The organism is Psychroserpens algicola (assembly GCF_014526325.1).
GTDB classification, from domain to species: Bacteria; Bacteroidota; Bacteroidia; order Flavobacteriales; family Flavobacteriaceae; genus Psychroserpens; species Psychroserpens algicola.
Window position 1 is genome coordinate 1037770 of sequence record NZ_JACNMJ010000001.1, and the last position, 57671, is coordinate 1095440.

Here is a 57671-nt window from a genome sequence, read left to right on the forward strand (position 1 = left end):
ATCGTCTCCGTTAGTAATTAGCTGACTATTTAAAACGTCTAACATTTCTAAAAAAGACATATCAGGAGAGACATCACTAATTTGATAGTCTACCATGTTACCTTTATCGTTAGCATTTTTTTGTCGCCAGATTTTCAATGTTAAATTCATAACAAATGTTTTTTTAAGATTCTATTCTATGATCTTGACCAATTTGAGAAATTTCTAGACCGGTTTTCTCAAAATCGATATCAATACCACCAGTTTTCTTTAAAATAAAGTTTAAGATAGAACAAGCAATTAGCGTAATTATAAAAACAAATACACCAACAATTATCAGCATAAAAATAATTCCGATAATTCCTCCACCTAACATTGCAGCACCTGCAGCGATGTCATTTGTTCCACCAACTAAAGACGCTAGAAGAATTAGAGGTACATAAACTATAAGTAATATGAGAAGGTAAACTAATGTTGCTACTGTAGCATATTTTACAGGATCTATTCTTTTTAATTTTAATTTTAAAATATTATTATTCATAATTCAGTTGATTAGGTTAGTTAATATTATTTATAACTTCGTTCTTTGACTTCAATATTTTCATAAATAAGGTCTTCTTTATGTAATACTGCGTCTTTTGGTTCGCCTTTGTATTCCCAAGCCGATACGTATTGAAATTCTTTGCGACGCATAGCTTCACCTTCAGCAGTTTGGTATTCGTCTCTAAAGTGACCTCCAGCAGATTCTTCTCTTTGTAAAGCATCTTTAGCAAATAGTTCTCCGAGTTCAAGGAAATCGGCAACACGAGCAGCTTTCGCTAATTCTTCATTAAATTCATTTGCAGTGCCGGGAACACGAACATCTTTCCAGAATTCGGCTCTCAATTCAGCGATTTCAGTAATAGCCGATTTTAAATCTTCAGCATTACGAGCCATACCACATTTGTTCCACATGATTTTTCCAAGTTTTTTATGGAAATAATCAACAGGATGTGTTCCGTTATTGTTGATCAAATGATTGATATTATCAACAACGCTCTTTTCAGCTTCGTCAAATTCTTTACTATCAGTTGAAATAGGACCAGTACGAATATCATTTGCAAGATAGTCTCCAATAGTGTATGGCAATACAAAATAACCATCGGCTAAACCTTGCATTAAGGCAGATGCTCCAAGTCGGTTAGCTCCATGATCAGAGAAGTTAGCTTCACCAATGCAATATAAGCCAGGAACAGTTGTTTGTAAATTATAATCTACCCAAATGCCTCCCATAGTGTAATGTACAGCAGGATAAATCATCATTGGCGTTTCATATGGATTTTGATCTACAATTTTTTCGTACATCTGGAAAAGGTTTCCATATTTTTCTCTCACAATCTCTTGTCCGAGTTTTTTCACTAGAGCCTCATCGTTTTCATCCAGACCTCTAACATGAGCTTGTTCTTTTCCGTAGCGCATAAATGCAGAAGCAAAATCTAAGTAAACCGCTTCACCAGTTGCATTAACACCATAACCAGCATCACAACGTTCTTTTGCAGCTCGAGAGGCTACATCACGAGGAACCAGGTTACCAAATGCAGGATAACGACGTTCTAAGTAGTAATCTCTATCTTCTTCGGCTAATTGTGTTGGTTTTAAATTTCCTGCACGTATAGCTTCAACATCCTTTTTATGTTTAGGAACCCAAATTCGTCCATCGTTTCGAAGTGATTCAGACATCAAAGTCAATTTAGATTGATGGTCACCAGATACAGGAATACATGTTGGGTGAATTTGAGTATAGCAAGGGTTTGCAAAAAAAGCACCACGTTTATGAGCTTTCCATGCTGCAGTAACATTAGATCCCATAGCATTTGTAGACAAGAAGAATACATTTCCGTAACCTCCTGTTCCTAATACAACAGCATGTGCTGAATGTCTTTCAATTTCACCTGTAACTAAGTTACGCGCTATAATTCCTCTGGCTTTTCCGTCAACGATAACAACATCCAACATTTCATGACGGTTATACATTTTTATCTTACCACGACCAATTTGGCGATTCATAGCAGAGTATGCACCTAATAAGAGTTGCTGACCTGTTTGCCCAGCAGCATAAAAGGTTCTTGATACCAAAACCCCTCCAAACGAACGGTTGTCTAACAAACCACCATATTCACGTGCAAACGGAACACCTTGTGCAACACATTGGTCAATAATATTTGCTGAAACTTCGGCTAAACGGTAGACATTGGCTTCGCGTGAGCGATAATCACCTCCTTTTACTGTGTCATAAAATAAGCGATAGGTAGAATCACCATCACCTTGATAATTTTTTGCAGCATTGATTCCTCCTTGTGCAGCGATAGAATGTGCTCGTCTAGGAGAATCCTGAAAACAAAAAGCCTTGACATTATAACCTAACTCTGCTAATGTAGCAGCAGCAGAGCCACCAGCTAAACCTGTTCCAACAACTATAACGTCTATATTACGTTTGTTTGCTGGGTTAACAAGGTTAATTGAATTTTTATGATTCGTCCACTTATCAGCAAGTGGTCCTTTAGGTATTTTAGAATCTAAAGCCATATTTAGATGTGTTTTTAGTGATTAAAATGATGAAATAATGCAATAAAAATAAAACCTAGCGGAATACCAATTGCATAAACTTTTGAAAACCCTTTTAATCCTTTCGTGTATTTGTTGTTTGCTCCAATCGACTGAAATGCTGAGTTAAACCCATGTAATAAGTGGAGCGCTAAGAAAATAAATCCGATACAATACAGAGCAACTCTCCATATCGGTTCAAATTTATGAACTAATTCTTCATAGTATCTGTAACCACTATCAGCAACATTAGGATCTACCAATCCAGACATATCGCCTGCAATGTATTTTGTATTGATTTCTGGAATCCAAAAATCAATAAAATGAATCACTAAGAACACTAAAATAAAACCGCCACTCCAAATCATATTTCTACTCATCCAAGTGGAATTTGCCGCACCATTATTTTTAGCATAACTGATTGCTCGGGCTCTGTTATTTCTAATTTCTAAAATAAAGCCCATCACAAAATGAAAAATAACACCAAATATAAGTACAGGCTGTAAGAGGTATTGTACAGCCCAAAATGTGCCCATAAAATGTGATGCTTCGTTAAACGCGTTTTCACTAAAAACTGAAAGAACGTTTATTGCAAAATGTTGTAAAATGAAAAACATGAGGAAGAGTGCCGAAAGTGCCATGGCAAACTTTCTTCCGATCGACGAACTAAAAATTCCGCTCATTATAATTGTAGTTAATTATTTGTTGTACAACAAAGATAAGACTCAGAGAGATGCGTAACAAATTTTAGCTTTTATTTTAGCTATTTAGAATGGGTTTAATTAGACACGCTTGGAATTAAGCCTCGAAGTCCCATATCTACAACCTGTTCACCAATTTCTGGCTCATACTTGCCATCGGTAGTAACTTCTGTCCATTCAAAACTATTATTTATTGAAAACGAAAGTGTTACGACGATGTTTTCAGTTTCATCACCAGTAACCGTTAATCCATTTTCAAATTGTCCGGTCACAACACAGGATCCTTGAGGAATAGGTGATGAATTAAATAATGGATTAGGAACTGTAGTAGCCCCTTCAGGAGCTTGACCTTGTGTAGTAAAGCCTAAAGCTTCAAACGCCCAAAATCCTTGCGCCTGGTTACCGTTTACTTCTATAGTACTTCCATTAAGGTCAAATGAGGTAATGTAAGAGTTGTATCCAACAAAACTGGCTAAGGTTCCTGTAATATCTTGACCATTGGATAAGATGTCGATCGTACCTTCTTGATAAGCTAAAGATACCCTAACCCATTCATAATTTCCAGATGACACCTGACTGAGAGGAATCGTTAAAAACGTTTCATCATGTCCTGCAAAATTGGCGTTTTGAAAATTAATAGCTTGTGCACCTCCAGTTGTGGTTTCATCGCCTTCAAAAATAATTTCACCAGTTCCTAATGCGGTTGTTGCTGTTGGAGCAAATTCAATATAATTGGCACTCATTCTATTTATCGAAGGTGATTGTGCGGCATTTCCGGTAGCAACAGATACAGGTTCCCCAAGGTTTCCTAAGCGTTCTTGGGTAGCATCAAATTTAAATTTGATAATTAAGTTAGGGCTGTCAGGCTGAGGTGAATCGTCTTGATCTTCACTACAACTCAGTACAAATACAAAGCTCAAAAGAGCAATTAGTTTGATTACTTTCATAGGTTTAGAGTTTATATTATAACTCATAAAACAGTAAGTTATTTTACTTCAAAAGAGGTTGTTTCATCACCTATTTGGACAGTATAAGTTCCTTTTGGGATGTAATATTTTCCATTTTCAGATGCATTAATCTCTATGCTAGTATTTTCTTTTAATAAAGCTTTTCGTCCTTTTTCTGTAAGTGTCAGATCATACGATGCATAATTAAATCCCTTATCACTTTCAACGTTCATTTCATTTAATACAGCACCTTTTTCAGATACAACTTTAATTGTTTTTTTTCCTGAAGTGTTAGAATAAAAAGGAATGTCTACACTAGGTTCAAAAGCATTACTCCATTTGCTCCAAGAACGTCCCCAGCGAGGCGAAAACCTTGTGTTTTTAATATCAAAAAGTGTTATAGCTTTTGAAGTCATAGTCGCATCCATTTGTTGTAGTGGCGCAATATTAGTTTTATAGATACTTCGTCCGTGTGTGCCCAACAATAGGTCTTTAGCATCAGGTTGAATCACAATATCATGATAGGCTACATTAGGCAATCCATGACTAAATACGTCCCAGTTTTGACCCTTATTAAATGAGACATAAGCTCCATTGTCTGTTCCCAAATACAAAATATTTTCATTTTCAGGATCTTCCTTAATCACGTTAACAGGTGAGGCTGGAATATTAGAACTAATAGATGTCCATGTATTTCCGTAGTCATTACTCATATAGGCATAAGCTTTAAAATCATCCCATCGGTAACCATTAAGAGTTACATAGACACGTTCTTTTTTATGTTGAGAGGCAATAACACGACTAACCCATAAATCGTTTGGTAAAGTTGCTGAAATATTTGTCCAGCTCCCTCCTGAATTCTTTGTCACATGAATAAGTCCGTCGTCGCTTCCAGCATAGATTAGCCCAAATTGAAATGGGGATTCACTAATTGAAGTTAGTGTGCCATAGGCAACATTTCCTTTTTTCCCGCCTTTCGTCAAGTCATCACTAATGGCTGTCCAATCGTCCCCTTGATTCATAGATCGCATAAGTTTATTTCCGCCTAAATACAAAATATCTTGATTGTGAGGTGACAGAAGAATAGGTGTTTGCCAATTAAAGCGGTAGGGATTTTCTCCTAATTCATGTTTGATATCGAATCGTTTAAATTCGTCGGTACTCCTGTTAATTCTGTAATAATTTCCAAATTGAAACCCAGTATATACGATGTTGTGATCCCGACTATCAATCTGGATTTGCATACCATCGCCTCCCATGATACTTTCCCAAGCGTACTGACCACTTTGATGCCATGATTTGTCTTCTCGAGCGTTGTTTGGACCAACCCAAACACCATTATCTTGTAAACCACCATAGACGTTATACGGTTGAGCATTGTCTACATTAATAGCATAAAATTGACCAACTGAAGGTGAATTGTTTTTGATCCAATTCTCACCATCATCATAAGTAATATTTACACCGCCATCATTTCCATTAATAAGGTGGTTTGGATTTTTTGGATTGATCCAAAGGGCATGATGATCGGCATGAACATTTTCAGCACTAATAGAGGTGAATGTTTTCCCGCCATCTTTTGATTTAACAATTGGCACACCATAGATATAGATATTATTTTCGTTATCTGGAGCGACATAAATGTGTCCAAAATAATAACCATAACTGTAATAAATATCATCGAGATAGTCTTCATGTGTTTTTTCCCAAGTCATTCCTCCATCGGTGCTTTTGTAGACTTCAGCACCAATAACAGGTGTGTCAAATAGCATTGAATTGGCATCCTCCAAATATTTTGCAAGATCAATTGGTTTTACATTTCCGCTTCTAACCATTTGTTTAACGTTATCTGCTCTGTATTTTTCCTGAAAACCATTTGTTTTTAGATATGCGTTTAATCTCTTGTTATCAAGTTTTAGAAAATCGTCTTTCGACATGGATTTAAAATCATCTTTTGACAACATGTTTGAGCCACTATTTGATTTGCCTTCGGAAGGTCTACGAAACTGGCTGTCATGTATAGCATAAATGATATTATCGTCAAATATGGCTAGACCAATTCTTCCAACGCCATTTCCTGTTGGGAAACCACTTTTTTCGGTAGACACCTTAGTCCAGGTATTACCAGCATCAGTACTTTTGAAAATTGCCGAATTTGCTCCACTACCATTAAAATTCCAAGCTTTTCTGTCTTTACTCCAAGACGATGCAAACATGATATTGAAATTATTTGGATTGGTTTGAACATCAATTATTCCGCTACTATCATCTACAAATAGTTTTTGGGACCAAGTTGTTCCTCCGTCTGTGGTTTTGTAGATGCCTCGTTCTTGGTTTGGAGAATATAAGTGACCAGTAACACCAACAACAACTTCATCCGGATTATTAGGATTAATCAAAATGCGACCAATATGATGCGAATCTTTCAATCCCATATTTTGCCATGTGTTACCATTATCTGTCGATTTTAAAATACCAATTCCAGCGTAGCTAGATCGCGAAGCGTTATTTTCTCCAGTTCCGACCCAAATAGTGTTGTTTTTCCAATCGACAGCGATGTCTCCAACATTTTGAGTTTCCGAAGCATCTAAAATTGGAGTAAATGTTGTCCCATTATTTTTGGTGTGCCATACGCCTCCAGAAGCATAACCTACATAAAACTCAGTGGGATTTTCAGGATTGACAGCCAAATCAGTAACTCGACCACTCATTACGGTTGGTCCAATGTTTTCAAATATTACATTTTTGACTAAAGATGATTTTGCTAATTCTGTTTTTTTGATGAGTGCATTTTCAACAACCTGAGGAGTCGTTGAGGGTTGTTGTGCCTGAATTAAAAGCGTAGCTGTAAAGCATAGAAAACATATTTTTTTTAACATGATGAGTTGGTTTAATAATGTGGTCTAAAGGTAATAAATATTGGTGATGGATATACTGCCATAATTAAACAAGGCTAAAGCACAATTACATTAATCTTAGTAAATGTTAATTAAAATACATTATTTGTATTTTTTTAACTAAAAAATTTACTACTTTTCAAAATATTAACTAATAACTATATTAAAATGGAAGAGTATTTACCCTTAATTATTCAGTTAGTTAGTGGTGCCGTAGGTGGAAATATTGCGGGATCATTAATGAAGAAGTTTTCCTTAGGAACACTTGGAAATTCAATTTTAGGAATTTTAGGAGGAGGCCTAGGTGGTCAGCTTCTAGGAATGTTAGGATTGGGAGGTGCTGAAGCTGCTGAAGCATCAACGAGCATGGACTTATCAAGTATCCTATCTAGCGTTGCAGGTGGTGGTGTTGGAGGAGGCGTTGTCATGGCTATTGTAGGTATGATAAAGAATGCTATGAGTAAATAATTAAGATAGCAATCACATTAAAAAAAGGCGTTCTAATATGTAGAACGCCTTTTTTATTTTTAACTTTACATTTCAAAATTATACAGATGAAATACCATAAAATAGATTCTAAGCTTTTTATAAAAAACCGAAAAAATTTCATGTCAAAAATGAAACCAAGTAGTCTTGCGGTTTTCAATTCTAATGACATTTATCCTATAAGTGCAGACAGTACGATGCCTTTTGAACAACATCGTGATATCTTTTATTTAAGTGGTGTAGATCAAGAAGAAAGTATACTCGTTTTATTTCCTGATTGTCCAAAAGAAAAGCATAGAGAAATCTTGTTCTTAAAAGAAACAAACGAACATATTGCAGTTTGGGAAGGTGAAAAGTTAACTAAAAAAGCTGCTTTCGAAACTTCTGGAATTAAAACGGTGTATTGGCTTCAGGATATGGAAAAAATCATGTTTGAACTGATGACACAATGCGATACGGTTTATATTAATACAAATGAACATTATCGAGCATCTGTTGAAACTGAAACTCGAGAAGATCGATTTACCAAATGGCTAAAAGACAAATATCCTGCTCACTCGGTAGCTAAAAGCAACCCTATATTGCAACGTTTACGCTCAGTTAAAGATCAAATTGAGATTGATTTAATGCAGAAAGCCTGTGATATTACAGAGAAAGGGTTTAGGCGTATTTTAAACTTCGTTAAACCCGATGTTTGGGAATTTAATATTGAAGCCGAATTTATGCACGAGTTTTTAAACAATCGCTCCAAAGGGTTTGCTTATACTCCAATTATAGCATCTGGAAATAATGCTAATGTATTGCACTATATTGAAAATAACCAGCAATGTAAAGCAGGTGATTTAATTCTATTTGATGTCGCTGCAGAATACGCCAATTATTCGAGTGATATGTCTAGAACGATACCTGTTTCTGGAAAATTTACCGATAGACAAAAAGCAGTTTATAATGCTGTAAACCGTGTAAAAAATGAAGCGACTAAGCTTTTGGTTCCAGGAACAATTTGGGCAGACTATCATGTTGAGGTAGGAAAATTAATGACCTCTGAGTTATTAGGTTTGGGCTTATTAGATAAAGCAGATGTTCAAAATGAAAATAAAGACTGGCCTGCCTATAAGAAGTACTTTATGCATGGTACCTCTCATCATATTGGATTAGACACACATGACTACGGAATTTTAACCGAACCAATGCAAGCTAATATGGTATTTACAGTTGAACCAGGTATTTACATTCCTAAAGAAGGTTTTGGTATTCGTCTTGAAGATGATGTGGTTATTCAAGAAAAAGGAGAGCCATTTAACCTGATGCGTAACATCCCTATTGAAGCTGATGAAATTGAAGATTTGATGAATTAACCGCTTTCTTGTTACAAATTTAGGGGTTCGTCGTTATATAATATAAACCTTCAAAACATAAATTATGAAAAACGTAATTATATTATGCCTGACCGTAGTGTGTTCAATACTAAGTTTAAAGGCTCAAGAACAACATGTAGAAGCAGCAACTCATTCTAACTGGGAAGTTAAAGTTATTACAAGTGTAGAGTCCATTGTGCCCAATGGTCTTGGTCGTTCGAGATTGATTTCTGCAAATGAAGATAGAGATTTTAAAGAGTTTACTTCTGAACAAACTGAAGATGATAATACCAGAAACAAATCTAAACGAAAAGATATTCGAGTTAAAGATTTTGAAGAAACTAAACTATTAAACTTCTATAATCTTGGCGGTATTAGGTTTCAGAATATCGCGGCAAATGATGCGGTTATTTCATCAAAACTTACAGCTATGCTGGCCGAAGGATGGGATTTGGCTTTTGTTACCAGTGCTGTCGAAAGCGATGCTGGAGGCGATGATGGTCAAGGCATTTTTATTACGCGTTATATCTTTAAAAGAAAACTATAAAAAAACTTAAGCGTCGCAATGTTTATCATTGCGACTTTTTTTTATTCTATGCTTGATGCTTTTTTTGAAGATGGAAATGACCAACGTTAGTAGTGCAGGTATTACCCAACCTAAATTATGCTTTGCTAAGGGGATGTGACTAATAAGTTTGCTTAAGCTGTCTGAAGGACTTATAAATCCTAAAACATCTGGAATGCTAAATAAAAATGTCACAATAACTACGGCTCTAAATACAAAAGGAGTTGAATATTGCTTTGGTAGCACATTGAGTAAAATCAGTACAATAGTGATAGGATATATAAAGTATAAAACCGGTATGGCAATAATAATGATTGAATGAAAATCCAGTTGACCTACAATAACTCCAAAAACACAGGCAATAATAGCAGTACATATATATACAAGTTGCGAGTTGCCCAGTAAGCCTTTAAAGTAATCTGCTGTTCCGGCAATAATTCCAATTGCAGTAGTAAAACATGCCAGTGAAATTAAAATACTCAACACTGTATTGCCAAAGTTGCCCAAAGCGGCAATACTAATTCCGCGAAGTAAATTTGCACGTTGCATATCACTGCTTAAATTCTCGTTGATATTTATTTCAGAACCATAATATGCACCAACTGAGATAAGTCCGGCATAAATAATAAATAGTCCTAAACCAGCAATCCAGCCCGACTTAGCAATTAAAGTTTTCTTATCCTCAAAACTCCCTTTATGTCTTAGGTTAATTGAAATTATAATCACAGCTCCAACAACTACGGCACCAATAGCATCAAAGGTTTGATAGCCTTCTAAAATCCCAGCAACCATCGGTGTTTCAAATTGAGATATGCTTGTGCTCATTTCAGAAGAAAATAAACCAATACCAATAACCATTAACAGCATTATTACAATTAAAGGAGTTAAGAATTTACCAATAAAACTTAGGATTTTTGAACGATTGAGTACAAAAACTAGGACCAATGCAAAATAAATGGTACTTGTTAATAATGGGCTAGTTTCAAAAACAGGATGTATGGCAATTTCATGAGTTGCTGCAGCAGTTCGTGGCGAAGGAATTGCTACTGCAATGATGTAAATAAGTATGCAATAGATCAAACTGAATTTAGGAGATACCTTTTTACCAAAATCATATAAAGTACCTTGTAATTTAGCATGTGCTAAAATGCCAATGATAGGAATAACTACAGCAGTAATCATAAAACCAATTGCGACCCAAAACCAATTGTCTCCAGCATTATAACCTAAAAGAGGAGGTAGCAATAAGTTTCCAGCACCAAAAAAGAGTGAAAAAAGAGCGAAACTCGTTATAAATAGGTCTTTAGTTTTATTCATTATATGATTTTTATATTTGTCTAATATAGTATAATTATGATTTTACAATACAAAGACATCCCTGTTTTTTATGAAGATGAAGGAAAAGGAAAAGCTATAATATTGCTTCATGGGTTTCTTGAAAATTCTACAATGTGGACAGACATTAAATCTATGCTGGTTGTAAATCACAGGGTAATCTGTATCGATTTGCTTGGGCATGGTAAAACGGGTTGTCTGGGTTATATGCACTCAATGCGTATGATGGCAGATACGGTTTTAGCTGTTTTATCTCATTTAAAAATACAAAGTTATAGTGTTATTGGTCACTCAATGGGAGGTTATGTAGCCTTAGAGCTTGCTGAAAAACAGCCTAAACAAATATTAGGATTGTGCTTGATGAATTCTACTTATGAAGCAGATGATGATGAACGTAAAACCCTTCGGAAAAGAGCTAATAAAATAGCAAAAACGAGTTATGAAAATTTAGTGCGACTTTCGTTTACTAATTTGTTTTCTGATGACAGTAGAGTACTCTATAAAAAAGCACTAGAAGACGCTTTGGCTCAAGCGTTGAAAACACCGTTACAAGGCTATTTAGCTGCACAAGAAGGGATGATGAGCAGAAAGAATAAATTGGAGTTCTTTAAAACTTGGAATGCAAAAAAACTTATAATAATTGGAAAAAAAGATCCAGTTGTAAATGGTGAACGTATACTAAATGAGACTAAAGAGACGTCTATTGTTTGCGAGCAATTGTCTTTAGGACATATGAGTTATATTGAAAATAAGAAGGAATTATCTTACTTAATTAAACATTTCGTCGAATAAAAATACTTTTAAACCTAATTATTAACTTTTTTTTCTAAGTTTACTATCCCCAAATCTAAGAGCCATGAAAAAAGCTACTACAAAGACATCCAGTCCGTTAAGAATTTACTGCGACATTTTTGGTCATAAATACGAAATGACTAAAAAAGTAACATCTCACGTAAAAGAGTACACTTGTAAGTGTTGTAAACGCCAACTAACTACAAATGGGAACGGAAAACTTACCGAGTTAACACCTAAATATCAAGAAATAAATGCCATTTTAGAAGACATTTATACACGCAGAATGATGCGTTTAAAGAGTAAAACGCTCAGTTCGTCGATATATTAGTGTAAAATTCTCACCTTATTAGATGATTTTTTATATTTAAGCATCCTCTAATTTAATATCTAAAACCATAAAAGGTGAAAAGTCTCTATTGTTCAATTTTTGGGCATCAGTACGAAGTCTCAAAAAATATAACGTATCACGTTAAAGAATACAAATGCTCACACTGCAAATCACAAGCAACCACGAGCGGAAATGGTGGTCTAACCCTCTTGACACCTAAATACAAAGAAATTAATTCAGTTTTAGAGCGCATTCACAATAAGCGCATATCCAGAATTAAACGACAGGCATCAGAAAAATCGACAGAAAATTTGCTGGATTTTACGCCTCATTTTTCATAGCATTCCAACCTTTTGCAATGATAGGAACAACTTGTTCGCCTCTGGTGATTAGGTGCATTCCTCTTTCTTTTTCAGTTATATACCCAATTACAGTTAAGTTAGGGTTGCCCTTTATTTTTGGAAAATCTTGTTGAGAAATAGTCATCAATAACTCATAATCTTCTCCACCATTTAAAGCTATTGTAGTACTATCGATATTAAATTCTTCACAAGTAGAAATAACCTGCGGATCTAACGGAATTTTATTTTCATAAATTTCAACACCTACATCACTTTGCTTACAAAGATGAATGGCCTCAGACGACAATCCGTCACTAATATCAATCATTGCTGTTGGTTTGACCTCTAATTGTTTTAGAAGTGCGACAATATCTTTTCGGGCTTCAGGTTTCAATTGGCGCTCAATAATATAGGTATAAGGATCTAAATCCGGCTGATTTTGAGGGTTGACCTTAAACACTTCTTTTTCTCGTTCTAGTACTTGTAATCCCATATAGGCAGCGCCAATATCTCCAGTAACAACTAATAAATCATTAGGCTTGGCACCACTGCGATACACCACGTCTTTTTTATTTACTTCTCCAATGGCTGTAACAGAAATAATTAATCCAGTTGTTGATGAGGTTGTGTCACCACCAATCACATCTATGTTATAAATTTTTGCTACGGTTTCAATTCCAGCGTATAATTCTTCAAGAGCTTCAAGCGGGAAACGATTAGAAACAGCGATTGATACTGTAATTTGAGTTGCCTCAGCATTCATAGCATACACATCACTCAAATTAACAACTACAGCTTTGTAACCTAAATGTTTTAGTGGTACATAGCTCAAGTCAAAATGAACATTTTCAACCAGTAAATCGGTAGTGACAACTATCTGTTTAGATTTGTGGTCTAAAACTGCGGCGTCATCACCTATGCTTTTAACTGTAGATTTGTGTTTAATGTCAAAATTCTTGGTTAAATGCTCTATGAGACCAAATTCTCCTAATTGCTCTAATGAGGTGCGCGATTGATTTTTATCTTCTATCATTCTGCAAAAATAGTAGCTTTTTTTAAAGCAATGTATGGATTTAAGGTATTTTTAAGGGCTTCGGAAATCTTAAAAGATGTATTTCATCGAAAATACATGTATTTTATCGGTACTAACGACAATAATGATTAAGTTAGGCGTCCCAAATCTTATTAAACCTACTATGCAAACCAACAGAACTAACGAACTGTCGTGTTCCGTCTTTGGACACAATTTAGAACGTTCATCAGTGGCATCTCATACGAATCGTCAATTGGTGTGTAAAACCTGTAACTCAAATGTTTCGGTTACTGAAGATGGTGACTTCAATATGCTTCCTTTTAAAAACCGTGATATTAAAACAGCTTTAAGACAGCTTTTTATTTTAAAAAACCAGAATTCAAATCGGCAATTTTCAGTTTAAAAAACCTGTAAATTAACCCTCGCGTTTTTTTTATTCCTTATTCTCTATCTCCATAATGGGAATCAATGCCATTATTTACTAATATAATGTTAGGAAATATGGATAAACCCTACTTATGTCTTATATTTGCACTCTATTTAGATAAAATCTATTTAAGACATGATTAAAGTATCAGATACAGCTAAAAAGAAAGTTATTGAGCTTATGAGTGATGATGGCTTTAGCGCTACTACCGACTTTATTAGAGTAGGCGTTAAAAGTGGAGGATGCTCTGGTCTATCCTATGACTTAAAGTTTGATAAAGAACAAAAAGAAGACGATAAAATCTTTGAAGACAATGGTGTTAAAATTATTGTAGACAAAAAGAGCTTTTTATATTTAATTGGAACAACCTTAGAATATTCTGGAGGTTTAAATGGTGCTGGATTTGTATTTAATAATCCTAATGCCAACAGAACCTGTGGTTGTGGAGAATCATTTTCACTTTAAAAACAATTTATGAGCAATAAATATACAGAAGACGATCTACGCGAAGAGTTAAAAACCAAAGAATACGAATATGGTTTTTATACTGATATTGAGTCTGAAACCTTTCCCAATGGTTTAAACGAAGATATCGTACGCGCTATTTCAAAGAAAAAGGAAGAACCAGAATGGATGACCGAATGGCGTTTGGAAGCGTTCAAGGTGTGGAAAGAAATGACTGAGCCAGAATGGGCAAATGTACATTATAAAAAACCAGATTTTCAGGGGATTTCTTATTATTCTGCTCCTAATAGCAAACCAAAATACGATAGTATTGATGAGGTTGATCCAGAGCTTTTAGCCACATTTGAAAAACTGGGAATTTCTCTTGATGAACAGAAAAAACTAGCTGGTGTAGCTATGGATGTTGTTGTAGATTCTGTTTCGGTTGCAACAACTTTCAAAAAGACCTTAGGCGAAAAAGGAATCATCTTTATGAGTATTTCTGAAGCGATCAAAGAACATCCAGAACTTGTTAGAAAATATATCGGAACCGTTGTTCCGCAGAAAGACAATTTTTATGCAGCACTTAATAGTGCCGTGTTTAGTGATGGTAGTTTTTGCTACATCCCTAAAGGAGTTCGTTGCCCAATGGAACTCTCAACATATTTTAGAATTAACCAGGCAGGAACAGGTCAATTTGAAAGAACTCTGGTTGTTGCCGATGAAGGGAGTTATGTGAGTTATCTTGAAGGGTGTACTGCTCCTAGTCGAGATGAAAATCAATTGCATGCCGCTGTTGTAGAGCTAATCGCATTAGATGATGCCGAAATTAAGTACTCAACAGTTCAAAACTGGTACCCTGGAAATGCTGAAGGTAAAGGTGGTGTTTACAATTTTGTTACCAAAAGAGGTTTGTGTGAGAAAAATGCAAAAATTTCTTGGACGCAAGTTGAAACCGGAAGTGCCGTGACTTGGAAATATCCTTCATGTGTACTAAAGGGTGATAATTCGGTAGGTGAGTTTTATTCTATTGCTGTGACCAATAATTACCAACAAGCAGATACGGGAACCAAGATGATTCACTTAGGTAAGAATACAAAGTCGACCATTATCTCTAAAGGTATTTCTGCTGGGAAGTCTCAAAATTCATATCGCGGATTGGTGCAAATTAGTTCACGAGCTGATAATGCTCGAAATTTTTCCCAATGTGATAGTTTATTAATGGGTAACGAATGTGGTGCACATACCTTTCCGTATATCGAAGCAAAAAATAAAACGGCTCAAATAGAACACGAAGCCACCACAAGTAAAATTGGTGAAGATCAAATTTTTTATTGCAACCAACGTGGCATTGATACCGAAAAAGCAATTGCACTTATCGTTAATGGGTTTAGTAAAGAGGTACTCAATAAATTACCAATGGAATTTGCTGTAGAAGCTCAAAAATTATTAGAAATAAGTCTCGAAGGTTCTGTAGGATAAACGTATACTATGAAAAAAGCACTTGTATTAATGATGATATTTACAGCGTTTATGAGTTGTAAAGACGATCAGAAAAAAGAAGCAGATATAACATCAGAAGAAAAAACTGTAGTTGCTAAAGAGGGTAAAACCATAAAGCAAAGTGATGGTAATATAGCAATTCACGGTAAATTTCTATTTGATAAAGCAAACAATGCAGCTGTGTTATTAACCCCAAATCAAATGTATGGGATAGTTATAAACGATCAAGCAGAAGCATTAAACGCTCAGGTTGAACCTTATAAAGAAGATCAGTATACAATGGTGCCAGTTACTATTCGTGGACGAATTTTTAAAAATGAAGGGTCTAAAGATGAGTGGGAACATAAAATTGAAATTAAAGAGATATTAAAAGTTTCTGAGCCAGAATCAGAAGACAAGGACGTTATAAAATTAGGAAGTAAATAGGATGTTAAAAATAAATAATTTACACGCAAGTGTTGAAGATAAAGCCATTTTAAGAGGTATTAATCTAGAAGTAAAACCAGGTGAAGTACATGCTATCATGGGACCAAATGGTTCTGGAAAAAGTACATTGGCTTCGGTTATTGCAGGAAAAGAAGAGTATGAAGTTACTAAAGGAGAAATTCTTTTAGATAACGAAGATATTGATGAACTCGCTGCAGAAGAACGCGCTCACAAAGGCGTATTTCTATCGTTTCAATATCCTGTTGAAATTCCGGGTGTTAGTGTGACTAACTTCATGAAAACAGCAATCAATGAAACGAGAAAAGCTAAAGGCTTAGAAGATATGCCAGCAAAGGATATGCTGAAGTTGATTCGTGAAAAATCTGAGCTTTTAGAAATAGACCGAAAGTTTTTATCACGTTCTCTTAATGAAGGGTTTTCTGGTGGAGAAAAGAAGCGTAATGAGATTTTTCAAATGGCCATGTTAGAACCTAAACTTGCAATCTTAGACGAAACAGATTCTGGACTTGATATTGATGCCTTACGTATTGTTGCCAATGGTGTCAATAAACTTAAGAGTAAGGATAATGCAGTTATTGTCATTACACATTACCAGCGATTATTAGATTATATCGTACCAGACTTTGTTCACGTATTGTACGATGGACGCATAGTGAAATCTGGCACAAAAGAACTGGCTCATGAGTTAGAAGAAAAGGGCTATGATTGGATTAAAGAAGAAGTGAACGCATAACATGGAATTAAAAGATAAATTAGTATCGTCATTTATGGCATTTGAGAATATGGTAGATATTGATGCTCCTGTTCACGATGTTCGTAGTGAAGCGATAAAGTCATTTGAAGATTTAGGGTTTCCAACTAAGCGTGATGAAGCATGGAAGTATACCTCGTTAAACAGTTTGCTTAAACACGACTACAGCGTGTTTCCAAAGCAAGAAAACAGCTTAGAGTTTAGCGATGTAAAACGATATTTTATCCACGATATAGATTCGTATAAAATTGTTTTTATCGACGGAAAATATGCTTCAAATTTATCTCAGACAACACACGATGGCATAGATGTTTGCTTAATGTCTTCGGCTTTATCAAAGCCAAAGTACAGACTTATTATTGAAAATTATTTTAATAAGGCGGCAACCAAAGATAGTTTGTCTTCTCTCAATACAGCATTTTCTCAGGAAGGTGCCTATATTCATATTCCAAAGAATAAAATTGTTGAGAAACCTATTCAAATCATTCATTTTTCCTCAGGTAAAGAATCAGCATTATTATTACAACCACGTAACCTGATTGTTGTTGAAGAAAACGCTCATGTTCAAATTATGGAGCGCCATCAGAGCTTAACAGATAATGCCGTGTTAACCAATAGTGTTACCGAAATATTCGCCAACAAACGTGCTATTGTAGATTATTACAAACTACAAAACGATAAGCCAACAGCATCCTTGATTGATAATACATTTATCAAGCAAAAACGTGAGAGTCATGCTTCTGTACATACCTTTTCTTTTGGAGGACAACTCACACGTAACAATCTTAACTTTTATCAAGAAGGCGAACGTATTGATTCAACGCTAAAAGGTGTGACGATAATTGGTGATAAACAACATGTCGATCACAATACATTAGTGCATCATATACAGCCTAATTGCGAAAGTCATCAGGATTATAAAGGTATTTTTTCTGATAGGTCGACAGGTGTTTTCAACGGAAAAGTCGTCGTTGATAAAATTGCTCAAAAAACCAATGCGTTTCAGGCAAACAATAATATATTATTAAGTGATAAAGCTTCTATCAATACGAAACCACAATTAGAAATTTTTGCTGATGACGTGAAATGTTCTCATGGTTGTACTATTGGTCAATTAGATGATAGCGCAATGTTTTATATGCGCTCTCGCGGAATTCCTGAAAAAGAAGCCAAAGCCCTATTAATGTTTGCGTTTAGTAATAATGTATTAGATTCAGTTAAAATCCCTGAAATTAAACAACGTATTACAAAAATTATTGCAACAAAACTGGGTGTAGATATAGGATTTGATTTATAATGAATACTACTGTAAAGCATACCGAATTTAACATTGATACCATTAGAGAAGATTTCCCTATCTTAAATCGAAAAGTTAACGGAAAACCTTTAGTGTATTTTGATAATGCTGCAACATCGCAAACACCAAAACAGGTCATCGATGTGATTGTAGACTATTATTCAAATTACAATGCTAATATTCACAGAGGTGTTCATACCTTGAGTCAGGAGGCTACCGATTTGTATGAAGCAGCACGACTTAAAATTCAACAACATTTTAATGCAAAACACAGTTACGAAATCATTCTAACTTCTGGTACAACACACGGAATCAATTTGATTGCCAATGGGTTTACAAATTTATTAGAAAAAGGCGATGAGGTTTTGGTGTCTGCTTTAGAACATCACAGTAATATTGTGCCTTGGCAAATGCTTTGCGAACGCTCTGGAGCAACCTTAAAAGTGATTCCAATGAATGAGAAAGGAGAGTTAATCATAAGTGATTATGATGCCCTGCTTTCGAAGCGTACAAAACTGGTGTTTGTCAACCATATTTCTAATGCTTTAGGAACAATTAATCCTATTGAAGATATGATTAAAAAAGCACATCAGGTTGGTGCAGCGGTTTTGGTTGATGGCGCACAATCCTGCCCTCATATTAAACCAGATGTCCAAGCTTTAGATGTTGATTTCTATGTAGCCTCAGCTCATAAAATGTGTGGTCCTACAGGTGTTGGTCTTCTCTACGGGAAAGAAAAATGGCTTAATAAACTTCCACCTTATCAAGGTGGTGGAGAAATGATTGACCAAGTGACATTTGAGAAAACAACTTATGCAGGTTTACCTCATAAATTTGAAGCAGGAACACCAAATATTTGTGGAGGTATTGCTTTTGGAGCTGCAATCGATTATATGAATGCGATTGGTTTTGATGCTATTGCTACCTATGAACACGAGTTGCTGGATTATGCTACAGCGCAATTATCGGCTATTGAAGGTTTAAAAATCTACGGAACAGCAGACGAAAAAACATCTGTAGTCTCATTTAATATTGAAGGTATTCATCCTTACGACATTGGCGCTATTCTGGATAAATTAGGAATAGCCGTTAGAACAGGACATCACTGTGCACAACCGATAATGGATTTCTTTAAGATACCAGGAACAGTTAGAGCGTCCTTTGCGTTTTACAATACGAAAGCCGAAATTGATGCTCTAGTTGAAGGCGTTAAGAAAGCAAAAATGATGCTGTCATAAATTTGGCTTCTTTTTTGTAATATGATATTCGATAATACGAAACACTACCATTATGAAATTCATTCTATGCTTTATTTTTATGCTTATTTCAGCTAAAGAATGCGACAGTAAGACTGCACAAAAATCGACAAATACGACTTCTGAAGTCACTGCACTTCAATCAAAAAAGACGTCTCAAATTGACACGAAGATTACTTACCAGGCTTCAACGAGAGGCTTTTTCTTAAAAATCTGGATTGAAGGAGATTTGATTATGGTATCAAAAGATAATAGCCTGAAAAGTTTTGAAACGTATCCATTTCCGTCAGAAGAAAAAGAAGCTTTTTTAAACCTTTTAAGTGCTATTGATAAAACTGAGCTTACTGCATTAGAAACACCTTCTACAACGTTTCAACATGATGCAGCAGCAATGGCATGGTTAGAAATTTCAGATGAAGAGGGAAGTTATAGAACAAAAGTGTTTGATCATGGTAATCCGCCAGAGTCTATTCAAGAGATTGTAGAAAAAATACAATCCCTTAAATCTATGGTTGAGAAGCCATAGAGAAGTCTTATCTTTGCTTATTGAAAAGTGTTCAAAATGCAAAACGAATTGAAGATGACAATTGCCGAAATACAAGAAGAAATAATTGATGAATTCTCTATGTTTGAGGATTGGGAAGAGCGTTACCAGTATATGATAGATCTTGGTAAAAGTTTGCCGCTTATTGATGAACAATATAAAAACGAGGCGCATATCATTAAGGGCTGCCAAAGTAAGGTTTGGGTGCACGCCGAAATGAACAATGATACTGTCGAATTTACAGCAGATAGTGATGCCATTATAACTAAAGGGATTATCGCTATTTTAATTCGAGTGTTTTCTGGGCAACATCCCAAAGCTATCATTGAAAGTAATACCGATTTTATTGATAAAATTGGACTTAAAGAACATTTATCACCAACACGAGCAAATGGTTTGGGAAGCATGATAAAACAAATTAAAATGTATGCCGTGGCATACCAGACACAATTAAACTAGTTAAAGATGAGCGACACAACAATAGATACAAATCTTTTAGGCGAAAAAATAGTACGCGTTTTAAAAACCATTTATGATCCGGAAATCCCTGTTGATATCTATGAATTGGGTCTTATTTATGATGTGTTTGTGAATGAAGATTATGACGTAAAAATCTTAATGACTTTAACGACACCTAATTGCCCTGTTGCAGAGACATTACCCTTAGAGGTTGAAGAAAAAGTGAAGTCGTTAAATGATGTAAAATCTGCTGAAGTAGAAATTACCTTTGATCCACCTTGGAGCCAAGATTTAATGAGCGAAGAAGCTAAATTAGAACTTGGGATGCTATAATAATGAAGACATTTAATGCCAAGACAAACACCTAAATCGCTAAAGGATAATAATAAAACAAGTTTAAAAAGATCTTTTAGTGCTTTAATTTTTATTCCGAGGTTTTTTAAAGAAATTTGGAGAACCAATAAAAAGAAATTCCTTTTATCTGCTTTTTGTCGACTCATTGGAGCTGTTTTGCCTGTTATTATTTTATGGGTTGGTAAAATTATTATTGACGAGATTATTCTTCAGTCTAAAGCCGAAACAGCCGACTTAACGAATCTTTGGACTTATGTAGGTGTAGAGTTTGCACTCATTATACTTTCTGATTTAATAAGCAGAGCTATCGCATTAACCGATAGTCTATTAGGTGATGCCTATTCTATAAGTTCATCGGTAAGCATCATTAAAAAAACCAATCAAATTAATATCAGTCTGCTTGAAGATTCTGAGTTTTACGATAAGTTAGAACGTGCCAGAACCCAAACTACTGGTCGGGTAGGTTTGATGTCTAATGCACTAGGGGAAGTACAAAGTTTGGTTTCTATTGCGACCTTAGTTGCCGGACTTATTTATTTTGAACCTTACCTCATAATTCTTTTGATATTGAGTATTATTCCGTCGTTTATTAACGAAATCTGGTTTAGTCAGAAGCAATATTCACTAGCACGAGGTTGGACAGCCGAAAGACGTGAACTCGATTACCTACGCTTTATTGGAGCAAACAATCAAACGGCCAAAGAGATTAAATTATTTGGTTTAACCGACTTCGTTGTAGATCGGTTTAAAAATCTATCTAATGAATATTATGAACTGAATAAAAAACTAGCGATTAAGCGTTCGGCATTAGGTTTTTTATTCAATGTTCTGGGAACCTTAAGCTATTATGGTGCTTACGTTTTTATCATTTATAGAGTCATTTCTGGAGTGATAACTTTAGGAGAACTTACATTTCTATCGGGTGCTTTTAATAGGCTCACCAGAAACCTTCAGGACTTCTTTTCTAAATTCACCAGAATTACAGAAAGCGCATTATACCTAAAAGACTATTTTGAGTTTTTAGATATTTCTATAACACCAGCACATATCGAAGATCAAGTTTTACCAGAAACCATCAGTATGGGTTTTGAGTTTAAAAATGTACATTTTTCTTATCCAGATGCTGATGTCGAAATTTTAAAAGGTGTAAGTTTTAAAATCAATGCAGGCGAAAAAATGGCTTTTGTTGGTCAAAATGGTGCAGGAAAAACCACATTGACAAAACTGCTGTTACGCTTTTATGAACCTACTTCGGGAGAGATCCTTTTAGACGGAATTAATATCAACCGATTTAATAAAGCAGCGTATCAAGAATTTTTTGGTGTTATTTTTCAAGACTTTTTCAAGTATGAATTCACGGTTAAGGAGAATATTGCTATTGGAAATATTGACGAATTAGATAATCAAGAGAAAATTGAAACAGCAGCAGCCTTAAGTTTAGCAGATGAAGTGGTTTCAGAATTAAAACTGGGCTATGACCAGCAACTGGGAAAACGCTTTTATAAGGGTCAGGAACTTTCTGGAGGCCAATGGCAAAAAGTCGCCTTAGCACGAGCATATATGAAAGATGCCAAGGTGATGATTTTAGACGAACCTACATCGGCATTAGACGCCAAAGCCGAGAGCGAAGTATTTGAGCGTTTTATTGGTTTAACAAAAGATAAAACCAGTATTATTATTTCACATCGATTTAGTACAGTAAGACAGGCGGATAGAATTTTGGTTTTAAAAGATGGAAAAGTTCTTGAATTAGGAACGCATCAACAACTTATGGATAACCAGTCACTATATGCACAATTATTTGCTTTACAAGCTGAAGGTTACCAATAAATAAAGTATTAAATTTGTAGTATGGCAGAAGAAATCATTAATAGAGTAGCATTAAGTAAGTTAATGGTGGTAGATTTAGAAGACTACTATCCAGAAGGCGAGCGTGTTGTTTTTGATATTAAAGACTGGTTGTATGAAGGTTTGGTATTAAGAGAAAAAGAGTTTAGACAATCTGTTAAAGATTACGATTGGTCCAAACATCAAAATCAGTTTATTGCCTTAACCTGCTCAACAAATGCTATTATTCCAGCTTGGGCCTATATGCTTCTTAGCATAGAGTTGCAGGCTTATGCCAAAAAAGTTTGTGTAGGAGATTTGGAGACTTTAGAAACGTCAATTTATCAAGATATCATCAATAATTTAGACGTTCAACCTTACTTAAACAAACCGCTTATTATTAAAGGTTGCGCTCATAAACCTGTACCTGCAAATGCATATATTCTCTTATCAGCTAAACTCAAATCAGTAGCTAAATCGATTATGTATGGAGAGGCCTGTTCTTCGGTGCCACTTTTTAAAAAAAAATAACACCTTTTTCTTGTGACTTCAAATATTATAATGTGTCTAATTTTCGGACTTAGATAACTAAACTTTAATTTAAATTATTGGTGTCCAATTAACTAATGAATTATATTTGCAACTTAATTATAAAGTCGAAACCTTAAAACTAAAATTATGACTAAAAAATTATTTTTAACAGCTGTTTTAATGCTGTCAATATCTTTAGGTTTTTCTCAAACAAAAGAAGAACTACAAGCTCAAAAAGCAGAAAAACAAGCCGAAGCTGACGCTGCTCAAGCAGAAGCTAATGCTTTACAAGCTCAAATAGATGCCTTACCAGGTTGGAGAGTTGGTGCTTTTGGTGTTATTGGAGGAAGTTTATCTAACTTTAACAACTGGTATTCTCAAGGTGTTCCAAATAACTCTTCTGGAAATATCGGATTTACTGTAAACGGTTATGCTAATTTGATTGAAGATAAATTCTTCTGGAGAAACTCATTAACAACAAATTTAAGTTGGGTAAAATTAGATAATAAAGATACCGATTTGGACTCTGATAATTTTGAGCCAACAACAGATGTATTTAATATTTCATCATTATACGGAAGAAAATTAAGCGAAAAATTAGCGGCTTCTGCATTAATGGAATACAGAACAACAATTTTAGATAACTTCAATGACCCAGGTTATTTAGATGTAGGTATTGGTGCAACATGGACTCCAATTGAAAATTTAATTGTCGTTATTCACCCATTAAACTACAACTTTGTATTTGCTGATAATGATGCCATTTTTGATTCATCTTTAGGTGCTAAAATTGTAGCAGACTATACACGTCAAATAGGAGCAATTGGATTTAAATCTAACTTCTCAACATTCCAGAGTTATAAGAGTGGTGATTTGTCAAACTTTACATGGACGAACTCATTCAGTTATACATTATGGAAAAGAATTGGTGTAGGATTTGATTTTGCATTGAGAAGCAATAAGCAAGAAGCTTTAAATTATGCATTGGCTCAGTTTGATGGTGATCCAGCTGATATCCCTACGTTTGACAATGTAGATAATGATTTACAAACTTACTATACATTAGGATTAACATATAAATTCTAACATAGCAGTTATAAATAATAAAAAAACGCATCCTAAATAAAGGATGCGTTTTTTTATTGATATAGTTCTATCAGACTTATTCAGTGTCTTCGTTATAATCAGGATACAAAAAATGATTGTAAGGAAAACGTGTTACATGAATCTCTCTAACTTCATCATAAACTCGTTTCTTAAAAAGATCAATATTCTTTTTGTTTAATGCTGAAATGAATAATGCATTGTTGCCTACGCGATTCATCCAGGTCTTTTTCCACTCGTCTAATGAATAATGTGATGAGGTACGTTGAGTCACTAAATCATCGTTGTCAAATGGTTCTGGCTCATAAGCATCAATTTTATTAAATACCATGATTGTTGGTTTGTCAGAACTGTCGATCTCGCCAAGAATTTTATTTACAGAGTCGATATGCTCCTCAAAATTGGGATGAGAAATATCTACTACATGAAGCAAAAGATCGGCTTCTCGAACTTCATCAAGCGTGCTTTTAAATGACTCGACTAATTGTGTAGGGAGTTTTCTAATAAATCCAACCGTATCAGTTAATAAAAACGGAAGATTTTGAATGACCACTTTTCTAACTGTGGTATCTAAAGTAGCAAACAACTTGTTTTCGGCAAATACATCACTCTTACTAATCACATTCATTAGTGTTGATTTCCCAACGTTTGTATAACCGACCAAAGCAACTCTAACCATCTTACCTCGATTACCTCGCTGAACAGCCATTTGCTTGTCAATGGTTTTAATCTTAGCTTTTAATAACGCAATTTTATCTCGTACTATACGTCTATCGGTTTCAATTTCGGTTTCACCAGGACCACGCATTCCAATACCACCTTTTTGTCGTTCAAGGTGAGTCCACATTCCTTTTAATCGCGGTAATAAATATTCACATTGTGCTAATTCTACTTGTGTACGCGCATAACTTGTGGTAGCTCTTTGAGCAAAAATATCAAGAATGAGGTTAGTTCTATCTAGGACTTTACAGCCTAATATTTTACTAATATTGCGTTCTTGAGCCGCTGAGAGCTCATCATCAAAAATAGCAGTGCCAACATCATTATCTTCAATAAATTGTTGTACATCCTGCATTTTACCAGAGCCAATAAATGTTTTGGGATTTGGCATATCCATTTTCTGGGTAAAACGCTTCAAAACTTCACCACCAGCAGTGTAAGTCAAAAACTCTAGTTCATCTAAATACTCTTTAGATTGCTCCTCATTTTGTTCTTGGGTGATTACACCTATAAGAACGGTTTTTTCTAAAGCGATATCTTTTTTCTCAATCATAAATTCAAATAAAAAAACAAAGTTACATAATTGAAGCTTCGTCTATTGCATTTTAAAACTTAAATTTGTGAAGTGAATTCCCAAGATTTAAAAACAATTACTTATACCGTTGCATTTTATAATCTCGAAAATCTGTTCGATATCTATAATGATGCTACAAAACATGATAACGATTTCCTTCCAGGTACTGATAAACGCTGGACAAAAAAGCGGTATGACCGAAAACTCTACAAATTAGGTCAAGTTATTTCTAAGATTGGTTTTGAAGATGCCCAAAAGCCACCAGCTATTGTAGGCTTAGCAGAGGTTGAAAACAAAAATGTACTTCAGGATCTAATACAAAGTAAAGATTTAGAGGCTTATGACTACGGGATTGTTCATTATAATTCTCAAGACGAAAGAGGTATCGATGTCGGACTAATTTATGATAAAACAGTTTTTTCGGTTGATAACTCTAAAACGTATTCCATTTATATTGAAGATGATATCGGCGAACAAGATTATACCAGAGATATTTTATTGGTTTCTGGGGTACTTCATTCAGAAAAAATTCACTGTATAGTAAATCATTGGCCTTCAAGGCGAGAAGGCGAGATTGAATCGATGCCTAAACGTTTAAAAGCAGCCGAAAAAGTTATAGAAATTATTAATTCTATAAAAGTTAAAGATACCAATGCAAAGATTATTGTAATGGGTGATTTTAACGATAACCCAAGTAATGAAAGTATAAAGTTTTTGAGTAGTAATGGGCATTTATTTAATCCTATGGAAACAATGTTGTCCTACACAAGAGGCAGTCTAAATCATAATTTCAAATGGAATTTATTTGACCAAATACTAATCTCTACAAACTTTTTTGAGACTAATAAAGAGCGCCTAAAATTTGATGAAGCCGACATATTTGATGAGAAATTTCTAACGCAATATAAAGGTAAGTTTAAAGGACAGCCGTTCAGAACTTATGTTGGAAAAAAATACAAAGGCGGATACAGTGATCATTTCCCAGTTTATATACAATTAAATGCTGCAAAAAATTAAGTTCTTAAAGTCTTTTTCTTTTTGTCGATAATAATTGCGTTTTATCTATTATAACAGTGTTAACAGTTTGTTAACTGGCATTTTTTTTATCTTCGGTTACTTAATGCGAGTCATTTTTTACGGCTCAATTGTCAAAGGCTCTCCATTCTGCCCTAAGGAATCAGCTCAAGACACTAACAATCAACTGATTAAACAATTTAATAGCATTCATTGATATGAAAAAAATTTTACTCTCGTTGCCATTCCTTTTTGTGTTTTCAATTTGGTGTGCTGATGCACAAATTACATCCTATCCTTATCTTGAAGATTTTGAATCTGGCGATGGTGGTTGGGTTGTAGATGCAGCTAATCCAGGAAGCTGGGCCTTAGGAACTCCAGCCGCAACCGTTATTAATAGTGCCGATTCTGGTACTAATGCATGGGTAACTAATTTAACTGGTGACTATGTCGCCAACGAAAATGGGATTGTTACCAGCCCTGTTTTTGATTTATCTACTTTAGTTGCACCTTCTATAGAGATGAGTGTCTGGTGGAATTCTGAGTTTAGTTGGGATGGGATGGTATTACAATCTTCAATTGATGGAGGAACGTCATGGCAAAATGTAGGTGCTTTTGGTGATCCAAACAATTGGTATAACGATAATTCTATTGCAGGTAATCCTGGTGGACAGCAAGAAGGCTGGACTGGACGCGGAACTTCAGGTTCTGGAGGTTGGGTTATAGCCAGACATGCTTTAAATGGATTAGGCGGTCAGGCTAATGTAATTTTAAGAGTTGCATTTGGTTCTGATGGTTCTGTTCAAGATGAAGGTGTTGCTTTTGATACGGTTTCTATTTTTGAAGTGAGTTGCCCTGAGCCTTCTGGTATTACTATTGCTGCAGTAACCGAAAACTCTGCCGAAGTAAGTTGGACACCTGGAGGAGCAGAAACAACTTGGGAAATAGCCATACAAAATGCTGGAACTGGTATCCCATCTGGAGGTACTACTACAATGAATAACAACCCTTACGATGCCATGTCATTAACACCAAGTACAGCTTATGAAGTTTACGTAAGAAGTGATTGTGGTGCTGATGGATTTAGTAATTGGGTTGGACCATTTAACTTTACAACATTAAATACACCTCCACCACCTCCACTAGGAGTAAATTGTGTGACGGGAACATCATCGTTTATATTCACTGAAAATTTTGACCAAGATCCGCCAGCAGGTTGGACAGGTACAGGGTTTGATGGTACCGATGGTAATTGGGATATAACTGGTGCAGGAGCCAATTCTTTTGGTACAGGTCCTGCAAATGCATATGATGGAGGAACAGGAAGTCACTTAGAATACGAAGCTTCAGGTAATGCAACCGATATTGCGTCTGCAATTAGTCCGGCAATCGATTTAACCAGTGCTGTAGATGGTGCTGAATTATCATTCTTTTTCCATGCTTTTGGAGAAGATATGGGAACATTAAATGTCAATATTGCAAACGATGCAGCTGGTCCTTTCACAACATTATTTACATGGGTTGGTGATTTGCAAATTACCGATGATGAAGCTTGGGTGCCAGTTGGGATCAACTTAGATGCTTACTTAGGGCAAGTAATCTACTTAGAGTTTAGCTATGGCGGTGCAGGTTCTGGTTTTGAAGGCGATATGGCTATCGATTTTGTAAGAGTAGAGTCGTGTGGATCGTTTTGTATTCCACCTAGTGCAATTACTGTTACTGACATCACAGGAACATCAGCAGAGATTAGCTGGACGCCTAATAACGGAGAAACATCTTGGGAATATGTGGTTGTTCCAGCAGGAACAGGTGAGCCAACCGGACCAGGAACCACAACTTCAACACCTTCTGCAAGTATTTCAGGTTTAGATTTTGAAACAGAATACGAAGTATGGGTTAGAGCAGATTGTGGATCAAGTTTTAGTATATGGGGTGGACCAGTAACGTTTACTACAACCATTCAAACTAATTTTGATGTGGATTGTGCTGTAGGTCCAGTTGATAGTTTCTTATGCTACGGAAATAACGATTCTGAGATATTTACTTATACAAGCTCTGATGGATCGCCACTTAATTTAACGATTAATACAGGTGAAATAGAAGGAGCGCCATTTGATTTCTTATTGGTGTCAGACGGAAATGGAACTGTATTATACAATGATGAAGGAAATGATGGTGTACTTGATGGCTTAACATTTCAATCTATAACAGATACCATAACTATTCAAATTTTATCTGATGGTTCAGTAAGTTGTGAATCTGGAAGCTTTTGTTGTTCAGACGGTATAGATTATACTGTTGCTTGTGCTACTTGTATTAACCCTGTTGCAACTTATCAAGTGATAGATGATTGTGATAATGGTGATCAATTCTTAATTGATGTAAATATAACAAGTTTAGGAGATGCCACATCGCTAACTATTTCAAACAATATAGATGCTACTACAGTTCCTGTTACAGCAACTGGAGTTTATCAAATTGGACCATTTCCATTTTTAGTAGATGTTGTGGTTACGGTGAGTAATGATCAAGATGTCAATTGTGTTATTAATAGCAGTCCAATTCAATTATTGGCTTGTCCTCCAGAAAATGACAATCCATGTGGTGCCATAGTTGCGGTCGTTAATGATGACCAATCGTGTGATTTGGTTACTCCAGGAACATTGGTTGAAGCAACAGATTCTGGTGTCCCTGCGGGAAGTTGTGCAGGAAACCCTGATGACGACGTATGGTTTCAATTTACAGCCTTAAATGAAGTGCAATTGATTTCAGTTATAAATATAGCTGGAGGTGGTTTTAATACTGACCATGCTTTATATGAAGGTGATGATTGTAATAACTTAGTTGAAATTGAATGTACTGATGGTGTAGCAAGTGTAACGCCTCAATTAGTTGTAGGAAACACCTATTATGTCAGAGTGTTTTCAGGAGGTAATAATCCAGAGACTACAACATTTGATTTATGTATAAAAGAAGCGCCAACAAATATTATTTGTGAAAATGCAGAGAATTTCTGTGCTGAAGCTGGAGGTGCTTTAACAACGTCTAATATTATTGGTATTCCTGATCCAACAGATATCGCATGTTTAGGCTCAGCACCTAACCCAACTTGGAATATCATTCAAATTGGAGAGCCTGGTTTAATCGAAATTGAAATAGCTCAAACTGATGAGGATGGAAATGGTTTAGATGTCGATTTCGTGCTTTGGGGACCATTTGATGATTTAGAAGGCGCTTGTGACAATTTAGATTTAGGTTGTCCAGACCCTAATGATTGTCCAAATAATACTACAAGTCCAGACTTTTATCCGTTTGGTAATATTGTAGATTGTAGTTATTCTTTTGTATCTACTGAAAACCTAACTATAGACAATGCTCAAACAGGGGAAATTTACTTACTACTTGTAACGAATTTCTCTGATGATCCAGGAACTATCTCGATTAGTCAGACGAACACTGGTGGAGAAAATGATGGTGATATAACTGCTGAAATTGAAGTAGATTTAGGGCCTGATCAAGACCTTTGTGGATTTGACACTTTTGAAATCATAGCAGAATCGCCATTTGCAGATACTTGGGAATGGTATTGTGATGGATTCATTATTGAAGGAGAAACATCATCGTCATTAGTTGTTTCTGAAACATGTACTTATACTGTTATTGTTTATGATGAACAATGTGATGCTCAAGCTCAGGATTCAGTAACTATAACATTTGGAGATGAGCCAGTTGCTAATAGTGTTCCAGACATGATCACTTGTGATGATATTTCCGCAGATGAGATTGAAGATTTTGATTTAGAAACGCAAACTGCAGGTATATTAGGAGCACAAGATGCTACCGAGTTTAATGTATCGTACCATTTAACCTTAGCAGACGCTCAATCTAATGTAGGAGCCTTAAGTTCACCATATACTAACATTTCTAATCCACAAACTATTTTTGTGAGAATTGAAGATGCTAATGCAACATTTTGCTCTGCTACAACGAGTTTTAATTTAATCATATCTGGTCCAACACCAGATGCAACAAGTGTTCCAATTGAAGTTTGTGACGATGATACAGATGGTGTTACATTATTTGATTTAGCAGCACATGATGCTAACATTTTAAATGGACAAAGTGATGTTGATTTTTCTGTTAGCTATTATGAGACAGAAGCAGACGCTGAAGCAGGAACTGGTGCCATTGATACCTCTGTTCTATATAGCAGTTCATCGCAAACTATTTATGCAAGAGTTGAAAGTAATATCGCTTTTGATTGTTATTCAACAACACCTTTCGATTTAATTGTTAAACCATTGCCTAGTACGTCATTTACTACCGATTTTGATTATGAAGTTTGTCCTAATGCAACGGTTCCAATTTTAATTACTGCTACTGCAAACAACTATACTGAATCTGAAGTAAGTATTGTTTGGTACAGAGATGGAGGTGTTATTGCTGGAGAATCAGGATTAACCTTATCAGTATTAGAGGCTGGGCTTTACGAAATTGAAGTGACTTTCAATGACAGTACAATGTGTTCAAGCATCACAGCTCAGACTGTTATCGAATTAGAAAGCTGTGTCATCCCTCAAGGAATTTCACCAAATGGAGATGGAATGAATGATGTGTTTGATTTAAGTAGTTATGATGTAAGCAAGCTTGAAATTTTTAACCGTAATGGTACTTTGGTTTACTCTAAAAATAACTATACCAATGAGTGGTATGGTCAAACAAACGATGGAGATGAATTACCAGTAGGAACATATTTCTATACGATGGAGTATGAAGACGGTAAGCGTAGAAGTGCTTGGGTATACATCCAACGTCTAAATTAAAACCAATTAAAATCAACAATAAGAATTTACAAAATTCAACCAAACAACTAAAATCAAACAACTAACAAATGAAAAAAATTTATATCATTATTGTATTGCTTATAGCAACACAAGTGTATGGACAACAAGACCCTCAATACACCCAATACATGTATAATATGAATGTCATTAATCCAGCTTACGCAGGTTCTAAAGAGAATTTGTCTTTTGGATTGCTTTATCGTTCACAATGGGCAGGATTAGATGGTGCTCCACAAACAGGAACCTTTTTTGGTCACTTACCTGTTGGTGAGAAAGTAGGTATTGGTTTATCAATCATCTCAGATGAGGTAGGTCCAATTAAAGAAACTAATGCTTATGCTGATTTCTCTTATACTTTGCAACTAGGAGGAGAGCACAGACTAGCTTTTGGTATCAAAGCCGGAGCAACGTTTCATGATATCGGATTGGCAGGAATTGATTTAATAGATCCTAATGATCCGTTTTTTCAAAACATAAACACTACTACACCTAATATTGGAGCAGGATTCTTTTATTATACCGACAATTATTATTTAGCAGGATCTGTACCTAATATACTTAATTCGGTTCATTTAGATGCCGATGGAAATAAGCTGGGATCTGAAGAAGCTCATTATTTCATTACTGGTGGATATGTATTTGAGTTATCACCAAACACAAAATTAAAGCCTTCTTTTCTAGTGAAATCAGCATTTAGTGCACCAACATCATTTGATGTTAATTTAAATGCCTTGTTTTTTGAGAAGTTAGAATTAGGAGCTTCTTATAGATTAGATGATTCGTTTTCAGGGTTAATAAACTTTGCAATCACACCTACAGTACGTGTAGGATATGCTTACGATAGTGTGACTTCGGATATTAAAAAGTACGCACCAGCATCTCATGAATTTTTGCTGTTATTTGATTTAAATTTCCCGAAGAAAGTTTCACGTTCACCAAGATATTTCTAAACAGTTAAGCTAAAGATTATGAAAAAAATATTAACACTTTTTACAATAGCAGCATTAAGTAGTTTCAGCTTAATTGCTCAAAATAAAGACACGAAAAAAGCAGACAAACATTTTAATAGATATGAATTTGTTGAAGCTGCAGAAGATTACGCCAAATTAGTAGAAAACGGAAAAGGGAGCCCTTACGTTTACAGCCAGTTAGCAGAATCCTATTATAACGTATTCAATACACAAGAGGCCGAAAGATGGTATGCTAAAGCACTTGAAGCTAATCCTAGCCCAGAAATGATTTTCAAATATTCTCAGATGCTTAAAGCCAATGGGAAGTACGAAGAATCTAATGCACAGATGGCAAAGTTTGCTCAAATGCGTCCAAGCGATGATAGAGCTATAGCGTTTAATAAAAACCCAGACTATCTACCAAAGATTTTAGAAAAAGGAAAGAAATTTAATATTCAAAACTTAGGGTTTAATACAGAGTATTCTGATTTTGGAGGGACATTACAAGATGGAAAATTATACATTACTTCTGCTAGAAATACATCTCGTAAAACTTATGGATGGAATGAAGAGCCGTTTTTAGATATTTATGAATTAACCAAAAATGATGACGGCACTTATCAAGCAGCAGCATTAGCTGGAAATAAAGTCAATACAAAATATCACGAAGGTGTTGTTTCATTCTCTCCAGATGGAAAGACAATGTACTTTTCTCGTGAGAGTTATTTTGAAAAAGAATATGAAAGAGATTCTATAACCAATTATAGAATAAGCCAGTTACATTTATTTAAGGCAAGAAAAACTGGTGATGGTTGGAGCAATGTTGAAGGTTTTCCAATTAACAGTGAAAATTATTCAGTAAAAAATCCTTCGGTGAGTGCTGATGGTAAAACGCTTTATTTTGCTTCTAATATGCCTGGAGGTTATGGATTGTTTGATATTTATAAAGCAAGCATCAATGATGATGGTACTTTAGGTGAGCCAGAAAATCTAGGACAAAAGGTCAATACCCAAGGTCAGGAAATGTTTCCTTTCATAAGTAGTAATAATACACTGTATTTTTCTTCTACTGGTCATTTAGGTTTAGGAAATCTTGATGTCTTTTATTCAAAAGTAGTTGATGGAAAAATGGGACCAGTACGAAACGTTGGTGTTCCAGTAAATAGTAATGCTGATGATTTTGCCTTTCATTTAGATGAAGAGACCGAAGAAGGTTTTGTATCTTCTAACAGAGAAGGTGGATTAGGAGGAGATGATGTTTATGCTATTAAAAAATTACAGCCATTATGTGATGTGTTAATTTCAGGAATTGTTACAGATTCTAAAACAGGAAATCCGATAAACGCAGCTAATGTAACGCTATACGATGATCAAGGCAATATGATTTTATCTAAAGTTACTAATTCTGATGGAATCGTAGAATTTATTGTTGAATGTGGTAAGCAATCTGAATTAGAAGTTGTAATGGACGGTTATGAAAGTCAGAAGTTAACAGTTTCTGCTTCTGAAGAAGAAGAGGAAGAAGTTAGCATCATGTTAGATCCAATTGAAGTTATTGTCGGACCTGAAGTGGTTAGCTTAAACCCAATTTATTTCGACTATGACAAATCTAATATCACAGCTCAGGCAGCTTTTGAATTAGATAAGCTTGTTCAAATCATGAATAAATACCCAGAAATGGTTATCAACGCAACTTCGCATACCGATAGTAGAGGTTCGGCTTCTTATAATGAAAGATTGTCTGATAGGAGAGCTAAAACTACAGTTCAGTATGTAATTTCAAAAGGAATAGATAAATCAAGAATTTCTGGAACAGGTAAAGGAGAAAACGAGCCAAAAGTAGATTGTGGCTCTAATTGTACAGATGAAGAACATCAAATGAACAGAAGATCAGAATTTATTATCGTAAGTGGTGGTCCACAAGCTCAATAATACTTAGAATACAATGATCAACTAACCAATATAAAGCCCTGAACTAATCAAGCAGGGCTTTTATTGTTTATAATATAGATTGCTAAACTATATCATGTAAAAGAAAAAAGTTAAAACAACCAACACCAATGAAAAAATATATTATAATACTAACACTCTTGTTCACTTGTTCTTGGGTGGACGCGCAAACGTATTTACAAGAAAATTTTGATACTGAAATTCCAGATACATGGACCATTACAGATGAAGGTGGTGCGACAGGGGATTCGTGGATTTCTGGTCAGCAAGGCGGAATAAATAGTCTTGATGGTACTAACTGTGCTATTGCAGATAGTGATACTAACGGAAACGGGACCGAACTTATTGAGACTTTGACCTCACCTGTATTTGATACTACAGGAGCAGTGGCCTTGTTTTTAGATTTTGATCAGTTTTACAATAATATTGGTCCAGACACAGCTGTTGTTGAAGTTTTTGATGGTACGAACTGGATTGAACTTTTAAATCAAAATGCTGATGTTGGAGGATTCAATGCACCAGATGAGCAACATATAGACATTACAGCATATTCTAATGCTAACATGCAAATTAGATTCGTCTACAATGATGGGAATGATTGGGCATGGTATTGGTTAGTTGATAATGTTCAAGTTTATAATTCAACTTGTAATTTCCCTACTGATTTAACAGTAACTAATATTACATCAAACACAGCTGATTTAAGTTGGACACCAGGTGGAACTGAAACCGTTTGGGAGGTTATTAACCAAGAGGCTGGAGGACCAGCGCCAACAGATGCAGATTCGGGTACTGTGACAACCAACAATCCTTACACAGCAACAGGATTAACTGAAGGTACAAATTATGACTTCTATGTTAGAGGAGATTGCGGAGCAGATGGCACAAGTATTTGGGTTGGACCATTCGCATATAGATTAAGTGGACCTGGTGAGGTTTGTGAAAACCCTATAGTCGTTACTACACCTTTACCATATGTCTCAACAGACAATACTTCAAACTATTTAGATGATTATGCTGGTGTACCTGGAACTGATTGTGGATCTGGTTTTGGATATTTAAATGGTGACGATGTTGTCTATGCCTACACACCTACTGCTGATACGTCTATAGATATTTCTTTATCAGGTTTAGATGATAATTATGCAGGTGTTTTTGTGTATACAGATTGTGCTAATATTGGAAACCAATGTGAAGCTGGTATTGTGAACGGTTTTGCTCAAGATGATTTAATCATAGATAATTTTACGGTTACTAATGGACAAACCTATTATATCGTAATATCTACTTGGGCATCGCCTCAAAGTGTAGCTTATACTCTAACTATTACAGAAAACACTTGTGTAGATCCTGTTGTAGATTTCATTGTTAGACAAGATTGTATCAACGGACCACAATTTTTTGTAGATGTTGATTTAACCGATCTAGGTTCTGCAACATCGATGACTATTTCTGATGATCAAGGAAGTGCCGCTCAAAATACAACTGTTACGGGTGTGTTTACGTTTGGTCCTTTTGCAAATAATACGCCTGTTGTAATTACAGTAGAAAATGATGATGATGCAAATTGTAATACAACCAGTAGTACATTAACACAAGAACAATGTGTATTAAACCTCGTAGATTGTACACAACCACCACTTCAATTTAATTACTGTTATGATAATAATGACGATACAGCTTGGTTGTTTGAATCTACAGACGGAAGTCCAGTTAGGTTAACATTTAACGCTGGAGGTATAGAATCTTGTTGTGATGATATATTAGTGTACGATGGTCAAGATAATACGGCACCATTAATTTATCAAGGTAATAATGGAGGTGACCTTTCAGGATTACAATTTGATTCAACGGGTGATTCCTTATATTTAGAAATTGATGCCGATGGTTCTGTAAGTTGTGCATCTGGTAGTTTCTGTTGTACTACAGAGTGGGACTTTACAGTTGCTTGTGCAACTTGTGTAAATCCTGAAGCAACATACACAGTAGTGTCAGATTGCGCTGTATCACCAGGATTTTTCGTTGATGTTGATTTAACAGACTTAGGTTCTGCAACATCAGTAACTATTAGTGATAACCAAGGAAGTGCTCCTCAAACCGTGAGTGCTACAGGTGTTGTTTCTTTTGGTCCTTTTGCAAATAATACACCTGTTGAAATTACAGTTGCTAATGATGATGATCCAAATTGTACATTAACAAGCAATTCATTAACTCAGGAGTTTTGTATCGATAATATTGTAGATTGTTCATCAGGTCCTTTAAACGCATTCTATTGTTATGATAATAATGATGCTAATCAGTTTTCTTACACAAGTTCTGATGGTTCACCAGTAAGAATTACGATTAATTCTGGAGAAATTGAAGGTGCGCCATTTGATTTCCTTGTGGTTTTAGATACCGATGGAGTAACAGAATTATATAATGGTGAAGGTAATGATGGTGTATTAGACGGATTAGTATTTCAATCAACAGGAGATACCATCTTTTTTCAAATAACATCAGACGGCTCAGTAAGTTGTGCATCTAATAGTTTCTGTTGTTCTGATGGTATCGACTATACAGTCACTTGCGCGACATGTATAAACCCTACTGCAACGTATCAAGTTGTTGATGACTGTGACAATGGAGAGCAATTTTTAGTCGATGTGAATGTCACTTCTTTAGGAGACGCAACATCACTAACGATTTCTAATAATATAGATGCTAATACTGTGTCTGCCTCTGCCACTGGTGTATATCAGGTTGGTCCATTCCCATTTGGTGTAGATGTAATTATCACTTTAAGCAATGATCAAGATGTTAATTGTGTTATCAATAGTAATGCGATTCAATTATTAGCTTGTCCACCAGATAATGATAACCCTTGTAATGCAACGGTTGCTGGTGTGAATGCTGATGACAGTTGTGATATTATTACTCCTGGAACTTTATTAGAAGCTACAGAATCTGGAATTCCGGTAGGAACATGTGCTGGAGATCCTGATGATGATGTATGGTTCGAGTTTACAGCAGTTGATGAATTTCAAATAATTCAATTACTAAATATTGATGGAGGAGGTTTCTTTCAGGATTTAGATCACGCTGTTTATGAAGGTACTTGCGATACTCCAGTTGAGTTATACTGTTCGGCAGATAACGCAAGTATAACACCATCTTTAACTATTGGTAATACGTACTATATTAGAGTATTTTCTGCAGGTGATGAAGGTGTCGATTATACCTTCGATTTATGTATCAGACCAGGCACAGGAAACGTATCAGTAGATCAGGATACTTATACTATTGAAGAACTTGTTGTAGATATTTTAATAGATAGTCCTTGTGCTCAAATTACAAATATTGAATTCACGACAGGAACAGATTTTGGAGATGTAAATGGTATTGGCTATTTCTCTTCTGATGAAGGAAGTTTCCCTTTCGAAGAGGGTATCATATTAACATCAGGAGATGCTAGTAGAGCATCAGGGCCTAACTTTGATGCGATGAGTGATGGTGGCTTTGGTTGGCCTGGAGATGCCGAATTAGATGCCGCTGTAGGAATTACTTCTAATAACGCTAGTATTATCGAATTTGATTTTGTACCACTTTCAGATGAAATAAGTTTTGATTTCTTAATGGCTTCAGAAGAATATAATGGAAGTACTGGCGGAACGTTTGAATGTACATTCTCAGATGCATTTGCATTTCTATTAACTGATGAAAATGGTATTACAACAAATCTTGCTGTATTACCAGGAACTACAACGCCTATATTAGTAACAAATATTCACCCTGAAAATCCAGGATGTCCTGCCATAAATGAAGAGTACTTTGGAGGTTATATACCTCAAAACCTTCCTCCAATTTCTTTTGATGGTAGAACCACAGTATTTACAGCGTTTTCTCCTGTGAACATTGGTGAAACCTATCACATAAAATTAGTTATGGCAGATGCTACAGATACAGCGTTAGATTCTGGGGTATTCTTAAAAGCAGGTAGTTTTGATATTGGTGAAGTAGAATTAGGAGCAGATATTACTATCGCTTCTGGTACTGCTGCATGTTTAGGGGAGCCAATTACTTTACAAACGCAGGCACCTTCAGTAGATCATGTATGGTTTAAAGATGGTTTTGTAATTGATGGAGAGACTTCAAATACATTGATAGTAACTGAACCAGGAAATTATACAACACAAATTATTTTCTCACCGTCTTGTATCATCTCTGATGATATTTTAGTTGAATTTTTGCCACTACCTATTGCAAATACACCACCTGATTTAGTAGGTTGTTCTATAGGAAATGATACAGCAGTATTTAATTTACCTGACAGTGATTTACCAATTTTAGGAGAGACTCAAAGTCCGGACGATTTTACCGTAACGTATCATTTGACTGAACAAGATGCAATAGATGGCGTGAGTCCTTTGGCGAGTCCTTATACAAGTTTATCAAACCCACAAACTGTACATGCATTGGTTGTAAATAATGATACAGGTTGTCAAAGTACTACAAGCTTTAATCTGGTATTAGGAATTGAGCCAGAGACAACTTTTACTCAAGATTTTGATTATGAAGTTTGTCCTAATGCTACTGTACCAATTATTATTGAAGCTACACCTGTAAATTATTCAGTTTCAGAAGTTACAATTAACTGGTACTTAGATGGTGTGTTGATTGACGGAGAAAATGGATTGACACTTCCGGTATTAATTGCTGGAGATTATGAAATTGAAGCTATTTTCAATGATACAGGCTGTTCTAGTATTACAACTCAAACTGTTATAGAATTAGAAAGTTGTGTGATTCCTCAGGGAATTTCTCCAAATGGGGACGGTATGAACGACACATTTGATTTGAGTAGTTATGAAGTAAGTAAATTAGAAATATTTAACAGATTAGGAACTTTAGTCTATTCTAAAACGAATTATACTGATGAATGGTATGGACAAACCAATGATGGTGAAGAATTGCCTGTTGGAACTTATTTCTATACCATGGAATACAGAGATGGTGAAAGAAGAAGCGCTTGGGTTTACATACAAAGAGCTAATTAATACTAACTCAATACGTATAATCAAAAAGCCTCTAACAATTATGTTAGAGGCTTTTTTATGAAGCATATTTACCCGTATTAAAATAGATTAGAATACTTCTTAAGTCTATTGTTGATGAGGCAAATAGATAATACTTCTAAAAATTGATATTACGCCATAAGTAAAATGATTGATAAAGCTGTAGAACCTATTAAAAAAGCCCAGAGCACCCAGATATTATAGTGTTGAGGTTGATGTTTCGTATTTTTTTTAGCATTTAGAACCCGTCTTTTTTTTCCACTATACTGAATCCAGTTTTTAAAATAAATAAAGATGCTCGCCATAATGAAAAGCGTCCATGCTTTACCTGAAGATAAGGCTACTGTATTCATCTCATTTAGGAACAAGGCTATAAGAACTCCTGAAAGTAAAAGTAGGCTACATTGAAGTGTTGAAATATAAAATAAGGCTATCGTATTAGCTTTCTTTTTTTGAGTAGGCTTATAATGATGGAAAACATTAAAAAATAATAAATCAAATGTAGTCATAGGTAATAGATATAAAAAAGCCACATCAAAAGTGATGTGGCTTTTATAATAAGAGTTTAATATTATTGAGCGTCGATACTCACAAAATCTAATTCGTAAGTTCCATCAAAATCAGATTCACCACTTCCAACATACTTGAATGCGATATAAATTTGACCTGATCCACAAGATAAATCAACGTTTCCAGACTCAAACCAATCTCCAAAGAAGTCACTGTCTTGAGTTACATATGCATCGTTAACAATTCCCCAAGTAGCACTAGTAATACCAGCTTCAGTTCCATCCCAATCATTTGAGAATAAAATTTCTAAAGTACTACCATCAGAGAAACTGTTAGACGTTTCAAAGTTTAATGTAACACCAGTGTTAGCATCTAAATCAATTTCAGGAGTAATTAACCAAGCTACAGTACTAGCATCACCAGAGTTAAATGAACCAACTCTAGCAGAAATGCCTTGTGATGAATTGGTACCTGTTTGAGTATAAGCTTCCCATCCTTCTGAACCTGCTTCGATGAAATTTGTCCAACCATTACCAGAAATTAAAGAATTTGTAGATTGCGATTCGAAATCATCTTCAAAAAGGTTATTTGTTCCTGTTGTATCTGCTAAACCACATGATAACTCAATAGGATCACAACGTACATCATTATCAAAATTGATATCTTCTGGAGAATTGATATAAATTGTATAAAATTCATCAAAGAAATCTCTAGTAAGAATACCATCAACACTACCTCTGTTTGCAGGTAATAATAATGATTTAAAATCTGAAAAGGTACTTGTGCTAAAGATTACTGAAGAGCTACTTGTACAGCTTTCTAACACACGCTCTCCATCAAACTGATCGGTATCTTCGGCTGCAAACGTTTTTGGGTTGTCACCAAGAACGTCATCTCTGTTAAATTGTACATCGCTTAAACGAATGTATAAACTTTCTAAATCATTAGAAAAATCACTAATGCTCACTTCTAAAGGTACAATTGTAGCAACTTCAGAAGTTCGAAGAATAGTTTCTGACATTTGAGAAGCAGCAATTTTTTCTAAGTTATTACCTTCTCTTCTTCCAATTTGTACAACACCATTATCAACAGCAACTGATAAACCATCAAGTTTAATATAAACTTTTCTTCCAAAGTCATAAATTGTAAACAATGGGTTAACATCAACTTGAACAACAATACCAGCTGTTGGGTTTTCAGGTTTATCTTGTAATACTAATTCTTCAAAAAAGTTACCACCTTCATCACTAGAAATCACATAACCTTCCATAAAGTTATTTGTATCTTCAAATGTGATAATATCTTCTCCAGACTGTGTTAAGTTTCCAATAACAGCATCAATATCAATAATATTTCCAGTGATAACAGGGTCAGTTACATCTACATTAGGTGTATCGAAATCATCATCCTGAACACAAGCATTAAATACCACTAAACCTAAAGCGAGTAGTATGATTTTGTTTAATTTAATTGTTTTCATTTTTTCTTTTTTTATCTCATCCTTAATAAAGGATATTATTTTGTAATTTATGTTTAAGCTTTTTTTAGAATCTAAGATATACATTTAAATAGTATGTAGTTCCATTCCCGTTAAAATAACGCGAACCAAACACAGGACCATTATCTCTTGATTGATCTTCTAGTAATCTATCGTATTTAGGTAATCTTGATTGCTCAAACCCACCTGTTTTGTATTCTTGGTTGAATATATTATTTATAGTGGCAAAGAATCCAACAAAATAATCACCTACTCTCCAAGATTTTCCACCTACAACATTAACAAGTATATAGTCGTCAAACTGTTCTTGTTTAAGTAATTCTCTTGCAATGTCTTCATCATATCCAACGATTGGTTGACCGTCAAAGTCTGTCGTGAAGTTAGATGATCTAGCCAAGTTGCTTACATCAATATAGGCATTAGAAAAATAGTTGGTAGTAAGACCTACATTCCAAAAATCTGGATCACGGTATTCAAATCCTATTTGATAAGCGCGTTCAGGCCCACCAGCTACATGGTAATCTTTGATGTTAGTTGTTCCATCTCCAAAAGTTAATGGGCCATCAAAATCATCACTAGTTAGGTATAAGTTAGGATTGTTATTAAATGTATACTGCCCAACAGAAGCTGCTGCTTTTAATTTAATAGTTGGGGTTACTTGAGCTTCAATACCTAATTCTGCACCGATATGTCTTTTTTCTACGTTAGTAAGCACTTCTTGTACAAAAGCATCACCTGTATCTAAACCTAATCCGGCAAGGTCTTCAGTAAAGAAAAATCCGATATCTGTTCCATTTGAAAATCCAGAGTAGAATCCAGTAAGTCTGGCTTTTACAATTGGAGATCTAAAAATATAACTTGCATCAACAGATTGAATTTGTTCGCTTTCTAATCCAATAATAACATCATTATTTTGTCTTGCATTACTGAAAGAATTTCTGATTGTTGGTGCTTTTGTAAAATAACTAGCATTAACATCAATAAGATGACGACCAGTAACTTTATAAGTAGCACCAGCTTTAATACCATAATTAGAAAAGTCTAACTTTTCACTTTTTCCAAAAGAACGTGAGCCAGAAAAGTTTCCGTTTTCAAACAATCCATTTCTTTGGTAAGTGGTTTGAGAAATATTTGCACCAACGTAAAAATCTACTTTGTTGTATTTAAATTGTGCCTGAGCAAAACCTGTAACAACATTTGCATCAATTTCATAGTTGTATTTGTAACGGTCTCCTTCCTGTACGATACGATTAGGATTTCTTAAATCACTTTGAGCAACATCTTCTAAAGATTCAATAACATTTGAATCCTCTTCAGCAAAGAAATCAACATCTAAGTAACCTGTTCCTCCTAAAAGATCTTTAAGGTTGGCAAAGTTTTCACTTTTTAGTTTTCTGTAGCTTACCATGGCGTTAAGTCTAACGCGGTCAGATAATTCAGTATCTAAAATTGAGTTGATTGTAAATTGAGAATCATCATTTCTATCTTCTTGGATTGCGTAAATAGAATTTCCACCTTGAGCTCTTACAGTAGCATTAGCACTATATAAAGCATCCCAGTCGAGTTGACCATCGTTTCTAAAGTTACGCTCAGCTAGGAAAGCCTGTTCGTAATCGTAAGACGTTGGATTTTCATCTCTTAAATGATAACTTGGTAAATTTTGGTAGTAAGATGGATCTGGGTTTCTAGCACCACCTATGTAACTTGCCTGACCGTTGAAGTTCACAAGACGTGTTCCTCCATTATCAATTCTAGTGTTACCTATTTTACCAAATTGGTAAGCAATATTTGTATTTAATTTTGTTTTAGAAGAAATATCCCAGAAATGATTTAACATTAAAATAGGCTCTTCTATTTCTCTTACTCTAGAGTTTCTAGCTTCACCATCTTGAGTCCCCCAAAACGGATTGTATTGTCTTCCCTTTAAGTTAAGAACTTCATCTGTAATCGCTGTAGAACGACCACGTCTGTTCTGAGCATATATTCCTGTAAAGTTAATACTATGCTTGTCGTTGATTTTTTTCTCAACAGCAGCAAAAAATGAATTTGAATCGTATAGCGTTCCGTCTACATAACCTTCATCTCCATAACGTCTAGAGGCTAAAACAGAGTAAGACCATCCACCTTCAAGAATACCTGAATTGTAACTTGCCATAATACGTCCAGTATAACTTCTGTTAGCTGAAGCGTAAGATACTCTACCACCTTCACGATATCTAGAGGCTCTCATAACAATATTGTTGGTACCAGCAAGATCACCAAAGGAGTAATCATTAGCAGACATACCCATAGAAAATTCCTGATTTCTCTGAACATCATTTAGTCCACCCCAGTTTCCCCATTGTGGTCTACCACTAAACTGTTTGTTCATTTCAATACCATTAATAAGCACTTTTCCGTTAGCATTATCTAAACCTCTAGGTCTAAAAAATGTGGCGCTAAAATCGAAAGCTGCTGCGCTTAAAAATTGATCTCTAGATGCTTGAAGTAAACCAGAGATATTGTCGGTTAATCCATCGTCTTCACTATTTAAATTGTCATCAGAAATTGAAATAACGAAAGAATCAGATTTGTCACTATCAAAGTTAAGAGTCATTCCGCTAATATCTACGGTTTGACCTTCATTAACAACAATAGGATAACGTTTTGTAACATAACCTTGCTTTTCAACTCTAAGTACTTGTTCACCTAAAGGAACAATGGTGTTAAATTGAAATTCTCCATTAGAATCTGTGGTTACAGATTGTGAGGTTTCTTCAATTGTAATAGTTACATCGGGAATTGGTTCTCCTGTTGTTCCATCTAAAACACTACCTTTAACAATAGTGTCTTGTGCAAATGCAGTCAATAGCGAGAACATTCCAAATAAAATAATAAAAAAACTTTTTTTCATGCCTTATTTTAAGATTAATAGTTCTTATGCATTAAATAATAGTTATTTAAAGCGTGCAAATTTACATTATTTATAATAAATACATACTTTTGGCTCGACATTTGTAAACATCATAACGATAACATAATATTTAAACTATGAAACGACTACATTTTTCTTTAGCAATTATCTGTTTTTTAACGGCATTTAATGGCTTCTCCCAAAATGGAAAAAAAGAAAAACGATTTAAAATTCACACTGTAGCATTCTACAATTTAGAGAATTTATTTGATACTATTAATGATGTAACAAAGTTTGATGAGCGCAGCCCTATAATGGAAATTAAAGCTGATAGATCAGGCATTTATAAAAAGAAAGTCAACAATATGGCTAGAGTTATAGCCGATATTGGAGCTGACGTTACTGGAAATACACCTGCAATTATTGGTGTTTGTGAAATTGAAAACAGAGCCGTATTGGTCGATGTTGTTAATCATCCACTGTTATTAGCTAAAGATTACGGAATTATTCATTACGAATCTCCAGACGTAAGAGGAATTGATGTAGCATTGCTTTATCAGAAAAAATTATTTAAGCCTACGAGTCATGAATCATATGAGTTATTAATTTATGATGATGTTAAAAGAGACCGTGTGATTACCAGAGATCAGTTACTGGTTAGTGGTGAATTAGATGGCGATCCTATTCACGTCATTGTAAATCACTGGCCATCTAGAAGTGGTGGTGAAGCGCGAAGTCGTTCAAAACGTGTTGGAGCTGCACAACTTAATAAGAAAATAATAGATTCACTTCAATCTAAAGATCCTCATGCTAAAATTTTCACCATGGGCGATTTAAATGATGATCCTACAAACTCGAGTGTAAAAGATGTTTTAAAAGCTAAAGCTGATAAAGATGATATCGATTTAAAGGAAATATACAATCCTTTTGAAAAAATGTTTACTGAAAAAGGCTACGGAACAACAGCTTACCGAGACGCCTGGAGTTTATTCGATCAAATTATGCTTACTGAGCCGCTAATTGCTAAAGATGATTATTCGTCTTTTAGATTTTATAAAGCTGGTATTTATAACAAAACCTACCTTACTAACAAAAGAGGACGATATAAAGGGTATCCATTTAGAAGTTTTGCTGACGGCGGATTTACTAACGGATTTAGTGACCACTTCCCTGTGTATGTTTACCTTATTAAACAAGTAGACTAAAAACAAATTATCATTGATAAAAAAAATGCGCTATAAATTTATAGCGCATTTTTTTTTACATCCAGCTCATCCAGTTTGACCAAGGAATTCTTGAGAGTACAAGAACCAAACCTAAGGTGTAAAATATAGCTAACATCTTAAATTTTGGCTTAGAAGTAAGTTTCTTTTTATGCTTAGAATAGCCAATCGTAATTAAAGTTACAGCCAAAATCCCAACAAAAGGATGGTCTACTGCTAGTAGTCGGGATAAAGCATCTAAACCACTAACACCATTAGCACTTAAATTTTTAAATCCGAAAGGCGATGTAAAATACAATACAAAGCCTATTAAGAGTTGAATATGCATCACGATTAATGTAAACAGCGAAATTCTAAAGTCAACTGCTTGAAATTCTTTGTTCCCAAAAAACTTAAATAATGCATTCAATGATGCAATAACAATCATTAGTAAAGCCAGATATGCCCAATAAGAATGGAGCATTTTAACAACGTCGTACATGTTTAATAGTTTAGAAATTAGATAAACAAATGTAATAATTTAATACGCCTTATGTGTTATTCTGAAATAGAAATCTCTCGTTTTGTTTCGTTTCCAAATGCATCAACAACCGTAATAATGTGTTTGCCTTTCTTCGGAATTATCGCCAACTCATGAATGTCTTTCGTAGAACCTACATAGGTTTCATCCAGATACCAGTAGACCTGAGTTTCGGGTTTTGAATGTGCAATTTTTAGAATTAAATCATTCGTTTTGCCGTTAAAATCCTTCGGAAGAAAAATCGAATTGTTTCGTTTCGGATAAATAAAATTCATAGTTTCCTGAACTTCTCCAGCACAATCCAGTCGCAATTTTGGAAGTGGTTTATAAAACGGATTTTTAGATTTGTAATAATGGGCTTTTAAAGGTGATAATACAAACCAAGATGTATGCTTGATGGCATTTAAATCTTCACAGGACGAATTGACCTGATAGGTTTCAGTGCGATCCACATGTGCTAAAATATGATACGGACAAGGTTCTGTCTTTAAACCACTATTCTGAATAAACGTAGGTTCCACGTCATCGCAAACTGGTGAGGCACGATGACCACTTTTTGAACAGATGTTTACCTCTTGCATCTCGTCATAGGGTTTTGCAAACCAATCACTATGAGGTAATATATCAAACACATCAAATAAAATAGGCGCTGCAGTTTGAACGCCAACCAAACCTGGACGCCCTTCACCATCGGCATTACCAACCCAAACACCTACAACATAATCTTTGGTGGTACCAATTGCCCAGGCGTCCCGAAAACCAAAACTCGTTCCTGTTTTCCAGGCGATTTGTTTCGAATCGTCAAAAAATTCCCAGCTTTCATCACCTTCAGGACGATTGACTTTTTTTAAACTCTCATAGGTTAAATAAATCGACGCGGCATCAAATAACGTTTTGTCAGTTGATGTTGTTCCAAAATCGACGCTTTCCGAAGCTATAAAAGTGGGCTCTACAAATTCGTTGGTGTAATATTCGCTCGAGGTTTCAGAAAAATGATTGAGTGTAGACGAGAGCGATGCATAGCTTTTACACAAATCCCAAAGATTACTTTCTGCGCCTCCCAAAATAAGGGATAATCCATAATGGTTGGCATTGTATTTTAAATCTTTAAGATTGAGTTGTTTTAAATATTGATGAAACCGATCCAGTCCAAAATCTTGTAACATACGAACCGCAGGAACGTTTAACGAACGTGATAAAGCGCGACTCGCAGGAACAACACCATCATAATCTTTATTAAAGTTTTCGGGATTATAACTCCCAAACTGACTTGGAATATCGGCTACTAAAGTATTGGGCAACAAATCACCTGCATCTAACATTGAAGCGTACAAAAAGGGTTTTAAAATGCTTCCTGTGCTTCGAGGTTTGTCAATAATATCAACATCTTTTTGGTGCGCTTTATCGGTTGGTGTATTGCCAACATAAGCCAGTACTTCTCGGGTATGTACATTGAGAACAAGTACTGCGGCATTATGAATTTCGTTTTGTTTTAAAATGTTATACTGGTTTTTAACCACATGATTAATACGTTCCTGAAGCTTGGTATCTAAAGTGGTTTGAATGCGTTCACCACGATGCGATTGCGCAACTTTTTGTAAAAGATGTGGCGCTATTTGAGGTAATGCATAAGGCTTCTGAGGAAGTGCTTCGGAAATGGATAACTGGTAGGTCAAGTCGTCTATAATGCCATTGTCTAATAATTTTTTGAGTAAACGGTTTCGTTTTGCTAATAAGCGCTCTTGATTTTTCCCAGGATAAATTAAACTTGGGGCATTGGGCAAAACAGCCAGTGTTGCACTTTCCGCCCAGGATAATTGATGCGCATCTCTATTAAAATAACGCCATGATGCCGCATCCAACCCAACAACATTACCGCCAAATGGAGCATTACTAGCATAGTAAGCCAGGATTTCAGATTTTGAATCGCGGAGTTCTAAGCGTGTGGCGAGCACTATTTCTTTGATTTTTTCAAGATAGGTTCGCGCTTGTCCTTTTCGGGATAAACGAATCACTTGCTGAGTTAAAGTACTGCCACCACGTTTGACTTCTCCAGAGCTTATATTGTCTTTTAAGGCCTTAAAAATTGAAATAGGATTAAATCCTGGATGTTCGTAAAAGTATTCATCTTCAAACTGAATGATACAGGTTTTAAATTTTTCTGGGATACTATCATTATGAGGAAAACGCCATTGGCCATCAGTAGCGATTTGAGCTCCTAAAAGCTCCTTGTTTTTACTCGTAATTACTGTGGCTGTTGGATCTTTAAATAATTCCGCAGGTAAACAAAAAGCATACACGATGAGAAGTATTCCAAAAACGACAGACTTCCTTTTATGTTTTTTTATGTAGCGTATGAGTTTCATTGTCTTTACCTTGAACTTACTTCAGAATCTCATTAGTTATCTTTTGTGAATTCGTATTCACGCTCCACTTTACAGATGCGTACTTTATAGTAACTGTACCAGTCTTTACGTCCTTTTTGTTGCGCGATGAGATGATCACTGTGTTGCTTCCAATTTTTAATAGCATCGAGGCTTTCCCAGTAACTTACTGTGATTCCGAGGTCGCTTCTAGCGCTTTCTATCCCTAAAAAACCCTCTTGTTGTTTTGCTGAAACTTCCATCTGATTGGCCATTTCTGAATAGCCTTCAGTGTTTTCAGACTGCAATGAAGTAAATATGACAGCGTAGTAAGGTTTCGTGTTTTTCATCTTAAATTATATTATTTCGATATTCTGAACTCGTTGACTCATTACTATTAATTGTAAATTTCGTCATTCTGAACTCGTTTCAGAATCTCACACGTTTGGTCAAATGTTTTATTTACAAGCATTTTTTATTTCTTAACCTCAATCCAACTTCCCTTATTTCGCACAAAGAAATCATTATCATACATGGCTTCAACTTGTGTTCCTGGTAAATAATAAGTTCCTAAATACGAGGCATTCAGCATGACTGTAAAGACTTTGGTTCCGTGTTTCCCCTTTGATGGTAAATCGAAATAGAAATTCACACGGTCGTCTCTAATATCTGTATATCGCGCTGCACTCGTTGTGGTATCTCCATAATCTGTAAAACGCGTATTCACTATTTCCCATCCCGATGGAAAAATTTGAGTCAAGGCGACATCCCGAAGGTTTTCACTCTTTAAATTACTTACGCTCACTCTAGCCACAATATCTTGTCCTTGTTGTAAGCTTTTTACATCGATACGATTTCCTTTTAAATCGGTATAAATTACCGAAACACTTAAGCCGCGTTGTTCGGCAAGTTCTTCGCCTAATGGTAACTTACCAGAATTTAAAACCCTTACATAAACAAGATTCCCAGCTTCATTTTTAAGTTGTAAGGTGTTGGTGCCATCCACTACAGCTAACTCACGCTGTGCAATGGTGCTCTTGGTGGTTATAGTTTCCGTTTTACCTCCAAAAGTATAGGTGAAATTCATATCTTTTCCACCATTGGCTTCCACCATTTTCGCCATAGCTAATAAGCTGTAAGCGGTCGTTTGTGTACTCATCCAATTAGTACTCGACAAATCTTTTGCAATTTGTTCTGAAAGTGCTCGGGCTTTTGGATTTTGTGTAATAATCATGGTTTCTAAAGCCATAGCGCGATTACGATCTACCGAACCATAGGTATAATAATTATACTTTGGTGGTTTAAAATCGATATTAGCCGATTGCGACAATTGTGCACTCGCTTCTTTTTGTCCGGCTAAAGCATAAGCCGCAGCCAATCGCCATTTGGCTTCGTTCGAAATTTCACTAAACTCACGTAAGCGATTCATAGACGCAAGATCTGGGCTACCCGCCAAAGCCAACGTGTATAACCTATAGGCTTGTGCTAAATCGGAATTATAGTTTCTGTAACTAGGCCTCCAATCTCGAGCCGCTTGCTTTTGGTAGCTTAACCAGTTACTTTTAAAAGTAAGTGGCAATACAAAACCTTTCTTTTCGGCTTCAATTAAGAAATGCCCAGCATAGCTCGTTCCCCAGTCATTAGCTGTATTTTCTCCAATCCAGTAACTCATGCCACCATTTGGACGTTGGAAATTTCCTAAGCGTCTGATGCCGTTTTCTATGTTCGACTGAATTTCTTGTTTTTTCTCATATTTTAAATCGAATATATCACTCAAATATAACTGCGGAAAGACACTTGAGGTCGTTTGCTCTACACAGCCATGCGGATATTGAATCAAGTATTGTAAGCGTTTTGAGAAATCCATTGGTGGAAGCGTGGAGAATTCCACTGTTGCCGTATTGGTTCCAGGCACGCCGAAGGTTCTAAAGTCTAAACGCTCTGAAGCATTGGCTTCTAGTTTTGCATTTTCGTATAATGAAGTTATCGGATTCGGATTTACCACATCCAATTCAACTTTATAGCTTGACTTTTCACCATTTCCAGTAGCAATGACTTCAACTGTATTAATGCCTTTTGCTTTGCTGACATCTAATTCGAAGTAAGCCATTTGCTCGTCAGGTTTTGCAAAAGTCATTTGCTGACTGCTATTTCCAACAACTGAAATTCCGTCACTCAATGTCAAGCTTAAGTTCACATTTTTGACCTTAGGTTCCATCGCAAATACGGTTACAGGAAGTGTTACTTTTTCTCCCGGACTTAACTTTCTCGGTAAAGTCGCTAAGACCATTAATGGTTTTTTTACTTCTACAGATTTGTCGGTACTTCCATAAGCTTCCGTTTGGTTATTTCCAGCAACAACCATGGTTCGCACCGCACCAACATAATTTGGCATTTTGATTTTATGCGATTTAGACTTTCCGGCTTCTAACTCAAATGGACCTAAATAAGTGACAACCGGCTTAAAGCGATTCGCTTTTTTATTCTTGCCTTTGGCAGCACTGCCATCTCCACCAATAGCTAAGACCTGATCGATACTTCCAGAATAAGCACCAATCACATCATCAAAAATATCCCAGGTTTTCACACCTAATGCTTCACGCGAATAAAAATCGTTCCATGCATTTGGAGTTTTAAAACGTGTTAAATCTAATAAACCTTCTTCTACCATCGCAATGGTATAGGTCATTGGTTTTTTGTTTTTTTCGGAAACAAAGACTTCAAATTCTTGTTCTGGTCTAAGTACACTGGCCATTCGTAATTCTGGTTCGAGAATGGTTTTTGGATCTTCTACCAAAATTGGAATGACACCATAGAGTCGTATTGGTAAATCGTTACTTGTGATGGCATGTGGTTGTAATAAGGAGATGTTGACAAATACATTGGGCGCCATTTCCGAAGTAATCGGAATGTCAACCGTGGTTTCTCCTTTGTTAGTTTTTACCCATTTGTGTTCTATAACATCTGAGCCATTTTCAATGCTTATTAAAGCACGACCTTCACTTCCGGAAGGGAATTTAATGGTCGCGGTTTCACCAACATTATAATTGTCTTTATCTGAAGCAAATACCAGCATTTTTGCCGCTTCTTTGTCATTTCCTGTTGACATACCAGACCAGTTTTTATAGAAATAGGCAGTTCGTCCCGTCGCATGGCCACTCACAGGATCATAAACTCTAATGAGGTAACGGCCTCTTTCATTTTCAGGGATTTTGATATTAAATGAGGTTTTTCCGTTGGCACCTGTTGATGCTTTTTGATTTAAAATGGGTCTGTGGTAACTACTCGATACATAATTGGAAAGGTTGTCATACGAGGAGTTCCACCACCAGCGCCATTCAATTTTATACACTTTTATTTCCAAGTCGTTTCGTTGTACAGGTTTTCCGTCTTTATCAACAACGGCTAAATCAAAGGTTTGGTTAGTGTCTGTAAAATAAGAACCATAATAATTACCCTTCGGAGATTTGAGTCCGACATAAGATGCATAAGGCGAATAGGTTTTCGTAAATGCATCTAAAGAAAAATCGCCGCCATTTTCGAAAGCTCGAACTAGAAACTGTGCATTAAGCATTCCTGGAGCATTCTTTCCAACATCTAAATTGGTAGTGATGGTTGCTGTTCCTTCTTCATCAAGATGCCCTTCAAAAACATTGAGTTCTTCCGAATTAAATTGACGCGCAGGATCGGTAAACATATAGCCTTTAAAGTTTTTAAAACTTGTATAAGAACTGCTGAATTTAGCCTTAATTTCTGCCTTGATTTGTTTAGCAGGCGCACCATGTAACCATTTTACATCAAGTGTTCCGTTGAGAAGTTCGTTGCTTGACAATACGTCTTTATCAAAATCTACTTTAATTTTCAGGCGGTTCGGTTTGACCGTTTCCACCTTTAAAGATTTATAAAACTGGGCACCTCCAACAGAAACTTTAGCATTGTAGTTTCCTGTTTTTCCTTCGGAAGACGTTGGTACAATAAACTTAAAGAAGTTGTTGACATTATCAGTTGTCACGTGTTTGTACACCAGTTTTCCATTGGGATCGGTAACTTCAAGTTTTACAGGATGGCCTTTAGGAAGTTCGTTGGCTTTATCATTCAGCATAAATGTCAGGAAAAGTGAGTCACCTGGTCGCCAAACACCACGCTCTCCGTAGATGTAGCCTTTGAGTCCGCGTTGTAAACGATTCCCCGAAACATCAAACTTACTTAAGGAGAGTGAATTTCCGTCTGTTAGTCGGAGATAACTGGTATTATTGCCTTTAGTTACAATAGCAAAAGTGGCATATTTATTAGATTCGAAAACCGCTAAACCTTCACTATTGGTTGAGGTCGAACCAATTTCCTGTTGCTGAAAATTATACAATTTGATTGTGGCTCCAGCTTCCGGATTGGTATTTAAAATATTGGTAACCGCAAAATAATAATTGTTGTTAACGCCTTGTTTTACGATGACACCTAAGTTGGATGCTAATAGATTTTGGGATACAATGCGGTTTTCATTATAATAGGCATCGTCGCATGGGTTATCGCGTTGTCTCCAGTTATAGGTGTAATTTCGGTAACGGTACGTACGATTGTCCCAGTATTCTTGTTCTTTAAGTTCTTCGTCTTCGGTAGTTGTATCCGCAAAATCATCGTAATAATAATCCTCTTCATAATAGTAATCGTCATACTCATCATTGTCGTTTAAAGCACCTTGCGGATTTGCCTCGCAATCATACAAAGAATAGTTTCTGGAATAACTCAGTTCGACTCTGTAAATGGCACCTGGATCGGCTTTAAAAAATTTGGATAAATCGATACTGTATGCTTTCCATTTTCCTGAATTTTCAGCAGCAGATTGCAACGTAATAGTTTGCTTTGCTATACGACGACCAACACGTTTAATTTCGTTTTGATTGTTGCTGTTCATCGGGTTGTCTTGAAGAAACTGTAAGACGTTATCTTCAAATATTTTAATAACCCTTACATCTACAGCACTTAAATTAACGGCTTCAAAATTAAATTTAAGCTCATTAGAATTAGGTAAAATTGTGCCGTTACTTATGAGACGAACCTGAGGTTTTATTTCTTCAAAAGAGATGGCTTCAGAAAATGCCGTTTTAAGTTTGTAACCATCCGTATTTTTAATGCCCTGAAATACATCGACCTGGATATTACCAACCAGTTTGGTGTCTGGATAAACTTTTAGCACATTTCCGACGACAACAAATTTTGGGTTTTTGACATTCTGAATGGTTACCAAACCATCAAAATTTTGCTGATTTTTAATAGGATCAGAGAAGTTGATGTATAGGAATTGTTCCGGACTTTTATACGCTTCAACATTTACGATTTTGAAATTATTAATCCCAGGAATCAGGACTTTGTTTTCGCCTTTGTTTTCTGCCTTTATCGCTTTTCCATTCCATGTTATGGTAATTTCAGAATCTTCAACAAAACGGTTGATACTATCAATTTTAAACTTAAAATAATTAGAATGTTGCTCTACTTCATCGAAAGCTAATTTTAGCGATTTTCCTTTTTGAGTTGCTTCCACCAGTTTTTTAGCATCTGTAAGTGATATGATATCTGCCGATTTGATTACAGCTTCGATGTATTGCCATTTTTTACTGTACGATTGCAAGCTGTTTGTTACAATATTAAAGTTGGGTGTTATGGTTTTAAACTGAAATACATAGTCTTCATAATCTTTAGGCATGTCCTTGTAAATCTTGTCGAGTTTTACGGCTACCGTATATTCTGTCGCGGGATCTAAATGCTCATCAGGTATAAAAACTAAAGTATGTTTATTAGAAGCTTTTAAGGTGCCGTCAACATGCGGAGAAATTTTAATAATGGCATCGTCAATAACAGTGTCGATGTCCCAACCTTCCACATCATTGGACAGATTAATGGTAATGGGTTCTGTCACCGATTGTAAGCCCGAAGAGGTATAGCTGATATAATCTCTGAATTTGAAGAGGTTATCGGTTTCTTGAGTGATACTGTCCTTTTTTTTACAGGAAACAGCAAATGCAAGGCAAAAAATAAGAGCAAATAGATGTTTAAGTGTCATGGCTTCGGATATGTTTATTGGTTTATGTGCTTACTATTCAAACTATCAAAAGAATCGTTGAATACTATAAAACTAGGGCAATCAAAGGGATTTATGAGTTGTGTTTTGTTATGTGTTACAAATAAAATAGAATTCGTTGTTAAACTGAGAGTATTCGTTATTACTCCTTATAAATCCCTATAGTCAACTCGCCTTTTGCATTCATAGAAGCCCGATACATTCCAGCGGTATTAAACTCGGCCACCATGTTGCCATGTTTATCAACAGCAACAATACCACCATCTCCACCAAGTTCTGGAACTTTCTTTTGAATTACCTCTTGGGCAGCTTCTTTAAGTGATACACCTTTGTATTGCATCAAAGCCGAAATATCGTGAGCTACCATAGCTCTAATAAAATATTCGCCCCAACCTGTGCTAGACACTGCACAAGAATTATTGTTGGCATAAGTGCCAGCACCAATGATTGGTGCATCACCAACACGACCATAGCGCTTGTTCGTCATTCCACCAGTTGAGGTGCCAGCGGCTAAATTTCCATTTTTATCAAGCGCAGCACAGCCCACAGTTCCGAATTTATAATTTTGAATCTCAGCATCAAAAAAGGCTGTTTTATCATCGTGGTCTAATTCTATTTGTTCACGCTCTTTTGCTCGTTTTACTGAATTTAGGCGGTTTTCAGTATAAAAATAAGATGGATCTACGATGATCAGATTTTGTTCTTTTGCATAAGTTTCGGCACCAACACCAGCCATCATAACGTGTGGTGATTTATCCATGATAATTCGCGCTAAGTTAATCGGATTTTTTACTGTGGTTGTTCCTGCAGAAGCACCAGCATTTAAGGTTTTTCCGTCCATAATGGAAGCGTCTAACTCATTGGTTTCTGCATTGGTGTATACGGCACCTTTTCCGGCGTTAAAGAGTGGCGAATCTTCCATCACATTAATGGTTTTTTGAACTGCATCCAAACTGCTTCCGCCCTGTTTTAAAATTTCATAACCTACTCTGATAGCTTCCTCTAATGTGGCTTTATAGGCCGCTTCTTTTTCAGGAGTCATATTTTGTTTTAGAATTGTACCTGCGCCACCATGGATGATTATAGCAAACTCAGCTTTTGTTTCTGTGTTAATTTTGAACTCATTGGTTGTGGTATTTTCGTTTTTGTTTTCTGAAGTTTTGGAGGTCTCAGCACAATTAAAACAGATGAACAATATTAAAATAGAACAGATAGAATATCTCATGATTAGGTGTGATTTTTAAGTGCATTAAAGTTACATTTTTCAACACCTTTCATCAAGCAAAACTGACAATTTATTAGTAACTTCGCTTCAAAATTTAATAATTCTTAAAAAACAAGCATATATGGAAGCTATTGCTACCGATTTCGGAATAAAAGAAGCCTTAAAACAATTAGGCGTTAATGCTATAAATGATGGAACATCTACAGGTTCTGATAATTTTTCTAATGGAGATATCATTGAATCTTATTCTCCTGTTGATGGTCAATTGATAGGAAAAGTAAGAACGACAACACGAGCAGATTACGATAAAGTCATGGATGTTGCTACTAAAGCATTTAAATCCTGGAGAGATATTCCTGCGCCACAGCGTGGAGAAATTGTACGTCAGTTTGGAAATAAATTAAGAGATTTAAAAGAACCACTCGGTAAGTTAGTGTCTTACGAAATGGGGAAATCATTGCAAGAAGGGTATGGTGAAGTTCAGGAAATGATTGATATCTGTGATTTTGCAGTGGGATTATCAAGACAGCTTAACGGTCAAACAATTCCTTCGGAACGTCCTGGTCATGTCATGAGAGAACAATGGCATCCAATTGGTGTGGTAGGAATCATTTCTGCTTTTAACTTTCCTGTGGCTGTTTGGGCTTGGAATACTGCATTGGCATGGATTTGTGGCGATGTATGTGTGTGGAAAGCTTCGGAAAAAGCACCTCTATGTTCTGTAGCATGTCAAAATATTATTGCAGGAATTTTAAAAGAAAATAATTTACCAGAAGGGATTTCTTGCATCATCAATGGCGATTACAAAGTTGGTGAGTTTATGACTACAGATACCAGAATTCCTTTAGTGTCTGCTACAGGTTCTACCAGAATGGGACGTATTGTTGGAAAAACAGTTGCCGAACGTTTTGGGAAGTCATTGTTAGAATTAGGAGGAAATAACGCTATTATTATTACTCCATCTGCCGATTTAAAAGTGGTGGTTCCAGGTGCTGTATTTGGAGCTGTTGGAACTTGTGGACAACGTTGTACGTCGACCCGTCGTTTAATTATTCACGAGTCTGTTTATGATAAAGTGAGAGATGCCATTGTTGGTGCTTATGGTCAATTAACTATTGGTAACCCTCTGGATGAAAAAAATCATATTGGTCCGTTAATAGACAAAGATGCCGTGAACATGTACTTAGCAGCTATTGAAAAAGCAAAAGCTGAAGGTGGAAACGTTTTAGTTGAAGGTGGTGTTTTAGAAGGCGAAGGTTATGAGTCTGGATGCTACGTAAAACCAGCAATTATTGAAGCTGAAAATCATTTTGAAATTGTACAACACGAAACATTTGCACCTATTTTATATTTGATGAAGTATTCTGGTGATATCGAAAATGCGATTGAAACCCAAAATGGTGTAGCGCAAGGTTTATCTTCGGCGATTATGACCAATGAAATGAAAGAAGCTGAAAAGTTCTTATCATATGCAGGTTCTGATTGCGGAATTGCAAACGTCAATATCGGAACTTCAGGTGCAGAAATTGGAGGCGCATTTGGTGGCGAAAAGGAAACAGGTGGTGGACGCGAGTCTGGATCTGATGCATGGAAAGTGTATATGAGACGTCAAACAAATACGATTAACTATTCTGATGAATTGCCGTTAGCACAAGGGATTAAATTTGATCTTTAATCAGAACTTTTTCTGTATTTACATACAAATCAAGATTTAAAACCGTTTCAATTATTGAAGCGGTTTTTTTATGATTTCAACTTTGGAATCATTTTTGAACGTATATCATTAAACTTAGTATCAGTTTTTTAGTCTAAGAATTATGACACAGCGCCACATACAACATTTATATTGGAGGGCAGGTTTCGGAGCTACACCAAATCAATTCAGAACCTTGACTCATAAAAGCAGAAAAGACGTCGTAGATGCCTTATTTTCTAACTCTAAAACGATGTTGCGTTTAACAGTTG

At 35.6% G+C, this 57671-nt stretch carries 44 protein-coding genes (2 of these 44 only partly in view); 27 read left to right on the top strand and 17 right to left on the bottom strand.

All coding sequences use genetic code 11. The annotated features are described in order from the left end of the window. The 6 genes from H7350_RS04335 to H7350_RS04360 form a co-directional block, all read right to left on the bottom strand. Positions 1 to 150 carry the 5' end (the start) of a succinate dehydrogenase/fumarate reductase iron-sulfur subunit gene (locus tag H7350_RS04335; RefSeq protein WP_204344635.1) on the bottom strand. Its footprint begins 597 nt before the window's first position, so 150 of the gene's 747 nt are visible here — the first part of the coding sequence; the start codon lies at positions 148 to 150; the stop codon falls past the left edge of the window. Between the two features lie 13 nt (positions 151 to 163). Further along, positions 164 to 520, bottom strand: a complete 357-nt coding sequence (locus H7350_RS04340) for a hypothetical protein (protein WP_204344636.1) — start codon at positions 518 to 520, stop codon at positions 164 to 166. Positions 521 to 546: 26 nt separating this feature from the next. Next, entirely contained in the window at positions 547 to 2544 is a 1998-nt protein-coding gene (locus H7350_RS04345) for a fumarate reductase/succinate dehydrogenase flavoprotein subunit (RefSeq protein WP_204344637.1), read from the bottom strand. A 14-nt stretch (positions 2545 to 2558) separates the two neighbouring features. Further along, positions 2559 to 3245 carry a succinate dehydrogenase cytochrome b subunit gene (locus H7350_RS04350; protein ID WP_204344638.1) on the bottom strand — a complete coding sequence of 229 codons (687 nt, stop codon included), beginning with the start codon at positions 3243 to 3245 and terminating at the stop codon, positions 2559 to 2561. A gap of 95 nt (positions 3246 to 3340) precedes the next feature. Next, on the bottom strand, positions 3341 to 4210 hold the full coding sequence (locus tag H7350_RS04355) for a hypothetical protein (RefSeq protein ID WP_204344639.1): 870 nt from the start codon (positions 4208 to 4210) through the stop codon (positions 3341 to 3343). 38 nt (positions 4211 to 4248) lie between these two features. Next, the gene (locus H7350_RS04360; RefSeq protein WP_204344640.1) at positions 4249 to 7089 is read right to left on the bottom strand and encodes a WD40/YVTN/BNR-like repeat-containing protein; all 2841 of its coding nucleotides are present in this window, start codon (positions 7087 to 7089) and stop codon (positions 4249 to 4251) included. A gap of 186 nt (positions 7090 to 7275) precedes the next feature. Between H7350_RS04360 and H7350_RS04365 the strand changes: the two genes are divergently transcribed. The 3 genes from H7350_RS04365 to H7350_RS04375 all read left to right on the top strand — a co-directional run bounded on the left by H7350_RS04365 (position 7276) and on the right by H7350_RS04375 (position 9498). Continuing rightward, positions 7276 to 7575, top strand: coding sequence for a hypothetical protein (locus tag H7350_RS04365; RefSeq protein ID WP_204344641.1), 300 nt, complete (start codon positions 7276 to 7278; stop codon positions 7573 to 7575). 86 nt (positions 7576 to 7661) lie between these two features. Further along, positions 7662 to 8951 carry an aminopeptidase P family protein gene (locus H7350_RS04370; RefSeq protein WP_204344642.1) on the top strand — a complete coding sequence of 430 codons (1290 nt, stop codon included), beginning with the start codon at positions 7662 to 7664 and terminating at the stop codon, positions 8949 to 8951. 64 nt (positions 8952 to 9015) lie between these two features. After that, complete coding sequence (locus tag H7350_RS04375; RefSeq protein WP_204344643.1) at positions 9016 to 9498, top strand: hypothetical protein; 483 nt, start codon at positions 9016 to 9018, stop codon at positions 9496 to 9498. Between the two features lie 6 nt (positions 9499 to 9504). On the opposite strand, the gene brnQ is transcribed toward H7350_RS04375, so the two are convergent. Next, positions 9505 to 10833 (bottom strand): branched-chain amino acid transport system II carrier protein, encoded by a 1329-nt coding sequence (gene brnQ / locus H7350_RS04380; protein ID WP_204344644.1) that lies wholly within the window; start codon positions 10831 to 10833, stop codon positions 9505 to 9507. A 36-nt stretch (positions 10834 to 10869) separates the two neighbouring features. On the opposite strand from brnQ, the gene H7350_RS04385 reads away from it, so the two are divergent. The 3 genes from H7350_RS04385 (at position 10870) to H7350_RS04395 (ending at position 12315) form a co-directional block, all read left to right on the top strand. Then, positions 10870 to 11643 (top strand): alpha/beta hydrolase, encoded by a 774-nt coding sequence (locus tag H7350_RS04385; RefSeq protein WP_204344645.1) that lies wholly within the window; start codon positions 10870 to 10872, stop codon positions 11641 to 11643. A gap of 64 nt (positions 11644 to 11707) precedes the next feature. After that, positions 11708 to 11974 (top strand): hypothetical protein, encoded by a 267-nt coding sequence (locus H7350_RS04390; protein ID WP_204344646.1) that lies wholly within the window; start codon positions 11708 to 11710, stop codon positions 11972 to 11974. A gap of 74 nt (positions 11975 to 12048) precedes the next feature. Continuing rightward, complete coding sequence (locus H7350_RS04395; RefSeq protein ID WP_204344647.1) at positions 12049 to 12315, top strand: hypothetical protein; 267 nt, start codon at positions 12049 to 12051, stop codon at positions 12313 to 12315. Here the strand turns inward: H7350_RS04395 and thiL are convergent. After that, a complete protein-coding gene (thiL, locus tag H7350_RS04400) occupies positions 12296 to 13348 on the bottom strand; it encodes a thiamine-phosphate kinase (protein ID WP_204344648.1) in 1053 nt (350 codons plus the stop codon). The two genes, H7350_RS04395 and thiL, sit on opposite strands and share 20 nt — an antisense overlap. Positions 13349 to 13424: 76 nt before the next feature. Here thiL and H7350_RS04405 point away from each other — a divergent pair, with 76 nt between their 5' ends. The 13 genes from H7350_RS04405 to H7350_RS04465 all read left to right on the top strand — a co-directional run bounded on the left by H7350_RS04405 (position 13425) and on the right by H7350_RS04465 (position 24274). Continuing rightward, a complete protein-coding gene (locus H7350_RS04405; protein ID WP_204344649.1) occupies positions 13425 to 13751 on the top strand; it encodes a hypothetical protein in 327 nt (108 codons plus the stop codon). A gap of 159 nt (positions 13752 to 13910) precedes the next feature. Continuing rightward, positions 13911 to 14240, top strand: coding sequence for a HesB/IscA family protein (locus H7350_RS04410; RefSeq protein WP_204344650.1), 330 nt, complete (start codon positions 13911 to 13913; stop codon positions 14238 to 14240). 9 nt (positions 14241 to 14249) lie between these two features. Further along, a complete protein-coding gene (sufB, locus tag H7350_RS04415; RefSeq protein ID WP_204344651.1) occupies positions 14250 to 15701 on the top strand; it encodes a Fe-S cluster assembly protein SufB in 1452 nt (483 codons plus the stop codon). 9 nt (positions 15702 to 15710) lie between these two features. Continuing rightward, complete coding sequence (locus tag H7350_RS04420; protein WP_204344652.1) at positions 15711 to 16148, top strand: hypothetical protein; 438 nt, start codon at positions 15711 to 15713, stop codon at positions 16146 to 16148. 1 nt (position 16149) lies between these two features. Beyond that, a complete protein-coding gene (gene sufC, locus H7350_RS04425) occupies positions 16150 to 16902 on the top strand; it encodes a Fe-S cluster assembly ATPase SufC (protein ID WP_204344653.1) in 753 nt (250 codons plus the stop codon). Between the two features lies 1 nt (position 16903). Then, positions 16904 to 18217: a Fe-S cluster assembly protein SufD gene (sufD, locus tag H7350_RS04430; protein WP_204344654.1), complete on the top strand. Its 1314-nt coding sequence runs from the start codon at positions 16904 to 16906 to the stop codon at positions 18215 to 18217. Then, positions 18217 to 19455, top strand: a complete 1239-nt coding sequence (locus H7350_RS04435) for an aminotransferase class V-fold PLP-dependent enzyme (protein WP_204344655.1) — start codon at positions 18217 to 18219, stop codon at positions 19453 to 19455. The genes sufD and H7350_RS04435 overlap by 1 nt, the downstream gene beginning before the upstream one ends. Positions 19456 to 19507: 52 nt before the next feature. Next, positions 19508 to 19999: a hypothetical protein gene (locus tag H7350_RS04440; protein ID WP_204344656.1), complete on the top strand. Its 492-nt coding sequence runs from the start codon at positions 19508 to 19510 to the stop codon at positions 19997 to 19999. Between the two features lie 54 nt (positions 20000 to 20053). After that, positions 20054 to 20476, top strand: a complete 423-nt coding sequence (locus tag H7350_RS04445; protein ID WP_204344953.1) for a SufE family protein — start codon at positions 20054 to 20056, stop codon at positions 20474 to 20476. Positions 20477 to 20482: 6 nt separating this feature from the next. Then, the gene (locus H7350_RS04450; RefSeq protein ID WP_204344657.1) at positions 20483 to 20809 is read left to right on the top strand and encodes a DUF59 domain-containing protein; all 327 of its coding nucleotides are present in this window, start codon (positions 20483 to 20485) and stop codon (positions 20807 to 20809) included. 15 nt (positions 20810 to 20824) lie between these two features. Beyond that, complete coding sequence (locus H7350_RS04455) at positions 20825 to 22660, top strand: ABC transporter ATP-binding protein (protein WP_204344658.1); 1836 nt, start codon at positions 20825 to 20827, stop codon at positions 22658 to 22660. Between the two features lie 21 nt (positions 22661 to 22681). Beyond that, complete coding sequence (locus tag H7350_RS04460; protein WP_204344659.1) at positions 22682 to 23188, top strand: DUF2480 family protein; 507 nt, start codon at positions 22682 to 22684, stop codon at positions 23186 to 23188. A gap of 147 nt (positions 23189 to 23335) precedes the next feature. Continuing rightward, on the top strand, positions 23336 to 24274 hold the full coding sequence (locus tag H7350_RS04465) for a DUF3078 domain-containing protein (protein ID WP_204344660.1): 939 nt from the start codon (positions 23336 to 23338) through the stop codon (positions 24272 to 24274). Between the two features lie 76 nt (positions 24275 to 24350). Here H7350_RS04465 and hflX read toward each other — a convergent pair whose 3' ends face one another. After that, positions 24351 to 25565 carry a GTPase HflX gene (gene hflX, locus H7350_RS04470; protein WP_204344661.1) on the bottom strand — a complete coding sequence of 405 codons (1215 nt, stop codon included), beginning with the start codon at positions 25563 to 25565 and terminating at the stop codon, positions 24351 to 24353. 72 nt (positions 25566 to 25637) lie between these two features. On the opposite strand from hflX, the gene H7350_RS04475 reads away from it, so the two are divergent. The 5 genes from H7350_RS04475 to H7350_RS04495 all read left to right on the top strand — a co-directional run bounded on the left by H7350_RS04475 (position 25638) and on the right by H7350_RS04495 (position 39380). After that, positions 25638 to 26603, top strand: a complete 966-nt coding sequence (locus H7350_RS04475; protein WP_204344662.1) for an endonuclease/exonuclease/phosphatase family protein — start codon at positions 25638 to 25640, stop codon at positions 26601 to 26603. Between the two features lie 215 nt (positions 26604 to 26818). Continuing rightward, complete coding sequence (locus H7350_RS04480) at positions 26819 to 31423, top strand: T9SS type B sorting domain-containing protein (protein ID WP_204344663.1); 4605 nt, start codon at positions 26819 to 26821, stop codon at positions 31421 to 31423. Between the two features lie 68 nt (positions 31424 to 31491). Next, positions 31492 to 32394: a PorP/SprF family type IX secretion system membrane protein gene (locus tag H7350_RS04485; RefSeq protein WP_204344664.1), complete on the top strand. Its 903-nt coding sequence runs from the start codon at positions 31492 to 31494 to the stop codon at positions 32392 to 32394. An 18-nt stretch (positions 32395 to 32412) separates the two neighbouring features. After that, entirely contained in the window at positions 32413 to 34326 is a 1914-nt protein-coding gene (locus H7350_RS04490; protein WP_204344665.1) for an OmpA family protein, read from the top strand. Positions 34327 to 34454: 128 nt separating this feature from the next. Next, on the top strand, positions 34455 to 39380 hold the full coding sequence (locus H7350_RS04495; protein ID WP_204344666.1) for a choice-of-anchor L domain-containing protein: 4926 nt from the start codon (positions 34455 to 34457) through the stop codon (positions 39378 to 39380). Between the two features lie 149 nt (positions 39381 to 39529). Here the strand turns inward: H7350_RS04495 and H7350_RS04500 are convergent, their stop codons facing one another. The 3 genes from H7350_RS04500 to H7350_RS04510 all read right to left on the bottom strand — a co-directional run bounded on the left by H7350_RS04500 (position 39530) and on the right by H7350_RS04510 (position 44299). Then, positions 39530 to 39907: a hypothetical protein gene (locus H7350_RS04500; protein WP_204344667.1), complete on the bottom strand. Its 378-nt coding sequence runs from the start codon at positions 39905 to 39907 to the stop codon at positions 39530 to 39532. Between the two features lie 62 nt (positions 39908 to 39969). Then, positions 39970 to 41388, bottom strand: a complete 1419-nt coding sequence (locus H7350_RS04505) for a DUF5689 domain-containing protein (protein WP_204344668.1) — start codon at positions 41386 to 41388, stop codon at positions 39970 to 39972. 64 nt (positions 41389 to 41452) lie between these two features. Then, entirely contained in the window at positions 41453 to 44299 is a 2847-nt protein-coding gene (locus H7350_RS04510; RefSeq protein ID WP_204344669.1) for a TonB-dependent receptor, read from the bottom strand. Positions 44300 to 44436: 137 nt separating this feature from the next. On the opposite strand from H7350_RS04510, the gene H7350_RS04515 reads away from it, so the two are divergent. After that, the gene (locus H7350_RS04515) at positions 44437 to 45504 is read left to right on the top strand and encodes an endonuclease/exonuclease/phosphatase family protein (protein WP_204344670.1); all 1068 of its coding nucleotides are present in this window, start codon (positions 44437 to 44439) and stop codon (positions 45502 to 45504) included. A 55-nt stretch (positions 45505 to 45559) separates the two neighbouring features. On the opposite strand, the gene H7350_RS04520 is transcribed toward H7350_RS04515, so the two are convergent. From H7350_RS04520 to H7350_RS04540, 5 genes are all read right to left on the bottom strand, one after another. Further along, positions 45560 to 46003 carry a hypothetical protein gene (locus tag H7350_RS04520; RefSeq protein WP_204344671.1) on the bottom strand — a complete coding sequence of 148 codons (444 nt, stop codon included), beginning with the start codon at positions 46001 to 46003 and terminating at the stop codon, positions 45560 to 45562. A gap of 56 nt (positions 46004 to 46059) precedes the next feature. Then, positions 46060 to 48408 (bottom strand): penicillin-binding protein 1C, encoded by a 2349-nt coding sequence (gene pbpC, locus H7350_RS04525; RefSeq protein ID WP_204344672.1) that lies wholly within the window; start codon positions 48406 to 48408, stop codon positions 46060 to 46062. A 32-nt stretch (positions 48409 to 48440) separates the two neighbouring features. After that, entirely contained in the window at positions 48441 to 48755 is a 315-nt protein-coding gene (locus H7350_RS04530) for an antibiotic biosynthesis monooxygenase family protein (RefSeq protein WP_204344673.1), read from the bottom strand. Between the two features lie 125 nt (positions 48756 to 48880). After that, positions 48881 to 54463: an alpha-2-macroglobulin family protein gene (locus H7350_RS04535; RefSeq protein WP_204344674.1), complete on the bottom strand. Its 5583-nt coding sequence runs from the start codon at positions 54461 to 54463 to the stop codon at positions 48881 to 48883. A 160-nt stretch (positions 54464 to 54623) separates the two neighbouring features. After that, positions 54624 to 55706, bottom strand: coding sequence for an isoaspartyl peptidase/L-asparaginase family protein (locus H7350_RS04540; RefSeq protein ID WP_204344675.1), 1083 nt, complete (start codon positions 55704 to 55706; stop codon positions 54624 to 54626). Positions 55707 to 55827: 121 nt separating this feature from the next. Between H7350_RS04540 and amaB the strand changes: the two genes are divergently transcribed. Both amaB and H7350_RS04550 read left to right on the top strand, forming a co-directional pair. Then, positions 55828 to 57381: an L-piperidine-6-carboxylate dehydrogenase gene (gene amaB, locus H7350_RS04545; RefSeq protein ID WP_204344676.1), complete on the top strand. Its 1554-nt coding sequence runs from the start codon at positions 55828 to 55830 to the stop codon at positions 57379 to 57381. Between the two features lie 142 nt (positions 57382 to 57523). After that, a protein-coding gene (locus H7350_RS04550; RefSeq protein WP_204344677.1) for a DUF1800 domain-containing protein crosses the window boundary here: on the top strand, positions 57524 to 57671 show its 5' end (the start). Its footprint extends 1226 nt past the window's final position; the window shows 148 of its 1374 coding nt (coding positions 1-148); the start codon lies at positions 57524 to 57526; its stop codon lies off the right edge, out of view.

Bases quoted from the DNA above. Each gene is read 5' to 3' on its own strand.
- H7350_RS04340 (WP_204344636.1), bottom strand. From the start codon at position 520: ATGAATAATAATATTTTAAAATTAAAATTAAAAAGAATAGATCCTGTA.
- H7350_RS04345 (WP_204344637.1), bottom strand. From the start codon at position 2,544: ATGGCTTTAGATTCTAAAATACCTAAAGGACCACTTGCTGATAAGTGG.
- H7350_RS04350 (WP_204344638.1), bottom strand. From the start codon at position 3,245: ATGAGCGGAATTTTTAGTTCGTCGATCGGAAGAAAGTTTGCCATGGCA.
- H7350_RS04355 (WP_204344639.1), bottom strand. From the start codon at position 4,210: ATGAAAGTAATCAAACTAATTGCTCTTTTGAGCTTTGTATTTGTACTG.
- H7350_RS04360 (WP_204344640.1), bottom strand. From the start codon at position 7,089: ATGTTAAAAAAAATATGTTTTCTATGCTTTACAGCTACGCTTTTAATT.
- H7350_RS04365 (WP_204344641.1), top strand. From the start codon at position 7,276: ATGGAAGAGTATTTACCCTTAATTATTCAGTTAGTTAGTGGTGCCGTA.
- H7350_RS04370 (WP_204344642.1), top strand. From the start codon at position 7,662: ATGAAATACCATAAAATAGATTCTAAGCTTTTTATAAAAAACCGAAAA.
- H7350_RS04375 (WP_204344643.1), top strand. From the start codon at position 9,016: ATGAAAAACGTAATTATATTATGCCTGACCGTAGTGTGTTCAATACTA.
- brnQ (WP_204344644.1), bottom strand. From the start codon at position 10,833: ATGAATAAAACTAAAGACCTATTTATAACGAGTTTCGCTCTTTTTTCA.
- H7350_RS04385 (WP_204344645.1), top strand. From the start codon at position 10,870: ATGATTTTACAATACAAAGACATCCCTGTTTTTTATGAAGATGAAGGA.
- H7350_RS04390 (WP_204344646.1), top strand. From the start codon at position 11,708: ATGAAAAAAGCTACTACAAAGACATCCAGTCCGTTAAGAATTTACTGC.
- thiL (WP_204344648.1), bottom strand. From the start codon at position 13,348: ATGATAGAAGATAAAAATCAATCGCGCACCTCATTAGAGCAATTAGGA.
- H7350_RS04405 (WP_204344649.1), top strand. From the start codon at position 13,425: ATGTATTTCATCGAAAATACATGTATTTTATCGGTACTAACGACAATA.
- H7350_RS04410 (WP_204344650.1), top strand. From the start codon at position 13,911: ATGATTAAAGTATCAGATACAGCTAAAAAGAAAGTTATTGAGCTTATG.
- sufB (WP_204344651.1), top strand. From the start codon at position 14,250: ATGAGCAATAAATATACAGAAGACGATCTACGCGAAGAGTTAAAAACC.
- H7350_RS04420 (WP_204344652.1), top strand. From the start codon at position 15,711: ATGAAAAAAGCACTTGTATTAATGATGATATTTACAGCGTTTATGAGT.
- sufC (WP_204344653.1), top strand. From the start codon at position 16,150: ATGTTAAAAATAAATAATTTACACGCAAGTGTTGAAGATAAAGCCATT.
- sufD (WP_204344654.1), top strand. From the start codon at position 16,904: ATGGAATTAAAAGATAAATTAGTATCGTCATTTATGGCATTTGAGAAT.
- H7350_RS04435 (WP_204344655.1), top strand. From the start codon at position 18,217: ATGAATACTACTGTAAAGCATACCGAATTTAACATTGATACCATTAGA.
- H7350_RS04440 (WP_204344656.1), top strand. From the start codon at position 19,508: ATGAAATTCATTCTATGCTTTATTTTTATGCTTATTTCAGCTAAAGAA.
- H7350_RS04445 (WP_204344953.1), top strand. From the start codon at position 20,054: ATGACAATTGCCGAAATACAAGAAGAAATAATTGATGAATTCTCTATG.
- H7350_RS04450 (WP_204344657.1), top strand. From the start codon at position 20,483: ATGAGCGACACAACAATAGATACAAATCTTTTAGGCGAAAAAATAGTA.
- H7350_RS04455 (WP_204344658.1), top strand. From the start codon at position 20,825: ATGCCAAGACAAACACCTAAATCGCTAAAGGATAATAATAAAACAAGT.
- H7350_RS04460 (WP_204344659.1), top strand. From the start codon at position 22,682: ATGGCAGAAGAAATCATTAATAGAGTAGCATTAAGTAAGTTAATGGTG.
- H7350_RS04465 (WP_204344660.1), top strand. From the start codon at position 23,336: ATGACTAAAAAATTATTTTTAACAGCTGTTTTAATGCTGTCAATATCT.
- hflX (WP_204344661.1), bottom strand. From the start codon at position 25,565: ATGATTGAGAAAAAAGATATCGCTTTAGAAAAAACCGTTCTTATAGGT.
- H7350_RS04480 (WP_204344663.1), top strand. From the start codon at position 26,819: ATGAAAAAAATTTTACTCTCGTTGCCATTCCTTTTTGTGTTTTCAATT.
- H7350_RS04485 (WP_204344664.1), top strand. From the start codon at position 31,492: ATGAAAAAAATTTATATCATTATTGTATTGCTTATAGCAACACAAGTG.
- H7350_RS04490 (WP_204344665.1), top strand. From the start codon at position 32,413: ATGAAAAAAATATTAACACTTTTTACAATAGCAGCATTAAGTAGTTTC.
- H7350_RS04495 (WP_204344666.1), top strand. From the start codon at position 34,455: ATGAAAAAATATATTATAATACTAACACTCTTGTTCACTTGTTCTTGG.
- H7350_RS04500 (WP_204344667.1), bottom strand. From the start codon at position 39,907: ATGACTACATTTGATTTATTATTTTTTAATGTTTTCCATCATTATAAG.
- H7350_RS04505 (WP_204344668.1), bottom strand. From the start codon at position 41,388: ATGAAAACAATTAAATTAAACAAAATCATACTACTCGCTTTAGGTTTA.
- H7350_RS04510 (WP_204344669.1), bottom strand. From the start codon at position 44,299: ATGAAAAAAAGTTTTTTTATTATTTTATTTGGAATGTTCTCGCTATTG.
- H7350_RS04515 (WP_204344670.1), top strand. From the start codon at position 44,437: ATGAAACGACTACATTTTTCTTTAGCAATTATCTGTTTTTTAACGGCA.
- H7350_RS04520 (WP_204344671.1), bottom strand. From the start codon at position 46,003: ATGTACGACGTTGTTAAAATGCTCCATTCTTATTGGGCATATCTGGCT.
- pbpC (WP_204344672.1), bottom strand. From the start codon at position 48,408: ATGAAACTCATACGCTACATAAAAAAACATAAAAGGAAGTCTGTCGTT.
- H7350_RS04530 (WP_204344673.1), bottom strand. From the start codon at position 48,755: ATGAAAAACACGAAACCTTACTACGCTGTCATATTTACTTCATTGCAG.
- H7350_RS04535 (WP_204344674.1), bottom strand. From the start codon at position 54,463: ATGACACTTAAACATCTATTTGCTCTTATTTTTTGCCTTGCATTTGCT.
- H7350_RS04540 (WP_204344675.1), bottom strand. From the start codon at position 55,706: ATGAGATATTCTATCTGTTCTATTTTAATATTGTTCATCTGTTTTAAT.
- amaB (WP_204344676.1), top strand. From the start codon at position 55,828: ATGGAAGCTATTGCTACCGATTTCGGAATAAAAGAAGCCTTAAAACAA.